Here is a 57,671-nt window from a genome sequence, read left to right on the forward strand (position 1 = left end):
TGGGCAAATGTGGCGGGTGATGTCGATGCAGTTGGGAATGCGGCCCGACAGTATCTTGCTGCAGATGTGCTCGACAAAACACCCGCCGAGCGTAAGCAGTGGTGGGATCATCTGTCCAAGGAAGAGCAACAGGAATACATTACGTCCTTCCCAGATGTGCTCGGCGGCCTCGACGGAATTCCGGCTGTAGCGCGCGATCAAGCGAACCGAGAAAACCTGCCTTTGATCATCGCCAGCCTCGAAGGAAAGACGGCGGACGGCGCACAAGAGAAACTTGCGGGTCTCCGAGGGATTCAAGACAAATTGTCGCAGAATTCGCATCCGCCGATGTATCTGCTAGGGGTCGGGCTCGAAGGGAAGGGGCGAGCGATCGTCAGTTACGGCAACCCTGACACATCCAAGAACGTCTCGTCATATGTGCCGGGCCTAGGGACGGCCCTGGATGGGGAGTTTGCTGACGACACCGTTCGCAGGGCCTACCAAACGGCAAAGGGAGCTCAGAAATATGATCCGTCCAGCGCTTCCATCGTATGGCTCGGGTACGACGCCCCAGGTTTCAAGGATGTGATGTCTACAACCAATGCGAGCAAGGGTGCTTCTGACTACAACTCGTTCATGGATGGCATTCAAGCAACCAGCGAGCACAAGAATGCGCACATCACTGCCATTGGTCACTCCTATGGCTCTCTCGCCGTAGGTACTGCCGCTCGGCAGGACGGTGGCATTCCAGGAGCCGACGACATTGTCCTGCTCGGCAGTCCGGGCACTGGGGCTGACAAGGCTTCGGAACTCAACGTCGGCAAGGGGCACGTGTTCGTGGGCTCCGCAGACAACGACCCGGTCACGAAGCTGCCGGCGAAGCAGGACCTGTTCGGAGTGGTCAGTCCTGTGGTCGCAGCGGGCAGATGGGGCAACGATGACATCTGGTTCGGGACGGACCCGGCCAGCGCAGAGTTCGGGGCGACGCGGATGGAAAGCGGCGACGGCCCGCTTCCGCTCCTGTCCGGACTTGGGGCGACTCCTGCGCATTCCGGATACTTCGACCCCGAGCGCAATCCCTCTGCCGCCGACAACATCGCTAGGATCGTCGCCGGACACTCAGACTCGATCACTACAGAGGCCCCACGGTGAAGTGCTTCCTTGTTCGCATCGTCGCTCCTGTGCTCGCTGTAGCTTTTGTTGGGGGCTGTGGAGGAAGCGGCGGCTCGGACACCCCGGAGAGGAGTTCGGACGTGAATATGAAGGAAGCTGCGGATGAAGCAGACCGCCTGATCGGCGAGACGCTTTCCTCCGTGAACCCTCCCCTGGAATGGACGCACGACGAATCCGACAGTGGTGCGTGCCCGGATGCTCAGGGGCTCGGCGACGTCACGCGCCGAGCCGTGGTCATGACGCAGGTGTCCGATGGCCGGCGCGGTGCTCTTCTCGGTGTCATCGAGCGGGCATGGAAGAAGTCCGGCTACAAGATCACCAAGGTCAACTCGGACAAGGAGTTCCCCGCCGTCTACGCGGACGCGAACGACGGCGTTCTGAAGATGAACTTGAGCGTCGGATACAAGGGGCAGTTCTTCCTGGAGGTTCAGACGGCCTGCGTGGACAAGTCCGCGGTGGCACAGCCCACCACACCCGCGAAGGGCGTCGACTACCGCGGGAAGAAGGTCCCCGCCCCCAACGTGCACTCAGACTTCTGGTCGTCACCGGAGCCGATTGCGACACATTGACACATCGGCTCGCCGTCAACTGTGTCGGTCGGCCCCATGTCGGGACCCCGGAGCCGGGCCTACCTTCGCTCCCCATGACACACACCAGTGCACGCATCAGTACACGTGCCAGAGCCGCGGCCGTCCTGCTCGCTCTTCTCGCCCTCTTCCTGCCCGCCGTTCCGCAGGCGTCCGCCGCCGCGTCCGGTGTTCAGGAAGTCACCGGGTTCGGTGCCAATCCCGGGGCCCTGAAGATGTTCCGTTACGTTCCCGACGGACTGCCCGGGGGGCGGCCCGTGGTCGTCGTCATGCACGGCTGTACGCAGAACGCCGCCGGGTACGGGACCGGCAGCGGGTGGGTCTCGCTGGCCGAGCGGTGGGGGTTCTCCGTCGTGCTGCCGCAGCAGACCTCGGGCAACAACCTCAGCTCGTGCTTCAACTGGTTCCAGGCCGGGGACACCGGGCGCGGGCAGGGCGAGGCCGCCTCCGTCGCGCAGATGGTCGACAGGCAGGTCGCCGACGCGGGCGCGGACCCGTCCCGGGTGTATGTGACCGGGCTCAGCGCCGGGGGCGCCATGACGGCCGTGATGATGGCGGCCTACCCGGAGAAGTTCGCCGCCGGGGGCGTCGTCGCCGGGCTGCCGTACGGGTGCGCGCAGGCGGCCGGATCCCCGTACGTGTGCATGTATGTCGGGGCCACGCAGACGGCGAAGCAGTGGGGTGACCGGGTGCGGGCCGCCCGGCCCGGGTACGCCGGGCCCTGGCCGCGGCTCACCGTGTTCCAGGGCAGCGCCGACTACACCGTGAAGCCCGTCAACATGACGGATCTGGCCGAGCAGTGGACCGATGTCCGTGGGGCCGACCAGGTCGCCGACGTCAGCGACACCGTCGCCGGGTTCCCGCACCAGGTCTTCCGCGATGCCTCCGGCGGCCCGGCGGTGGAGACGTACAGCGTCACCGGCATGGGGCACGGGCAGCCCGTCGACCCGGGGAGCGGGGCCGCGCAGTGCGGGACCGCGGGGGCGTACATCCTCGACGTGAACCTGTGCGCCGCCCAGGTCCTCGGGCGCTCCTGGGGACTTGGCTGATCCCTGGGTCTTGGCGGCCCGTCGGGTCTCCGGGATGCTCCTGTGGCATGAGCAGAGCTGACAGCGAACCGCGTAAGGCGTACCGGAGATGGGTCTGGCCCGTAGTCCTCGGGGTGGCCGCGGCCACGCTCTCGTGGGGCGGCGGGAGCGCCGGGGCCGACGCCGGCCCCGGCGGGCTGTCCGAGGCCATCGACACCATCCTGGGCGATCCGCGCATGGAGGGCGGCGCGGCCGGTGTCGTCGTGGCCGATGCCGCCACCGGCGAGACCCTGTACCAGCACAACCCGACCGGGCGGCTCATGCCCGCTTCCAACACCAAGCTCGCCACGTCGACCGCGGCCATGGAACTCCTCGGCCCGCAGTACAGGTTCACGACCGACGTGCTCGCCGGTGGACGCCTGCGGGGCGGGGTCCTCCACGGGGACCTCTATCTGCGCGGGACCGGCGATCCGACCGCCCTCGCCGCCGACTACGACCGGCTCGCCGCCGGTGTCGCCGCCGCCGGGGTGCGGAAGGTCGACGGGCGGCTGGTCGCCGACGACACCCGGTTCGACGACCGGCGGCAGGGCGACACCTGGGGCGCCGACGACGAGTCCTCGTACTACGCCGCCCAGATCTCGGCGCTCAGCGTCGCGCCCGACACCGACTACGACACCGGGACCGTCATCGTCGAGGTCGAGCCCGGGAAGAAGGCCGGGGACCAGCCACGCGTGCGCGTCACGCCACGGACGGACTACGTGCGCTTCGACGTGCGGGCGCGCACCGTGGCCGCCGGGGGAGCGGACCGCATCGCCGTCGAGCGGCAGCACGGCACCAACACCGTCACCGTCGGCGGGACCGTGCCGGTCGGCGGTGACACCACCAAGGAGTGGGTCACCGTGTGGGAGCCGACGGGGTACGCCGCCGCCGTCTTCCGCGACGCGCTCGCCGCGCACGGCGTGAAGGTGAGCGGCGCCACCAGGCTGGGGCGGGCCGCCCCGGCCGGTGCCAAGACGCTCGCCACGCACGACTCCATGGCGCTGAAGGACCTGCTCATCCCGTTCATGAAGCTCTCCAACAACATGCACGCCGAGTCGCTCACCAAAGCCATGGCGTACGAGGCGACGGGCCGGCCCGGCAACTGGGGCGACGGGACCGCCGCCATCGCCTCCTACCTGAAGGGCGCCGGGGTCGACGCCGGGAAGGTGCGCCAGGTCGACGGTTCGGGGCTCTCGCGCAAGAACAACTTCGCCGCCCGGCAGATCGCCGACCTGCTGCTCTCCGTACGGGACGAGCCCTGGTACGCCGACTGGTACAGGTCCCTGCCGGTGGCGTGCGACCCGGACCGGTTCGTCGGCGGGACGCTGCGGACGCGGATGTGCGACACCCCTGCCGCGCTCAACGCCCGCGGCAAGACCGGGTCGCTGACCGGGGCCAGCGCCCTGTCCGGCTATGTGAAGGATGCCGACGGGCGCGAGCTCGTCTACAGCGTCGTGCAGAACAACTACCTCGCCGACTCGGTGAAACCGCTGGAGGACGCGATCGTCGTGACCCTCGCCGAGTCGACCGCGGAGAAGGCGGCGAGGGGTGTCACGCCGAGGCCGAGCCGGTTCGTGCCGGGCGCGGACACGGGTGCGGACGGTCTCGAGTGCTCCTGGCGCAAGCCCGTCACCTGCTGACGCCCCGCACGCGCAGATACCCGTAGAGCGCGAGCAGCAGCGCCGTCACCGCCGCCACGACCGGGACGGTGTACGCCGCGGTGGGGCCCCAGTGCTCCACCGCGGCGCCGCCCGTCGCGGAGCCGCAGGCGATGCCGCCGAGCAGGCCGGTCACGGCGAGCGTCATGCCCTCGTTCAACTGGGCTGCCGGTGTGCGCTGCTGGACCAGGGTCATGCCCGTCACCATGGTCGGCGCCGTCGCCATGCCCGCGATCAGGAGCGCCCCGCCGAGCGCGAGGAGCGAACCGGTGACGGCCGCCGCGAGCAGCGGCAGCGTCATGAGGACGGCCATCGCGGCGACGCAGACCGGGTGGCGCCGGTCGGCCGGGCCCGCCGGTTTCGTCGCCCCGTAGACGAGGCCCGCCGCACATGAACCCGCCGCTTGGAGCGCCAGGATGCCGCCCGCCCACGCCTTGTGCCCCTGCGCGTCCGCGAAGGCGACCGTGACGACCTCCAGGGAGCCGAAGATCGCGCCCGTCGCGAGGAAGGAGACGAGGAGCGGCGGCATGCCACGCGCGCGTAGCGGCGTCTTCGTCGCCTCCGTACGGGCGTGCGGCGGGGGTTCCGTGGCCCGTTGCGCGGCGAAGACCAGCACGCCGGTCACCATGAGCACGACGCTGACCAGCGTGCCCGCCTCCGGGAACAAGGTTCCGCACAGGAAGGCGGCCACGACCGGGCCGAGCATGTAGCACAGTTCGTCCGCCGCCTGCTCGAAGGAGTTCGCGGTGTGCAGCGCGTCGGCGTCGCCCTTGAGGAGGTGCGCCCAGCGGGCCCGGGACATGCCGCCCGTGTTGGGCGTGGCCGCCGATGCCAGGTACGCGGCGAACAGGGTCCAGCTGGGCGCCCCGAAGTGCACGCACAGGAGCAGGGCGAGCGATCCGCACGCGGAGATCACGGTGGCGGGGACGGCGGTGCGGGCCTGCCCGTACCGGTCGACGAGCCGTGCCGTCCAGGGGCCGACGACCGCGTTGGCGACCAGGCCCGTCGCGGTGACGGCGCCGGCGAGCGCGTACGAGCCGCGCGTCCCGGAGATCATGATGACCGCGCTGATGCTGAACATGCCCTGCGGGAAGCGGGCCAGCAGGTTGCCGAGGGTGAAGGCGAGGGCGCCGGGTACGGCGAACAGCCGGGCATAGGTCATCTTCGGGGCAGCCGCGGGGACGGACGTGCTTGTCCCGGCCGGCGTGGCTGTCCCGGTCGACGTGGTTGTTTCAGGCATGCCAAGAGCGTCACCGCAGGCCGTACGCCCGGTCCAACACCTACTCCGTACCGATTCACGCGCCTGTGTTGTAAGTCGTTGTAAGTTCCCCGGATGGCAACCACCATCGAGCCGCGCCTCCTGCGCGCCTTCCTCGCCGTCGCCGACGAACTGCACTTCACGCGCGCCGCCGCCCGGCTCTACGTGGCCCAGCAGGCGCTCAGCCGGGACATCCGCCGGCTCGAACGGGAGCTGGGCGCCGAGCTGTTCGGGCGGACCACGCGGCAGGTCACGCTCACCGCCGAGGGTGCGCGGCTGCTGCCGTACGCGCGGCGCGTGATCGAGGCGCAGGACGAGCTGCTCGCCGCGTTCACCGGGACCGCGAACGAGGCCCGGCCACTGCTCGTGGACGTCAACAGCCCCGGGCTCGTGCACGAGCGGGTCCTCGCGCGGGCCCGCGAACTCATCCCGGGGCAGGAGCTGATGGCGCGCTACGAGAGCGGCCTGACGTACGCCGCCGCCGAGCTCCTCGCGGGGCGTATCGACGTCTCCTTCGGCCGGTTCGCGGGGCTCGACCCGGCCGTGCGCGAGCGCCTCGCCCAGCAGCCCCTGCGCTACGAGCCGATGGCGGTCCTGCTGCCCGAGGAGCACCCCCTCGCCGGACTAGACGCCGTACCGCTCGACCGGCTCGCGGGGGAGACGGTCTACGCGGGCGCAGGCAATCCGCGGACGCCCGAGTGGACCGACCTCGCCCGGCGGCTCTTCGACGGGCGCGGCATAAAGATCGCGCCACCCGCGCCGCTCGCCGTCGGCGAGGAGGAATTCCGCCGGATCATGGCGAAGTACGGCAATCCGGTCCTGGCCGGGATCGGCTTTCCGGCCATGCCGGGATCGGTGCTCCGGCCGCTCGTCGACCCCGTTCCGCTGTCACCTGTGTCGCTTGTATGGCGAAAAGGTCAGAAACACCCCGGGATTGACGCGCTCAGGGCCGCCGCGTCCTCGATCGCCGAGGAGGAAGGATGGCTCGACCGCCCCGCCGACGCGTGGATACCGGCCCCAGATGCACTCGTCATGATGAATCGTGTGTGACGGGCGGATACGAAAGTCACTCGTGTGCGCTACATTCTTCGTCCGGGCGCAGTGTGATAAGGGGATTGCTCGGGCCAGGGTGGGGTCCCGGTCCGACCGAGAAGTGTCCGGCCGGTCGCATGCGCACCCAAGATCAAAACCATGAACGTGGACATGCGCAGGCGTATGTCCTTGGGGGGTTGTCCGTACGGTGGAACATTGGCGAGAAGACGCCTTGCCCGGGCAGGCTCATGATCCTAACGAGGTGACGGTCCAACTCGACGTCACCGACAGCCGGTTGGGTGACCTGCTGGAGGCGCGGAAGGCAACGGCCGTCCCCGCGCGGGCCCAGGCGCAGGACGACGGCAAGGACGTACCCGTCTTCGTCGACGACTCCGGGCGGCGCGGCCGCACCTTCCGGCGGGTCGGCGTCTCCCTCGGCGCCGCCTGCGCGGTCTTCGCGGTAGTCCTCGTGGCCACGCTGCTCTCGGGCAATTCGAGCGCGCCCTGGCTGCCCATGCCCAAGGAGCCCGCGGGCCACGCCGACAGCGAGCCGCAGGCGCCCGCCGACTCCGCGTCGCCGTCCACCGGGCCCGGCGCCTCCCAGGACCCGGCCGCCGCGGGCGCCACGCCCGGCGGCGCGGCCACCTCCGGCGCGACCGGCGCGGCCCCGTCCGGCACGACCGCCGCGCAGCCCGGCGCGGGCACGGAACAGGGTGCGGGCACGGACACGGGCGCGGACCCGGCGGGCGCCTCGCCCGACCAGCCCATCGGCGCCCACACGTCCCCGGCCGCCGACCCGTCCGCGTCGGAGCAGCCCGGCACCGGCTCGACCGCGCCGGCCGAGCCGCCCGCCGGCGCCGACTCCCCGCCCGCCGCCGAGCCCTCCGGCGACCCGTCCACCGAGGCCGGGGGCGGCGACGCCGGCACCCACGCCGGCGGCCTCCTGTCCGGGCTCCTCATCGGCTCCACCACGTCGCTCGTCGCGTCCCTGGAAAGCAGCGTCCTGTAGAAATGTCCGACCGCTCACGTCCCCGGCGGCCCCGCGTCCGCAGGCGCCGCCTGCCGCTGCGCTATCTGCTGCCGTCGCTGCTCCTCGTGGCGATGCTGTGCATGCTGATGCTGCGCGGCTACGTCCACAGCGAGATACTCGCCGACCACCGCGTCCGGCCCGAGGCGGGCACCGCCCAGGTGCCGGAGAAGATCCTCGACGGCGGCCCCGTCATCGACACCCGGGGCGGGCAGGAGAGCAGCCGCTCCATCGGCCGCCACAAACTCGTCCTCACCTTCGACGACGGGCCCGACCCGGAGTGGACCCCGAAGGTCCTCGACGTCCTCAAGAAGCACGACGCCCACGCCGTCTTCTTCGTCACCGGCACCATGACCTCGCGCCACCCCGACCTCGTACGCCGGATGGTTGCCGAAGGCCACGAAGTGGGCCTGCACACCTTCAACCACCCCGACCTCTCCTACCAGTCGACCGAGCGCATCGACTGGGAGCTGTCGCAGAGCCAGCTCGCGCTCGAAGGCGCCGCGGGCGTGCGCACCTCGCTGTTCCGGCCGCCGTACTCCTCGTTCGCCGACGCCATGGACGACGCGTCGTGGCCGGTCACCCAGTACATCGGCTCGCTCGGCTACATCACCGTCGTCAACAACACCGACAGCGAGGACTGGAAGCGGCCCGGCGTCGACGAGATCATCCGCCGCGCCACCCCGCACGGCGGCAAGGGCGCCATCGTCCTCATGCACGACTCCGGCGGCAACCGCGCGCAGACCGTCGCCGCCCTCGACCGCTTCCTGCCCGAACTCCAGGACAAGGGCTACAAGTTCCAGAACCTCTCCGAGGCGCTCGGCATGCCCGGCGCGCACACGCCCGTCAGCGGCATAGAGCTGTGGAAGGGCCGCGCCTGGGTCGCCGCGGTCCAGGCCTCCGAGCACCTCACGGACGTCATGGTCGTCGGGCTCGCCGTCATCGGCGTCCTCGTCATGGGCCGCTTCGGCCTCATGCTGCTCCTGTCCGCGCTGCACGCCCGGCGCGTCCGCCGCCGCGGCTTCGCCTGGGGCCCGCCCGTCACGGAACCCGTCTCCGTCCTCGTACCGGCGTACAACGAGGCGAAGTGCATCGAGAACACCGTGCGCTCCCTGATGGCGGGCGAGCACCCCGTCGAGGTCATCGTCATCGACGACGGCTCCACCGACGGCACCGCCCGCATCGTCGAGAACCTGCGCCTGCCGAACGTCCGCGTCATACGCCAGCACAACGCGGGCAAACCGGCCGCCCTCAACCGGGGCCTCGCCAACGCCCGCCACGACCTCGTCGTGATGATGGACGGCGACACCGTCTTCGAACCCGCCACCGTCCGCGAACTGGTGCAGCCGTTCGGCGACCCGCGCGTGGGCGCCGTCGCCGGCAACGCCAAGGTCGGCAACCGGGACTCGCTCATCGGCGCCTGGCAGCACATCGAGTACGTGATGGGCTTCAACCTCGACCGCCGCATGTACGACGTCCTGCGCTGCATGCCGACGATCCCCGGCGCCGTCGGAGCCTTCCGCAAGTCCGCCCTCGCGCCCATCGGCGGCATGAGCGACGACACGCTCGCCGAGGACACCGACGTCACCATGGCGCTGCACCGCGACGGCTGGCGCGTCGTCTACGCCGAGAAGGCCCGCGCCTGGACCGAGGCGCCCGAATCCGTCCAGCAGCTGTGGTCCCAGCGCTACCGCTGGTCGTACGGGACCATGCAGGCCATCTGGAAACACCGCCGCGCCGTCGTCGAGCGCGGCCCCTCAGGACGCTTCGGCCGCGTAGGGCTGCCCCTGGTCTCCCTCTTCATGGTCGTGGCCCCGCTGCTCGCGCCCCTCATCGACATCTTCCTGCTCTACGGGGTCGTGTTCGGACCCACCGAGAAGACGGTGGTGGCCTGGCTCGGCGTGCTCGCCCTCCAGCTCGTCTGCGCGGCCTTCGCCTTCCGGCTCGACAAGGAACGCATGACGCACCTCATCTCCCTGCCGCTCCAGCAGCTCCTCTACCGGCAGCTGATGTACGTCGTGCTGCTCCAGTCCTGGATCACCGCGCTCACCGGCGGCCGTCTGCGCTGGCAGAAGCTGCGCCGCACGGGCGCGCTCGACGCGGGGCTGCCCGGCGTGCCGCAGCAGCGGTCCACGTCCGTGGCGGACCATGACCGGAGGCCCGTGGCATGACGCAGACGGCACCCATGTCCCCGTCGCAGCCTGCGGTCACACCCCCGGCGAGACCCGGCCGCGACCGCTACCTCGACCTCCTGCGCTCCATCGCGCTCGTCCGCGTCGTCGCCTACCACTTCTTCGGATGGGTGTGGCTGAGCGTCCTCTTCCCGTCCATGGGCGTGATGTTCGCGCTCGCCGGATCGCTCATGGCACGCTCCCTGAACCGGCCCGCGCCCGGCGTCGTCCGCGGCCGGATCCGCCGCCTGCTGCCCCCGCTGTGGGTGTTCGCCGCGCTCGCGGTGCCGCTGCTCTTCGCGGGCGGCTGGAACCCCGGCAAGGACCCCGACAACGGCGGCGTCTGGGGCTGGCTCGACCTCGTCGGCTACCTGATCCCGATCGACGCCCCCAACTACCCCTTCACCGTGGCGGACCCGCCCGGCTTCCTCGAGAGCACCTGGGCCGAACAGGGCATCGGCCCCCTGTGGTACCTGCGCGCCTACCTCTGGTTCGTGCTCGCCTCGCCGCTGCTCCTGTGGGCGTTCCGCAAGGTGCCGTGGGCGACGCTGCTCGCACCGCTCGCCCTGACCGCCGTCGTCGGTACGGGCCTGGTGACCATCCCGGGCCGGACCGGCGAGGCCGTCACCGACTTCGCCGTGTACGGCAGCTGCTGGGTGCTCGGCTTCGCCCACCACGACGGCGTCCTCGCGAAGGTGCCGCGCTATCTGGCGGTGTCGGGCGCGGCCCTCGTCATGGCCTTCGGCCTGTGGTGGGCCTCGGGCCACCTCTCCGACGAGGGCTGGGACCTGAACGAGATCCCGCTCGCCCAGGCCGCCTGGTCCCTCGGGTTCGTCGTCATCCTGCTCCAGTACGCGCCCTCCTGGCGGGAGCTGCCGAAGCGGCTCGCCCGCTGGGACCGGCCGATCACGCTGGCCAACAACCGGGCCGTCACGATCTACCTCTGGCACAACATCCTGATCATGGCGACGTTCCCGGTGATCGACGCCCTCTACGAGCTGCCCTTCATGGGCGACCGGCTCGACTCCGCCCTCGACTCCACGTACATGTTCTGGTCGTTCGTCCTCGTCTGGCCGCTGATCGCCCTCGCGATCATGGCCGTCGGCTGGGTCGAGGACCTGGCCGCGAAGCGCCCGCCGCGGCTGTGGCCCGACGGCCGCGGCGGACGGAAGGAGCCCGGCGCCCTCACCGCGCCCCGCGGCGGCGGGTGAGAGCAACGTTCCCCGCCGGTCATCGCACGCCACAGTCCGGAAATCCCGCCTGCCTACCGTCAGGAACGGAAGGCAGGAACCGTGACCCTGGAGGCGTGAGATGGCAGGCCGGAGCCGGACCCGTGAGTGGGTCGAGCGGTGGGACCCCGAGGACGAGACGTTCTGGGCGGAGACAGGCGCCAAGGTGGCGCGGCGCAACCTCGTCTTCTCCGTCCTCTCCGAACACATCGGGTTCTCGATCTGGTCCCTGTGGTCGGTCATGGTCCTGTTCATGGGGCCCGAGTACGGCATCGACCCCGCGGGCAAGTTCTTCCTCGTCTCCATGGCGACGCTGGTCGGCGCCTTCGCGCGCGTGCCCTACACGTTCGCCGTCGCCGTGTTCGGCGGGCGCACCTGGACGGTCATCTCGGCGACCATGCTGCTCGTGCCGACCGCCCTCGCGTTCGGCGTCATGGAGCCCGGCACCTCGTACAGCACGTTCATGCTGTGCGCGGCGCTCACCGGCGTCGGCGGCGGCAACTTCGCCTCCTCCATGACGAACATCAACTCCTTCTTCCCGCTGCGCAAGAAGGGGTGGGCCCTCGGTCTGAACGCGGGCGGCGGCAACATCGGCGTCCCCGTCATCCAGCTCGTCGCCCTCGCCGTCATCGGCGCGGGCGGTGGCCCGCGCGTCCTGCTCGGCGTCTACCTCCCGCTGATCGTCGTCTCGGCGGTCTGCGCGGCGCTGTTCATGGACGACCTGGCGTCGGTGAAGAACGACACCGGGGCCGCGCGCGACGCCGCCAAGGACCCGCACACCTGGATCATGGCGTTCCTCTACGTCGGCACGTTCGGCTCGTTCATCGGCTACTCCTTCGCCTTCGGCCTCGTCCTGCAGACCCAGTTCGGCCGTACGCCGCTCCAGGCGGCCGGGGTCACCTTCATCGGGCCGCTCCTCGGCTCGCTGATCAGGCCGGTCGGCGGGCGGCTCGCGGACCGGTTCGGCGGGGCGCGCATCACGCTGGGGAACTTCGTGGCGATGGGCGCCGCGACCGCTGTCGTCATCGTGGCGTCGATGCGGGAGTCCCTGGCCCTGTTCACCGTCGCCTTCATCGTGGTGTTCGTGCTGAGCGGGCTCGGCAACGGGTCCACGTACAAGATGATCCCCGGCATCTTCCACGCCAAGGCGCTCGGCCTCGGCCTCACCGGCGAGGACGCGGCCGCGTACGGGCGACGCCTCTCCGGCGCCTCCATGGGCCTGATCGGCGCGGTCGGGGCGCTCGGCGGACTCGGCATCAACCTCGCGTTCCGCCAGTCCTTCCAGACGGCGGGCACCGGCACCGGCGCCTTCGTGTCCTTCCTCGTCTTCTACGCCGTGTGCTTCGCGGTGACCTGGGCCGTATACCTTCGAGGGGCGGCGGCGCGTTCCGCGTCCGCGTCGAACACCGAGGCGAAGCCGCAGCTCAGTTACGCCGAGGTGTGAGCGGCGGGCACGTAACACGCACGCAATGGCGCTGATCCGGGCCTGTCACGCCGAGTTGACAGGCTCGGGCGTCGGCGCCACAGCACCGACACGACCGTCGAGCGGGACGAGAACCAGCATGGACGACGCACAGCAGGCCCCCGGGGCGGCGGAGCGGGCGCACGGACCGCTCGCCGGATTCACCGTGGGCGTGACCGCCGCACGCCGCGCCGACGAACTCGGCGCGCTCCTCAAGCGCCGCGGCGCCACCGTGCTGCACGCGCCCGCGCTGCGCATCGTGCCCCTCGCCGACGACAGCGAACTCCTCTCCGCGACCAAGGAACTCCTCGACCAGGCCCCCGACATCGTCGTCGCGACCACCGCGATCGGCTTCCGCGGCTGGGTCGAGGCCGCCGACGGCTGGGGCCTCGGGGAGGCCCTGCTCGCCCGCCTGCGCGGCGTGGAGGTCCTCGCGCGCGGCCCGAAGGTGAAGGGCGCGATCCGCGCGGCGGGCCTCACCGAGGAGTGGTCGCCGTCGTCGGAGTCGATGGCGGAGGTCCTCGAACGGCTCCTGTCCGAGGGCGTCCAGGACCGGCGGGTCGCCGTCCAGCTGCACGGCGAGCCCCTGCCCGGATTCGTGGAGGCGCTGCGCGAGGCCGGGGCCGAGGTGGTGGGGGTACCGGTGTACCGGTGGATGCCGCCGGAGGACATCGGGCCCCTCGACCGGCTCCTGGACGCGACCGTGGCCCGGGGCGTCGACGCGCTGACGTTCACCTCGGCGCCCGCCGCCGCCTCCTTCCTCAACCGGGCCGAAGAGCGCGGCCGCCTCCCCGACCTCCTCGCGGCCCTCGGGCACGACGTGGTCCCGGCCTGCGTCGGCCCGGTCACGGCGCTGCCGCTGCAGGACCGCGGGGTGCCCACGGTGCAGCCGGAACGCTTCCGGCTCGGCCCGCTGGTACAGCTGCTCTGCCGCGAACTGCCCGCCCGAGCGCGTATGTTGCCGGTCGCCGGGCACCGCCTGGAGATCCGCGGCCACGCCGTCGTGGTCGACGGCGAACTGCGCCCGGTGCCGCCCGCCGGCATGGCGCTCCTGCGCTGCCTGGCGCGGCGGCCCGGCTGGGTGGTGTCCCGAGCGGACCTGCTGCGCGCGCTGCCCGGCGCGGGCAGCGACGAGCACGCGGTGGAGACGGCGATGGCCCGCCTCAGGGCGTCGCTCGGGGCGCCGAAGCTGATCCAGACGGTGGTGAAGCGGGGGTACCGGCTCGCGCTCGACCCGGCGTCGGCGGACGCGAAGTACGCGGACGGGTGAGCCGAGCCGGGTGCGCGGAGGCGTGACCAGCCCAGCCCAGCCCAGCCCCGCGCCCGCCGCACGTACCGTACGCACATGCTGATCACCGACACCATCGCCCTGCGCCCCGCCGTCCCCGGTGACGCCCAGGCCCTCGCCGACGCGTACCTGCGCAACCGGGAGCACCTGAGCGCGACCGAGCCGCCCCGTGAACCGGGCTTCTACACGGCGGCCGCGCAGGCCGAACGGCTCGCCCAGCCGGACAGCGTGACGTGGCTGCTGTTCGACGGGGAGCGGGTCGTCGGCCGCGTCATGCTGAACAACATCGTGCTCGGCCCCCTGTGCAGCGGCGTGCTCGGCTACTGGGTCGACGGCGAGTACGCCGGGCGCGGCCTCGTCACGGCCGCCGTCGAGGAGGTCTGCCGCGCCGCCCGTGACGACCTGGGCCTGCACCGCGTCGAGGCGGGCACGCTCACCGACAACAAGGCGTCGCAGCGGGTGCTCGCCAAATGCGGCTTCGTCGAGTACGGCAGGCCCCTCGCGTACCTGTACGTCGCGGGGGAGTGGCGCGACCACATCCTCTTCCAGCGCCTGCTGCACGACGGCCCGCCCGCGCACCTCCGCAAGTAGACCGCCGTTACCGGGGGTTCCGGCGGGGCGGCGAGGCGGGCACTGTAGAGGGCATGGCAGCAGTACCCACAGGGCCCTCCTTCCCCCCTCTCCCTGAGTTGCGGTTCGACTCCGGACGCCTCTGCCTGGATCTGGTCGCCACCGCACACCCCGACGAACGCCTCACCTCCACCGACCGTCTGCGCGCCTGGCTCATCGGCGCCGGCCTCGTCCCCGATCCCGCCGCGCTCGCCGCGTGCACCCCGGCCTGGCTCGCCGCCTTCCGCGAACTGAGAAGCCACATCGGCCAGTTGGTTCGGGGCGAGCTGGCCGGGCGCCCCGCTTCCGCCGCCCTCGAACGCGTCAACCTGCTCGCCCGCGCAGCCCCGCCCGCGCCCCGCGCCGTCCGCACCGCCGACGGCTCGCTCGTCCGGGCGCTGCACGACGCGCCCGGCTGCCCGGCCCTGCTCGCGGCCGTCGCGCGCGATGTCGTCGACCTGCTCACCGACCCCGCCGTCCGCGGCTGCCTGCGCCAGTGCGAGGGCGACAGCTGCCCGATCATCTACCTCGACACCTCCCGGGGCCGCAGACGCCGCTGGTGCTCCAGCGAGGTGTGCGGCAACCGGGAGCGCGTGGCCCGGCACCGCCGCAGGGCGGCCCTCGCGCGCGCCTGACCGAGACTTCTCCAACTGACCTTGAACGCAGGCGCGTTCGTCTACGTATCCCTCCCGTGAACCCAGCCGAAAAAAGACGGCCGGATCGTCGAACCGGGGACACCGGAGGTAGGCGTGCGCAAGGATTCCGCCGTGGCCGATGAACGCCCTCCCCGGGCCCGGCATCGTGCGCCCCGGCCGCCGGAGCCGGACGAGGAGCTGATGCGCGCGCTCTACGCCGAGCACGCGCGGCCCCTCCTCGCCTATGTGCTGCGGCTGGTCGCGGGGGACCGGCAGCGCGCCGAGGATGTCGTGCAGGAGACGCTCATCCGCGCCTGGAAGAACGCCGGTCAGCTCAACCGTGCGACCGGCTCGGTACGCCCCTGGCTGGTGACGGTCGCCCGACGCATCGTCATCGACGGCCACCGCAGCCGGCAGGCCCGGCCGCAGGAGGTCGACGCGTCACCGCTGGAGGTCATCCCCGCGGAGGACGAGATCGACAAGGCGCTGTGGCTGATGACACTCTCCGACGCCCTGGAGGACCTGACCCCCGCGCACCGCGAAGTGCTCGTGGAGACGTACTTCAAGGGGCGTACGGTCAACGAGGCGGCCGAGACGCTCGGCATCCCCAGCGGTACGGTGCGCTCCCGCGTCTTCTACGCGCTGCGCTCCATGAAGCTGGCGCTTGAGGAGCGGGGGGTGACGGCATGACGTCGGCGTACGGGGCGAGCGGTCCGTTCGGGCACGGTCCGGCGGGCGACGTGCACGAGGCGGTCGGCGCCTACGTCCTGGGCGTGCTCGACGACGCCGAGGCGAGCGCCTTCGAGGCCCATCTGGCGGGGTGCGAGGTGTGCGCGGCGCGCCTGGAGGAGTTCGCGGGGATGGAGCCGATGCTCGCCGCCCTCGCCGATCTGCCGCCCCGGCGGGACGCGCCCGCGGTGCGGCACATCGGGGAGTCCCTGGCCGCCGCGCCGAGCCACCGGCTCGCGGAGTCGCTGGTCGGCGAGGTCGCGCGCAGGCGCGGGCGCAAGCGGCGCCGTTCCCTGTACCTGGTGGCGGCCGCGGCGGCGCTGATCATCGGCGGCCCGCTCACCGTCATGGCGGTCTCCGACGGCGGCGACTCCGGGGTCCTCGCGGAGCCGCATCCGACGAGCCCCGCCGAGGACGCCTTCTTCCACCACATGGACGAGAAGGTGTCGGCCACCGACGCGACGACGAAGGTCAGCGCGACCGTCGGCATGGAGGAGAAGGCGTGGGGCACCCACACGGTCCTCCGGCTGAAGAACGTGAAGGGCCCGCTGAAGTGCAGCCTTGTCGCGGTCGGCAAGAACGGGGCGCGCGAGACGGTCACCACCTGGGCGGTCCCGAAGTGGGGCTACGGCATCGCGGACAGCCCGCACGAGGACGCCACCTACCCGCTGTACGTGCACGGGGGCGCCGCCTTCGACCGGGACCAGATCGACCGCTTCGAGGTCGAGACGCTCGACGGGAAACGACTGGTGGAGGTAAACGCGTGACCCCGACGCCGGGTCGCCCCCACCGGACGTAGCCGCCCGGCCCCCCTTTCGCGTACCTTTGACGGCTGCCCAGCACGTCAGAAGGGGGCCCGGTGGCCGCTCAGGCTCAGCAGGATCCAGCGGTGGACTCGGATACGGACTCCGTTCGTGACCGCGAGATCGGCGTCGAACAGAGACATCTCGACGCCGTCTACCGCCGACTGGAAGAGAAGATCCACGAGGCGGAGTTCCTGATGGACGACGCCGCCAAGCGCGGCCAGGTCGGCACACCCGGCGCGCTCGCCGAGCGGGACGCCCAGGTCTTCCGCGCCGGCATCCACCTCAGCCGGCTCAACAACGAGTTCGAGGACTTCCTCTTCGGCCGTATCGACCTGCTCCCGGGCAAGGACGGCAAGAAGGGCCCGGACGGCGCGTACACGGCGGTCGAACCGGCCGAGGGCGCGGTCCGCCCCGACAACACGGCCGAGATCGCCGAGACGCTGCACATCGGCCGGATCGGTGTCCTGGACGCGGACTACTCGCCGCTGGTCATCGACTGGCGGGCGCCGGCCGCCGCGCCGTTCTACCGCTCCACGCCGGTCGACCCGGGCCGCGTCGTGCGCCGCCGCGTCATCCGCTCCAAGGGCCGCAGGGTGCTCGGCGTCGAGGACGACCTGATGCGCCCCGAGCTGACCGCGTACCTGGACGGCGAGCGGCTCCCCGCGATCGGCGACGGCGCGCTGATGGCCGCCCTCGGCCAGGCCCGCAGCCACTCGATGCGCGACATCGTCGCCTCCATCCAGGCCGAGCAGGACCAGGTGATCCGCGCGCCCGCCGCGTCCGTCACGTACGTCGAGGGCGGCCCGGGCACCGGCAAGACGGCGGTGGCGCTGCACCGCGCCGCCTACCTCCTCTACCAGGACCGCCGCCGGTACGCGGGCGGCATCCTGATCGTCTCGCCCACCCCGCTGCTCGTCGCCTACACCGAGGGCGTCCTGCCCTCCCTCGGCGAGGAGGGCCAGGTCGCGATCCGCGCGGTCGGCTCCCTGGTCGACGGCGCCGAGGCGGTCGAGTACGACAGCCCGGCCGTCGCCCGCGTCAAGGGCTCCTCGCGGATGCTGAAGGTGCTGCGCAAGGCGGCGCGCGGCGCCCTGGAGTCGGGCCGCCCGGCCCCGGCCCCGGCCCCCGCCTCCGCCTCCGCCGAACAGCTCGCCTTCGGCGAGGACGCCCCCGAAGAGGTCGCCACGGCCACCCCCACCCGGCTGCGCGTCGTCGCCTTCGGCCGCCGCCTGGAGCTGGAGGCCGACCAGCTGAACCGGATCCGCCAGGCCGCCCTCAGCGGCACGGCCCCGGTCAACCACCTGCGTCCGCGCGCCCGCAAGCTCCTCCTGGACGCCCTGTGGGAGCGGTCGGGCGCGGGCGGCCGGCACACGGACCCCGAACTCGCCGCCGAGCTGCGCTCCTCCTTCGACGACGACATCACCGGCGAGGACGACTTCGTACGGTTCCTGAACGCCTGGTGGCCGGAGCTGACGCCTCGCGCCGTCCTCGCGGCCATGTCCGACGAGCGGCGCCTGGGCCGCTGGGCGCGGCGCGTCCTCAACCCGGGCGAGATCCGCAAGGTCGCCCGCTCGCTGCGGCGCGACTCGCTCTCCGTGCACGACGTGGCGATCCTGGACGAGCTGAACGCCATCCTCGGCACCCCGGCCCGCCCGAGGAAGAAGCGCGAGTACGACCCGCTCGACCAGCTCACAGGGCTCGAGGAGCTGATGCCGCAGCGCGAGGAGTCCCAGCGCGAGCGCGCCGAACGCCTCGCCCAGGAACGTACCGAGTACGCGCACGTCATCGTCGACGAGGCGCAGGACCTCACGCCGATGCAGTGGCGCATGGTCGGCCGTCGCGGGCGCCACGCCACGTGGACGGTGGTCGGCGACCCGGCGCAGTCGTCCTGGTCGGACCCGGAGGAGGCGGCAGCCGCCCGCGACGAGGCGCTCGGCACGCGCCCGCGCCGCCGCTTCACCCTGACCGTGAACTACCGCAACCCCTCCGAGATCGCGGAGCTGGCCGCGAAGGTCCTGGCGCTCGCGATGCCGGGCTCGGACTCCCCGTCCGCGGTCCGCTCCACCGGCGTCCAGCCGCGGTTCGCCGTCGTACGGGACCGGCTCGGCGCCACCGTCCGGGAGGAGGCCGCACGGCTGCTCGACCGGGTCGACGGCACGGTCGGCGTCGTCGTCGCGATGAACCGCCGCGCCGAGGCGGCCCGCTGGCTGGACGGGCTGGGCGAGCGGGTGGTCGCGCTCGGCTCCCTGGAGGCCAAGGGGCTGGAGTACGACGCCACGGTCGTGGTCTCCCCGGCGGAGATCGCCGACGAGTCCCCGGCGGGCCTGCGCGTCCTGTACGTGGCGCTGACCCGCGCCACCCAGCAGCTCACCGTGGTCTCGGGGGAGCGGGACGAACCCGACGCGGACGGGGTGCCGGATCTGCTGCGCGACTGACCCTTGGGACGGCCTTGCGACGGGCTCTTGTGTCGGGAGCAGCCGGTGTTACCGTTGAAGTGGCACCGGCCCGATCCAAGCCCCCGGGCCCAACCATCGTCCCTTTGAGGGACCACTTGCCGCGAGGCGAGCATGGCGGGTCGGTGTCATGAACGGAGAGCGAGAGGCCCACGTCACTCAGTGACGTGGGCCTCTCGTCGTTTCCGGCGCCCCTTCCCCACGGGCGGCACTTCTCGTATGGTGGAAACTCATTTCCGAAAAGACGGTGAACGTAAGGTTCACAATCCGATGCGGCTACCACGTACTCGGCGGTAGGTGCGACCATCGGACGGCAACAGCTACACGGTGAAAGCAGAGGAAGTCGGCCATGGCAACGGCGCCCAGCGTCTCCTACTCGATGACGGTCCGGTTGGAGGTGCCCGCGAGCGGTACGGCTGTCTCGCAGCTCACCACCGCCGTGGAGTCCTCCGGCGGCTCGGTGACCGGCCTCGACGTCACCGCCTCCGGCCACGAGAAGCTCCGGATCGACGTCACGATCGCGGCCAGCTCCACGTCCCACGCGGACGAGATCGTCACGGAGCTGCGCGGGATCGAGGGCGTGACGCTCGGAAAGGTCTCCGACCGTACGTTCCTGATGCACCTCGGCGGCAAGATCGAGATGCAGTCCAAGCACCCCATCCGCAACCGTGACGACCTCTCCATGGTCTACACGCCGGGTGTGGCCCGCGTCTGCATGGCGATCGCGGAGAACCCCGAGGACGCCCGGCGCCTGACCATCAAGCGCAACACCGTTGCGGTGGTGACGGACGGCTCCGCCGTCCTCGGCCTCGGCAACATCGGCCCGATGGCCGCCATGCCCGTCATGGAGGGCAAGGCCGCCCTCTTCAAGCGGTTCGCCGACATCGACGCCTGGCCGATCTGCCTGGACACCCAGGACACCGACGCCATCGTCGAGATCGTCAAGGCGATCGCCCCCGGCTTCGCGGGCATCAACCTGGAGGACATCTCCGCGCCCCGCTGCTTCGAGATCGAGGCCCGCCTGCGAGAGGCCCTCGACATCCCCGTCTTCCACGACGACCAGCACGGCACCGCGATCGTCGTCCTCGCCGCCCTGACCAACGCGCTGCGCGTGGCGAACAAGGGCATGGGCGACATCCGCGTCGTCATGTCGGGCGCGGGCGCGGCCGGCACCGCCATCCTCAAGCTGCTGCTCGCGGCGGGTGTGAAGAACGCGGTCGTCGCCGACATCCACGGCGTCGTGCACGCCGACCGCGAGGACCTCAAGGACGCCGACAAGGACTCGCCGCTGCGCTGGATCGCGGACAACACCAACCCCGAGGCCCTCACGGGCACCCTCAAGGAAGCCGTCGTCGACGCCGACGTCTTCATCGGGGTCTCCGCGCCCAACGTCCTGAACGGCGACGATGTCGCCGCCATGGCCGAGGGTGCCATCGTGTTCGCGCTCGCGAACCCGGACCCCGAGGTCGACCCGGCGGTCGCCCGCCAGACGGCCGCCGTGGTGGCCACGGGCCGCTCCGACTTCCCCAACCAGATCAACAACGTCCTGGTCTTCCCCGGCGTCTTCCGCGGCCTGCTCGACGCCCAGTCGCGCACGGTCAACACGGGGATGATGCTGGCGGCCGCGACGGCCCTGGCCGACGTGGTGAGCGAGGACGAGCTCAACCCGAACTACATCATCCCCAGCGTCTTCAACGACAAGGTCGCGGGCGCCGTCGCCGGTGCCGTGCGCGACGCCGCGAAGGCCGCCGGGACGGTTGTGACGGGCACCACGACCGTCTGAGGCCCGGCGCGTCGCGGATCACGGGCTCGGCCGGGCCCTTTAGGGTGGCCGGGAAGCAGGCCCTGACCCCGCCCCCGCCCCCGGGTGGTCAAGAGCCTGTCAAAGGCAGGCTCCAAGGCTTTCCGGGTGACCCCCAGGGCGCCGGATTGGCTTTACCGCCGCTGGTGGGGGCAGGATGCTTTCCCAAGGACGTGGTCCAGGGGGCGCCCCCAGCGGGCGCGAGGGTCCTGCGATACGGACCCCGGGTCCCGGGCCTGACCGAGACCCTGGCAACATCGGCTTCGCTGTTGCCCCACATACGGCTCCGGCCGTATGGCACGCCTCAACGGCAAGAAGAACACGGGAGTACAAACATGAACCGCAGTGAGCTGGTGGCCGCGCTGGCCGACCGCGCCGAGGTGACCCGCAAGGACGCCGACGCCGTGCTGGCCGCGTTCGCCGAGACCGTCGGCGAGATCGTTGCCAAGGGCGACGAGAAGGTCACCATCCCCGGCTTCCTGACCTTCGAGCGCACCCACCGTGCCGCTCGCACCGCTCGTAACCCGCAGACCGGCGACCCGATCGACATCCCGGCCGGTTACAGCGTGAAGGTCTCCGCGGGCTCGAAGCTCAAGGAAGCCGCCAAGGGTAAGTAGCCTTCGGCGATTTTGCGGCGGGCGGTCATCCGGGGATCCGGGTGACCGCCCGCCGGCTTTTCCGGGGCCGCGTCTGCGGGGCGTGACGTCTCGTCGCCGGGTGCGGCCCGGTGGGGCTTCTCGCGCAGTTCCCCGCGCCCCTGAGGCATGCGGCTTCGCCGCGGCCCCCATGAGCGCTCCCACGCGCCGTCCGAGATGGCGCACGGAGTGCGCATCTCAGGGGCGCGGGGAACTGCGCGACCAGCCACGACGTGCCCGTGGACGGCCGTGAGAGCCCCAGGGGCAGCCTGTGAGCCGCCCGTACGGCGATGGGGCCCACCCGGAAGATCCGGGTGGGCCCCATCGCCGTAGAGCCGGGAAACGCGGCGGCTAGCCGAGCGCCTTGCCCGGCAGTTCGACCTTCGCGCCGAGCTCGATGAGCTTGTCCATGAAGTTCTCGTAGCCGCGGTTGATCAGGTCGATGCCGTGCACCCGGGACGTGCCCTGCGCGGCGAGCGCCGCGATCAGGTACGAGAAGCCACCGCGCAGGTCGGGGATGACCAGGTCGGCGCCCTCCAGCTTGGTGGGGCCCGAGACGACCGCCGAGTGCAGGAAGTTGCGCTGGCCGAAGCGGCAGTCGGAGCCGCCCAGGCACTCGCGGTAGAGCTGGATGTGCGCGCCCATCTGGTTCAGCGCCGAGGTGAAGCCGAGCCGGGACTCGTACACCGTCTCGTGGACGATGGACAGGCCCGTGGCCTGCGTGAGCGCCACGACGAGCGGCTGCTGCCAGTCGGTCTGGAAGCCCGGGTGGACGTCCGTCTCCAGCGCGATCGACTTGAGCTGGCCGCCCGGGTGCCAGAAGCGGATGCCCTCGTCGTCGATCTCGAAGGCGCCGCCGACCTTGCGGTAGGTGTTGAGGAAGGTCATCATCGAGCGCTGCTGGGCGCCGCGCACGTAGATGTTGCCCTCGGTGGCGAGCGCGGCCGACGCCCAGGACGCCGCCTCCAGGCGGTCGGAGAGCGCGCGGTGGGTGTACCCGCCGAGCTTGTCCACACCGGTGACGCGGATGGTGCGGTCGGTGTCCATCGCGATGATCGCGCCCATTTTCTGCAGGACGCAGATCAGGTCCTCGATCTCCGGCTCCACGGCCGCGTTCGAGAGCTCCGTCACGCCCTCGGCGAGGACGGCCGTGAGCAGGACCTGCTCGGTGGCGCCCACGGAGGGGTAGGGGAGGCGGATCTTGGTGCCGCGCAGCCGCTGCGGGGCCTCCAGGTACTGGCCGTCGGCGCGCTTCTCGATCGTCGCGCCGAACTGGCGGAGGACCTCGAAGTGGAAGTCGATCGGCCGGCCGCCGATGTCACAGCCGCCGAGGCCCGGGATGAAGGCGTGGCCGAGGCGGTGCAGGAGCGGGCCGCAGAGCAGGATCGGGATACGGGACGAGCCCGCGTGGGCGTCGATGTCCGCGACGTTCGCCGACTCCACGTGCGAGGGGTCCATCACCAGCTCGCCCGGCTCCTCACCGGGGCGGACCGTCACACCGTGCAGCTGCAGCAGACCGCGTACGACCCGGACGTCACGGATGTCGGGGACATTGCGCAGCCGGCTCGGAGCGCTGCCGAGCAGCGCGGCCACCATGGCCTTGGGCACCAGGTTCTTGGCGCCGCGGACCCGGATCTCGCCCTCCAGCGGGGTTCCGCCGTGGACAGTCAGTACGTCGTCAATGCCGGTGACGGTCATGTATCTCGCGTTCCGAAGAGGGTGGGCAGGGGGCCAAGGGACAAGGGTAAGGGCCGCTCACCCCTGTTCCGTATGCGCGGAGAGGCCCCGGACCGTCATGACTTCGCTACAACACGAACCGTTACGAATAGGGCGCAAGGGGTGACCGGCCGGTCCGCTCGCGCCCCGCGCGTCCGCGTCGGCGCTGAGCTGCCGTGTTGCCGTTCTCGCGCTTGTCTCCCCCCGCGCGGGGAAAGTGCGGGATCATGTCTGCCATGACCGAGGTGTCCTCGCTCACAGGGCGGTTGCTCGTGGCGACTCCCGCTCTCGCGGACCCGAATTTCGACCGTGCGGTGGTGCTGCTCCTCGACCACGACAAGGAGGGCTCGGTCGGCGTCGTCCTCAACCGGCCCACCCCCGTGGACGTCGGCGACATCCTGGACGGCTGGGGCGACCTGGCCGGCGAGCCCGGCGTCGTCTTCCAGGGCGGCCCCGTCTCCCTCGACTCGGCGCTCGGCGTCGCCGTCATCCCCGGCGAGGACGGCCCGCTCGGCTGGCGCCGGGTGCACGGCGCGATCGGCGTCGTCGACCTGGAGGCGCCGCCCGAACTGCTCGCGGCGGCGCTCGGCTCGCTGCGTATCTTCGCCGGTTACGCGGGCTGGGGCCCGGGCCAGCTGCAGAACGAGCTGTCCGGCGGGGCCTGGTACGTCGTCGAGTCGGAGCCCGGGGACGTGTCGGCGACACGGCCCGAGGGGCTGTGGCGCGCGGTCCTGCGCCGCCAGCGCAGCGAGCTGGCGATGGTCGCGACATATCCGGACGACCCCTCGCTCAACTGACGCCGCCCCGGCCCTGCCCCGGCCCTGCCCCGGACCTCGCTCCGAACGCCGGTCCGGACGTCGCCGCGGTCGTCACCGGCGGGCTTCGTCCTGCGCGCGGCCTTCAGTACCCTTGGCTCCTATGAGCACTCTTGAGCCCGAGCGCGGGACAGGTACGGGGACCCTCGTAGAGCCGACGCCGCAGACGTCGCACGGCGACGGCGATCACGAGCGCTTCGCCCACTATGTCCAGAAGGACAAGATCATGGCGAGCGCCCTCGACGGCACTCCTGTCGTCGCGCTCTGCGGCAAGGTGTGGGTACCGGGCCGCGACCCGAAGAAGTACCCCGTGTGTCCCATGTGCAAGGAGATCTACGAGTCCATGGGCGCGGGCGGCGACAAGGACGGCGGCAAGGACGGCGGTAAGTAGCCGGCCCCCCTCGATCCCCTCGAAGGCCCCTGGTGTGCGGTGACGCACGCCAGGGGCCTTCGCGCGTTCTCACGCGCACCCGCTGTGCGTTGCCTCACGTAAACCATTGCGCTCACTGGTCCAGTCCTTCTAGCCTCCTCCCTGTTGTGCACAGCGAAACAACCATTGCGTATGTTGCAACGACAGCTCGGAGGCGTTCCGTTGAAGCTCCCCGTGAAGTTCCCCCGTCGAAGTGGCGCGCCGCTCGCGGCACTTGGCGCGCTCGTCCTGGCCGCCACCGCCGCCTGCGCGCCCGGCACCTCGGACAACAGCGGCTCCGCCAAGGACGACAAGAGCGGCACGCTGCGCGTCTGGCTCTTCCAGGAGGTCAACAACGGGCCCAAGGAGAAGTCCGTCGACGCCGCCGTCGACGCCTTCCAGAAGGCCCATGACGGGGCGAAGGTCAAGGTCGAGTACATCCCCGTCGACACCCGCGCCGAGAAGATCAAGGCCGCCTTCAACGACCCGAAGAGCGCGCCCGACGTCATCGAGTACGGCAACACCGACACCGCCGGTTACGTCAAGGACGGCGGACTCGCCGACGTGAGCGCCGAGTTCGGCCGGTGGTCCGAGGCCAAGGACACCGACCCGACCGCCAAGGAGTCCGTGACGGTCGACGGGAAGGTCTACGGCGCCCCGTACTTCGTCGGCGTCCGCGCCCTGTACTACAGGACCGACGTCTTCAAGGACCTCGGCATAGCCGTCCCCAGGACCCAGGACGAACTCGCCGCCACCGCGAAGAAGATCCACAAGGAGCGTCCCGAGCTGTACGGGCTCGCCGTCGGCGGCGCCTACACGTACGGCGCGATGCCCTTCATCTGGGCCAACGGCGGTGACCTCGCCGAGAAGAAGGGCGACACCTACGCCAGCACCCTGGACTCGCCCGCCGCCCAGAAGGGCATCAAGGCCTACACCTCGCTCTTCGGCTCGGCCAACTGTCCCGCCGCCAAGTGCGCGGGGATGGGCGGAAACGACACCGTCACCGCCTTCGCGAGCGGCAAGGCCGCCATGGCGATCGGCGGCGACTTCAGCCACCAGGCCATGGAGGACGGCAAGGTCAGGGGAAAGTACGCCGTCGTGCCGCTGCCCGGCGTCGAGGCGGGGGAGATCGCGCCCGCGTTCGCCGGCGGCAACAACATCGGCGTCCTGAAGAGCACCTCGCACCGCACGCTCGCCGTCGACCTCATGAAGCGCCTCGCCGGGAAGAACGCCCAGCGCGCCCTCTTCGAGGGCATGGGTTTCCTGCCGACCTTCACCGACGTCCGCGACGAGGTCGCCAAGAGCGAGCCGTTCGTCGCGCCCTTCGTCGAGACGCTCGGCGCGGGCACCAAGTTCGTGCCCGCCTCGCCCGCGTGGGCGAAGATCGACGCCTCGCTCGTCCTGCCGACCATGTTCCAGGAGGTCGTCAGCGGCCGTAAGGACGTGAAGGCCGCCTCCGGCGACGCCGCGAAGAAGATGGACGAGGCGTTCGGGGCCGCCGGGTGAGCTCCGCTCGAATCCGCGGCGGGATCAGCGGGACCAAGGCCGGGCACCCGGGCGGCATCCGGGGCGGGATCCGGGGCGGCGGCTGGACCCCCTGGCTCTACCTCGCCCCCGCCCTCGTCCTCCTGGGCGGCCTCCTCGTCTACCCGATCTACCAGCTCGGCCTGATCTCCTTCCTGGAGTACACCCAGGCCCAGGTCAGCGGCGGCGAACCGGCCACCTTCCAGGGCCTCGGCAACTACCGGCACCTGTTCTCCGACAGCCAGTTCTGGCAGGTCCTGCTCGCCACCGTGCTCTTCGCGGCGGCCTGCGTCGTGTCCACCCTGCTCGTCGGCTGCGCGCTCGCCGTCCTGCTGACCCGGGTACGGGCCGTGCCCCGCCTCGCCCTGATGCTGGCCGCGCTCGGCGCCTGGGCCACCCCGGCGATCACCGGCTCCACCGTCTGGGTCTTCCTCTTCGACCCGGACTTCGGCCCGGTCAACAAGGTCCTCGGACTCGGCGACCACTCATGGACGTACGGCAGGTACAGCGCCTTCGCGCTCGTCCTGCTCGAAGTGGTGTGGTGCTCGTTCCCGTTCGTCATGGTCACCGTGTACGCGGGCATCCGCGCGATCCCGGGCGAGGTGCTCGAGGCGGCCTCGCTCGACGGCGCCTCGCAGTGGCGGACCTGGCGCTCGGTCATGGCGCCGATGCTCCGCCCGATCCTCGTCGTCGTCACCATCCAGTCGATCATCTGGGACTTCAAGGTCTTCACACAGATCTACGTCATGACGAACGGCGGCGGCATCGCGGGGCAGAACCTCGTCCTGAACGTGTACGCCTACCAGAAAGCCTTCGCGGGCAGCGAGTACAGCCTGGGCTCGGCGATCGGCGTCGTGATGCTCGTCATCCTGCTCGCCGTCACGCTCGTCTACCTCCGGCTCATGCGCAGAGAGGGGCGGGAACTGTGAGCCTTTCCGGTGTCGGTTCAGGTGTCGGTTCAGGTGTCAGAGCGCTACGCGCCTTGCGGATACGCAGGCCCTGGCGGCTCGCCGCGGAAGCGTCCGCCCTGCTTATCGCGGTCGTCGTCGCCTTTCCCCTCTATTGGATGGTGCTCAGCGCCTTCAAACCGGCGGGCGAGGTCGAATCGACGGAGCCGCGGCCCTGGACGCTTTCCCCGTCGCTCGACTCCTTCCGTCGCGTCTTCCAACAGGAGGAATTCGGGCGGTATTTCGTCAACAGCCTCATCGTGGCGGGCACGGTCGTCATCGTCTCCGCACTCGTCGCATTCCTCGCAGCGACGGCGGTGACCCGCTTCCGTTTCAAGTTCCGTACGACGCTGCTCATCATGTTCCTCGTCGCGCAGATGGTGCCGGTCGAGGCCCTGACCATCCCGTTGTTCTTCCTCATGCGGGACTTCGGGCAGCTCAACACGCTCGGCTCGCTGATCCTGCCGCACCTCGCCTTCTCCCTGCCGTTCGCCATCTGGATGCTGCGCGGCTTCGTGAAAGCGGTTCCGGAAGCGCTGGAGGAAGCCGCTTATCTCGACGGTGCGAGCCGCGCCCGCTTCCTGTGGCAGATCCTCTTCCCGCTCGTCCTCCCCGGCCTCGTGGCGACGAGCGTCTTCTCCTTCATCTCCACCTGGAACGACTTCCTCTTCGCGAAGTCCTTCATCATCAGCGACACGTCCCAGTCGACGCTGCCGATGGCCCTGCTCGTCTTCTTCAAACCCGACGAGAACGACTGGGGCGGAATCATGGCAGCCTCGACCGTGATGACCATTCCGGTACTGGTTTTCTTCGTACTCGTACAGCGGCGCCTGGTGTCCGGGCTCGGCGGCGCGGTCAAGGACTGAGAGGTCTGCACTCCATGGATCTGATGGATCTGATTCCGGCACCCCGTCACGTCTCACCGGACGGCGACGGCTCCTACGTCCTCGACAGCTCTACGGGCATCAGCGCGGGGGAGGGCACCGAGCCCACCGCGCGCTGGCTGCGGAGCACGCTCGGTGCCGTCACCGAACTCGCGCTGCCCCCGCAGGCCGAGGGCGCCGCCATACGCCTGTCCATCGACCCGGCCCTGGACGCGGAGAGCTACCGGCTGCGCGTCACGGAGACCGGCGTCGACCTCACGGGCGGCGCCGCCGACGGCGTCTTCTGGGGCGCCCAGACGCTGCGTCAACTCCTCGGCCCGGACGCCTTCCGGCGCGCACCGCTGCCCGGCCGCGCGTGGGAACTGCCGCTGGTGACAGTCGAGGACAGCCCGCGCTTCGGCTGGCGCGGCGCCATGCTCGACGTCGCCCGGCACTTCATGCCCAAGGACGGCGTCCTGCGCTTCATCGACCTGCTCGCCGCCCACAAGCTCAACGTCTTCCACTTCCACCTCAGCGACGACCAGGGCTGGCGCGTCGAGATCAAGCGGTATCCGAAGCTGACGCAGGACGCCTCCTGGCGCACGCGCACCAAGTGGGGCCACCGCGCCTCGGAACTGTGGGACGACAAGCCCCACGGCGGCTTCTACACCCAGGACGACATCCGCGAGATCGTCGCCTACGCGCACGCCCGCCATATCGCGGTCGTCCCCGAGATCGACCTGCCGGGCCACTCGCAGGCCGCCATCCACGCGTATCCGGAACTCGGCAACACCGACGTCATCGACACGTCCTCCCTCCCCGTCTGGGACACCTGGGGCATCAACCCGAACGTACTCGCCCCCACTGACACCACCCTCCGCTTCTACGAGGGCGTCTTCGAGGAGCTGCTCGACCTCTTCCCGTCGACCTTCATCCATGTGGGCGGAGACGAGTGCCCCAAGGACCAGTGGAAGAAGTCCCCGACGGCCCAGACCCGCATCCAGGAGCTGGGCCTCAAGGACGAGGACGAGCTGCAGTCCTGGTTCATCCGCCACTTCGACACCTGGCTGAGCGCGCGCGGGCGCCGCCTCATCGGCTGGGACGAGATCCTCGAAGGCGGCCTCGCGCCCGGCGCCGCCGTCTCCTCCTGGCGCGGCTACCGCGGCGGCATCACCGCCGCCAAGGCGGGCCACGACGTCGTCATGTGCCCCGAGCAGCAGGTCTACCTCGACCACCGGCAGGCACCCGGTGAGGACGAGCCGGTCCCCATCGGCTTCGTCCGCACCCTGGAGGACGTCTACCGCTTCGAACCGGTTCCGCCGCAGCTCACCGAGGACGAGGCGCGCCACGTCCTCGGCACCCAGGCCAACCTGTGGACCGAGGTGATGGAGAACCAGCAGCGCGTCGACTACCAGGCGTTCCCGCGCCTGTCCGCGTTCTGCGAGGTGGCGTGGAGCGAGCTGCCCGCGCCCGCCGAACGCGACTACGCCGACTTCGAACGCCGGATGACCGCACACTTCCGGCGACTTGACGCGCTCGGCGTCGACTACCGCCCGCCGGGCGGTCCGTTGCCGTGGCAGCGTCGCCCCGGTGTGCTCGGACGCCCGATCGAGGGGGCGCCGCCGAACGTGTGAGGCCCTTGCCCGGCGGTGGACCCGGAGGCGGACCCGGAGGCGGACCCGGCGGCGGCGGGGTCCGCCGCGGGTTCGGCGCCGGGCGTGCTGTCCCAAAGGTCACCGAAGAGTGTCAATCCGTGCGCACCGGCGATCACCCCGCATACCGGTCATCTCCCAGGTGGAAGGGGCGAATGCCTCCTACCGGACCCCAACTCCGGGCGTCCGGGAAGATGTGCCAGAGTTGCCACGTCCGGCCTGTCAGCACGTACCGTACGGCGGAACAGGCGTAACGGCGGGAACGGCGGTCACGCGAGCGGCGTCAGCCCACGTGAGCACCACCGTGGCCGCCGGGCGCACGGCCGGGCATCGGGAAGGGGCAGCCGGTTTTGACCACGCACGCACCGCAGGCGACACGGGCCGCGGTACTTCCGACCTCGCTCGACGAGGCGGTCGCCGCGCTCGCGGCCATGCCCGCCGCCGTGCCCGTCGCCGGCGGCACCGACCTCATGGCCCAGGTCAACGCGGGTCAACTCCGTCCCGCCGCCCTCGTCGGACTGAACCGGATCAGCGAGATCCGCGGCTGGCAGTACCAGGACGGCCACGCCCTCCTCGGCGCGGGCCTCACCCACGCCCGTATCGGCCGCCCCGACTTCGCCGCCCTCATCCCCGCCCTCGCCGCCTCCGCGCGCGCGGCGGGCCCGCCGCAGATCCGCAACGCGGGCACCCTCGGCGGCAACATCGCCTCCGCCGCCCCGACCAACGACTCGCTGCCCGTACTGGCCGCCCTCGAAGCCACGTTGATCATCGCCGGGCCGCAGGGCGCCCGCCGCGAGGTGCCCGTCTCGCACCTGCTCGCCGGGATGGAGATGCTGCGCCCCGGCGAGCTCATCGGCTTCGTCCGCGTGCCGCTGCTGCACGCCCCGCAGGTCTTCCTCAAGGCGACCGGACGCACCGGTCCCGGGCGCGCCACCGCCTCCGTCGCCCTCGTCCTCGACCCCGCCCGGCGCGGGGTGCGCTGCGCCGTCGGAGCCATCGCGCCGATGCCGCTGCGCCCCCTGGAGGCCGAGCAGTGGGTGGCCTCGCTCATCGACTGGGACGGCGACCGCGGGGCGCTCGTGCCCGAGGCCGTGCAGGCGTTCGGCGAGTACGTCGCCGCGGCCTGCATCCCGGACCAGCCACCGGCCCCGGACGGCAGCCAGGAGGCGCTGCCGCCCGCCGTACTGCATCTGCGGCGCACCGTCGCCGCGCTGGCCCGACGTGCACTTGGGAGGGCGCTGTCGTGACGAACGAGTACCACGGACCCGATCCGGACACCGCACCGGACGCGGACGGCTGGCAGCCGCTGCCCCAGGGCGACTACGACTCCGACGCCACGGCCTTCGTCCAACTGCCCCCCGAAGGGTTCCCGGACGCGCCGCTCGCCGCGCCGGGCCATGGTTACGTGCCTCCGCAGATAACGGTGAGCCCGGCCTCGGGCGCGGCGGCGACCGACCCGGCGGCCACCGGGGTGTGGGTGCTGCCGCCGGAGCTGACGGGGGTGGTGGCGGCGCCGTACGGGGCCGAACCCGAGCCCGGTCCCGGCCCCGGTCCCGAGTCGTACGGTTTTCCGCAGGGCGGTGATACGGGGCAGTGGTCGATCCCCGTCGCCGACGGTGAACTGCCGGACGAATCGGGCGAGTACACCACCTCCGCGCTGGCGTCCCACTGGGGCGACCGCACGCCTCCCGCGACGCTGCCGGGCGGCGCGCCGGCGCCGTGGGCCTCGGAGCCGTGGGCACAACCGGCCGCGCCGGTCGCCGAGCCGGAGACAGGGCCTGAGGCGGGTCCGGAAGCTGGGCCTTTCGGTGCGCCGGAAGCCGAGCCTGAGGTGCGGCCGGGAGCCGAGCCTGAGGCGCGGCCGGAACCGGAACAGGAGCCGGAGCCCCAGGGCGAGCCGGAGCCCCAGGTCGCGGCGGCGTCCGAAGAGGCGGCGTCCGAAGAGGCGGCGTCCGAAGAGGCGGCGTCCGAAGAGGCCGCTCAGCACGCGCCCGAGCCGGGGCACGAGGCGCCCCGGACGGAGACCGCGGCCGAGACCGAGACCGCCGAGACCGAGAGCGCGGCCGTGACCGAGGTCGCCGGGGAGAACGAGGTCGTGGGGGAGGAGGCCGCCGCCGAGCCCGGCCCGGCCCCGGACCCGGACCCGGATTCCGAACCGGCTTCCGCCCCCGTCCCGCTCCACGACGACCACCCCATGACCAGCTACGTCCTCCGGGTCAACGGCACCGACCGCCCCGTCACGGACGCCTGGATCGGCGAATCGCTGCTCTACGTGCTGCGCGAACGCCTCGGCCTGGCCGGCGCCAAGGACGGCTGCTCGCAGGGCGAGTGCGGTGCGTGCAACGTGCAGGTGGACGGCCGCCTCGTAGCCTCCTGCCTGGTGCCCGCCGCGACGACCGCCGGCAGCGAGGTCCGTACGGTCGAGGGCCTCGCCGAGGACGGCCGGGGCTCGGACGTGCAGCGCGCGCTCGCCGCCTGCGGCGCCGTCCAGTGCGGCTTCTGTGTGCCCGGCATGGCGATGACGGTCCACGACCTGCTCGAGGGCAACCCGAACCCCACCGACCTGGAAGCCCGCCAGGCGCTCTGCGGAAACCTGTGCCGCTGCTCGGGCTACCGCGGCGTGCTCGACGCGGTGCGCCAGGTCGCCGACGCCCGGCAGGCGTCACAGCACGCGGCGGCGGAACCGGCGGAGGCGGAGCAGGTGGCGGAGGACGGGCCCCCGCTCATCCCGCACCAGGGCGGCCCCGCATCGAGTGAGGACATCCAAGACAGCCGGGACGGAGGCCGAGCGTGATCAGCGAGACGACGGAGACCCCCGCGGCCCCCGGGGCGGAAGGGATCCCGCACGGCCTCGGCACGAACCTGCCCTCGACGGAGGCCGACGCCAAGGCGGCCGGCACCTTCCCCTACGCCGCCGACCTGTGGGCCGAAGGGCTCCTGTGGGCGTCGGTCCTGCGCTCCCCGCACGCGCACGCGCGCGTGGTCTCCATCGACACCACCCACGCGCGCGAGATGCCCGGCGTCCGGGCGGTCGTCACCCACGAGGACGTCCCCGGCGGCCCGCCCGCGGGGCACCGCACGGCGGACCGCCCGGTCTTCGCCTCCGACGTCGTACGCCACCACGGCGAGGCCCTCGCCGCCGTCGCCGCCGACCACCCGGACACGGCCCGGATGGCGGCCGCCGCGATCATCGTCGAGTACGAGGTCCTCGAACCGGTCACCGATCCGGAGAAGGCGTTCGCCGCCGAGCCCCTGCACCCCGACGGCAACCTCGTCCGCCACATCCCGCTGCGCCACGGCGACCTCGACGCGACCGGTGAAGTGATCGTCGAGGGCCTCTACCGCATCGGCCGCCAGGACCCGGCCCCCATCGGCGCGGAGGCGGGCCTCGCCGTGCCCCGCCCCGACGGCGGCGTCGAGCTGTACATCGCCTCGACCGACCCGCACGGCGACCGCGACGCGGCGGCGGCCCGTTACGGCCTGTCGCCGGATCAGGTGAAGGTCGTCGTCACGGGCGTCCCGGGGGCGACCGCGGACCGCGAGGACCAGAGCTTCCACCTCCCGCTCGGCCTGCTCGCCCTGCACACCGGCTGCCCGGTGAAGCTGACGGCGAGCCGCGAGGAGTCCTTCCTCGGCCACCCGCACCGCCACCCGACCCTCCTCCGGTACCGGCACCACGCGGACACGGACGGCAGGCTCGTCAAGGTCGAGGCCCAGATCCTCCTCGACGCGGGCGCCTACGCGGACACCTCCTCGGACGCGCTCGCGGCGGCCGTCGCCTTCGCCTGCGGCCCCTACGTCATCCCGAACGCCTTCATCGAAGGCTGGGCGGTCCGCACCAACAACCCGCCCTCCGGCCACGTACGCGGTGAAGGCGCACTCCAGGTCTGCGCCGCCTACGAGGCCCAGATGGACAAGCTCGCCAAGAAGCTCGGCGTTGACCCGGCCGAGCTGCGCATGCGCAACGTCCTCGCGACCGGCGACGTACTCCCCACGGGCCAGACGGTGACGTGCCCGGCCCCGGTGGCCGAACTCCTCGCCGCCGTACGGGACTTCCCGCTCCCCGCGCTGCCCAAGGACACCCCGGAGGAGGGCTGGCTGCTGCCCGGCGGCCCCGAGGGCGCGGGCGAGCCCGACGCGGTCCGGCGCGGCGTCGGCTACGGCATCGGCATGGTGCACGTCCTCGGCGCGGAGGGCGCGGACGAGGTCTCCACCGCCACCGTCAAGGTCCAGAACGGCGTCGCCACGGTCATCTGCGCGGCCGTCGAGACCGGCCAGGGCTTCACCACCCTGGCCCGCCAGATCGTCCAGGAGACCCTGGGCATCGACGAGGTCCACGTGGCCCCGGTCGACACGGACCAGCCACCGGCGGGCCCCGGCTGCCGAGGCCGCCACACCTGGGTCTCCGGCGGAGCGGTCGAACGCGCCGCGAAGATGGTCCGTACCCAGCTCCTCCAGCCCCTGGCGCACAAGTTCGGTATGTCCACGGAGCTGCTCCAGATCGCCGACGGCAAGATCACGTCGTACGACGGCGTCCTGTCGACGACGGTCGAGGAAGCCATGGACGGCAAGGAACTCTGGGCCACCGCCCAGTGCCGCCCGCACCCCACGGAGCCCCTCGACGCGGCGGGCCAGGGCGACGCGTTCGTGGGCATGGCCTTCTGCGCGATCCGCGCGGTCGTCGACGTGGACATCGAGATCGGCTCCGTACGGGTCGTGGAGCTGGCGGTGGCGCAGGACGTCGGCCGCGTCCTCAACCCCCGCCAGCTCGCCGCCCGCATCGAGGCCGGTGTCACGCAGGGCGTCGGCGCGGCCCTCACGGAGAACCTCCGCACCCCGAAGGGCGTGATCCGCCGCCCCGACCTCACCGGCTACGCCCTGCCCACCGCCCTCGACGCCCCCGACATCCGCATCGTCAGCCTGGTCGAGGAGCGCGACGTGGTGGCCCCCTTCGGCGCCAAGGCGGCCGGCACCGTCCCGGTCGTCACCTCCCCGGCCGCGATCGCCTCGGCGGTCCGCGCGGCAACGGGCCGCCCGGTCAACCGCCTCCCGATCCGCCCACAGGCGGCGGTGGCCAACGCGACCGAGCCGTCCTGACCGCAGGCTGACCCCAGGCCCGCGGTCAACTTGCGTCCGCCGAACCGCCGTTGTGCTGTGACTCCTGTGAACTGTCGGTGGGGCCGTCTAAAGTCGGTACTCGACCGATTTGTTGTACAGGCGTGCTCAGTGTGCTCACGGGGGAACGGGGAGGGGCGGACGCGATGGCGGACGACAAGGGCGGGGGCTCGACCGGACTGGGCGGCTGGCCGTTCAGCGTGGTCGAGGCGGCGAAGGACGCGGTCGGGGACATCGTCACGGAGCTGGAGTCCTTCACGAAGTTCCAGCAGCGGGTGGACCAGCTGATCAGGGACCTGAGCGAATCCCAGGCAGGCCCGAAGAAGGTCGGCCAGGAGGCCGTGGAACGCACGAAGTTCGGCGGCGGCCACCGGGGCTGGTACGAGGCGCACGAGGTCTTCACCCAGTACGACACCGTCATCGCCGACCTGGAGAACCTCTCCAAGCTCCTCTCGGACTCGATAGAGGCCATGGGGATCGCCGTCATGGCCTCCCACAAGGGTTACGAGAACGTGGACATGGACGTGCGGCGGCGGATGGCGGCGATCAGCGCGGAGACGACTCATCACTATGGCGGGGAGTACCGCCCGGAACAGGAGCACCGGGCACCGGGCGCGGATGGTCCGGGCACGCCTGCGAAGAACTCCGGCAAGGGCTACTCGGGGGGTAACGCCTGATGGCTGGGCATGGCAAGAAGACGTCGTTCGACGGTATGACGCACGAACAGATGCTCGCGTGGCTCGACGCCGCGGACGCGGGCACGGTGCAGGCGGCAGCGGACAAACTCGCCGCCGCGGCCAAGGAGATCCACAGCATCGCGGACGAACTCAAGGTCCGTCCGCAGTGGGTGAAGTGGAAGGGCGAGGGCGCCGACTCCTTCCGTCAGTGGGCAGGCAAGCTGGCCAACGCGACCGTGGCGCTGGGTGACTACAGCCAGGAGTCGTCGAAGTGGCTCGGCCACGCGGCACAGGCGATCAGCAAGGCGAAGACCTCGGTCCCGCGCGACAAGGGAGTCGACGCCAACATCGACGCGGCGCGTTCCGCGCACAACGACCCGGACTCGCAGTCGATCCTGTCCAAGAACATGGCGGTCCGGCAGCAGACCGCCGATGAGTTGGACAAGCTGGGGCAGGCTTACTCGCTCACCACCTCACAGATGGCCGCGGCCCGTAAGACGGAGGCACTGAAGTTCCCGCCTCCGCCCGCCGACATCCAGGATCCGGACCGGGCGAAGCTCGACAGCGGTGGGTATCGCCGGCGTCCGGAGGACGGTACTTCGTCCAGCGCCGCTCTGCAGCGTGCGTCCATGTCGGACCATTCCAGCTTCTCCAGGTCCTCGAACGGCTCGACGGATGCTGGTGCGGGCACGAGTGCCACCGCCGCTGGTGCTGAGCCCGGCCATGCCGCGACCGGGTCGGCGTCGGTCGTCGAGCCCGCGCACGCGAGAGTGACGCCGCCCACCGCCGGGCAGGTGAGCGTGGACCCGGACGCGAGCATGGACATCGACTCCACGGCCGTTCTCCCGGACCGGACGCCGCAGGCGCCCTCGCCGACCTCGACCGGTCCGGCCCCCGGAACCAGCGGTCAGGGGCCGACATATTCCACGGTCCCGGGTTCGGTTCCGCCCGTCGTTCCAGGCAACGGCAACGTGCGGCAGACGAACCCCGTCACCGGTACCGCACGGGGTATCCCGTCCACGGGCGGGGGCGGTCCGGCCACACGGACACCCGGACCGATGGCACAGGGTGTCACAGGCAGACCTGCCAATCCTGGCCCCCGCGGACCGATGACGCCCGGCCAGAACGCGGTTGCCGGAGGCCGTACCGGCGGCCCGGGGACGTCCGGGAGCCCGCCTGCCACCAACGGTGTGGCGGGAGGCCGACCGCAACCGAGCCCAGGACGGTCCACGACGGGCATTCCGCGTGGCACCGTCATGGGCGGTGAGAACGGGACCGGCGGGAGGGGGACGACCCCAGGACAGGGCGCCGTGACGGGCAGGCCGAGCGCCCCGGCCGGACGCACGGGTGGCGGAGCCGCCGGACGCCGGGTGACCGGTTCGACCGCGGGCGACAGCGGGATCGTCGGCGGTCGTGCGCAACAGGGCCGCCCGAACGCCCGTTCCTTCAGCGTCGGCGGTTCGGGTCTGGTACGAGGCCAGGGCAGTGCGGCCGGACCGCAGGGCGCCCGTCCCCGTACACGTCGCGAGGAAGGCGACCGGAGTGAGCGCCCTGACTACGTCACCGAGGACGAGCGAACCTGGCAGGCGGACGAGCGGCGTAACGTGCCCCCGGTCGTCGATGCCGAACGGAACGACGCCGAGAAGAACGACGCCCAGCCGAACAGCGAGAGGTAGCGCATGACCGCCACCAGTCCCCGTCGTGCGCGCCGCGGCGCAGTCGTCTCGGCCTTTCTCGGCTTGTTGGTGGCGGGCACTGCCGCGGCACCGGCACTGGCCGCGTCGACGCGCTCCGAGCAGTGGTTCCTCGACGTCATGCGTGCCGAGAGCATGTGGAGGACGAGCAGGGGCGAGGGGGTCACCGTAGCCGTCATCGACACAGGCGTGGATGCGCAGAATCCGGATCTCAAGGGCCGCGTCCTGCCGGGGAAGGACCTCGCCGAAGGGGTGTCGGGTGACGCGCACACCGACTACGACAGCCATGGAACAGGCATGGCGGGCCTGATCGCCGGAACCGGCGCCTACGGAGGCGGAAAGGGGGCCTACGGGCTCGCCCCCGGAGCCAGGATCCTGCCGATCCGCCTCCCAGACGGGGCAAAGGCGAACAACGGCGCGGCTGCGGACGCCGAATTCATCAAAGCCACGTCGACCGGCATCCGGTACGCGGCGGACCACGGTGCCAAGGTCATCAACGTCTCCCAGGGCGTCGAGGACGCGTCACCGCTGTTGGCGGATGCGGTCGAGTACGCCCTCGGCAAGGGCTCTCTCGTCTTCGCCGCTGTCGGCAACACCGGTGACAAGGACAACGCGGTGCAGTACCCCGCCGGGACTCCGGGCGCGGTGGGGGTGGGCGCGGTGGGCAAGGACCTGCGCAAGACCCCGGAATCGCAGCACGGCCCGCAGGTGGACCTGGCGGCGCCGGGCGACAAGATGGTGCACGCTTGCGGTGGCGGGACCGGACTCTGCGAGACGCACGGCAGCAGTGACGCCACCGCCCTGGCCTCGGCGAGCGCGGCCCTGATCTGGTCCAAACATCCGAACTGGACGAACAACCAGGTCCTGCGAGTCATGCTCAACACGATCGGCGGCCCCACGGACGGTGCCGAGCGCAACGACGGCATCGGCTACGGAATTGTCCGCCCCCGCATCGCCCTGACCACCCCGGGCAACCCCGGCCCGGCGGGCAAGTTCCCGATGTCGGACTATCCGGTGGCGGCCAAGACACCGTCCGTCGAAGCCTCGAAGGGCGCCGGCGCCCAGGCCTCGGACAATGACCAGGGCGCTAGGAGCGCCGCGAAGCCGGACAACAGCAACACCGGGCTGTGGATCGGCGTGGGTGCCGCCATCGCCGTGGTGATCGGCGCCGCAGTCGCCTTCGGTGTGGCCCGGCGACGCCACCGCGACGACCAGAAGCTTCCGTCGCCAGGCGCTCCGCTGCAGCAGCCTTACCCCGGAGCAAGCCAGCCCAGCACCCCGTACGGTGCACAACAGCCGTACAGCAACCAGCACTACATTGGTCAGCAGCCCTATGGCTCGGCGACGCCGAACAATAACCCTGACAACCCCTACCGCGGTTCCTGACCTGGACCGCAGAACGAAAGGCGCCTGTGCCCGTCGGCACCGCCGACTTCGGCCGACGCCGAGCGAGACTGGTCGGCTCGCAGAGTCCCCGATGTCATTGTCGTCTGCCTGCTGACCCCGCTATATCCCCGGAGAGGTGCAACGGGCCTTGTGGTGGGCAAACTTGGCGACGTTCTTCGCGAGAACGATCAGGTCGGTGCGTGACTTGGCGGGGCTGGCGCTGCCTTTCACCTTGAGGTCGACGGCCACGCTGATATTGGTGACTGGCTTCGTAGTGCACGGCATGTAAATCGCTGCAAGTCTGCCAGACGCGAATGCCTTCGTACCTGCTTCGAAGGGGGTTGTGCCTTGAGCGTGGGTAACGGTTCCTTTCACCCACGTCGCCCAGCTCGTTCCAGAGTCGTCTTCGAGCATCTCTGTCTTCGCTACCAGCAACTGATCGCTGTCTCCATCGACGAAACACCTTGATGTGAAGTCGGCGGCGCGGCTCTCGGTCAGCGGACTGACGTTGTCCTCGAACGAGTACGAGTCCCTGTCGGGCAGGACCTCCTTGAGAGCAGTAAGGCTTTGTGAAGAATTACCGAGAGACGGACAAAGATCTGCGGCGTCGATTTCACCCTTTTCTTTGAAGGGTGGAAGGCCTGCGGCATAGGCGGCCCCCACTAGTAGGGCCACCACCACAACGGCTCCGCACATAAGAAGTGTTTTGCGGCGCATTTTCCCCGACCCTCAGCCTTCCGAGTCCAGTTGGCGTGGGATGCCCTCGCCGTCCATATAGTCGTGAACCTTCTTTCCGGAGCTGCTTCGTGACCTGCATGTGGTTCGAGATGTGGGCGCAGGCATCCAGGAGGGACTTCAGCTGCGCTCCCCATCGGTCCGCCACGTGCTGCAGGCCGGACCCCAGTGAGAAGCCCTGGCCCAAGAGGTCGCCAGCGGCTTTGCTACTGCTGGAGTCGGCGACTCGGGCCTTGTTCCACAAGTCGTCGTAGAGGGTCTTCGCGTGACTGCCGATCTTGGTCAGGTCGGCGTCCTCGACCTTGAGGTCACCCGTCTTGCCGGGGAGCGGCGGGGCGGCGCTCCCTCCGCCGTCAACCTGGTTCAGTCTCATCTGGGTTGACTGCCGCTCCGCGGCGTCCGTCTTGAGCTGCTCCCATTCGTCCCATGCCATGGGTGAGTTCCTTCCCCCGTGTGTCCCCGTGCGTCCGGTTGCTTTCGCGACTTCCCAATGCGGTAGCTCCGGTCAAGTTAGCAATCCGACTGTCAAGATCACCGGCTGAGGTGGCGGCCTCACAGGTATGAGCTGCGTCAGATTCCGGACGGAAGCGCGGGTTTCATGGTGAGTGGAATGTGGGTGCGTGGGGTTGGCGCAGCCGGAGGTGGGTTGACGGTGTCCGGGTAGGTCGAGTGGTTCGGGTGGGTCAGCGTGGGGCCAGGCCAGTGCTGCCGTCCAGGAGTTCTCGGGCTGTGTCCAGGTGGCCGAGGTGACGGGCTGTTTCTTCGATCATGTGCAGGACGATCCAGCGCAGATCCGTGACGTCGTCATCGACGTCCTCACCGTGGTGGCCCAAGGGGCGTGCGTCCAGCGGAGTTGCGGCGAGGACGGCGTCGGACAATTCGCACTGCGAGCGGTAGAAGGCCATCACCTCCGCGGGGGCCGCGGTGGCGAGATCGTAGGGGCGGGGCCGGGGCGACGCCTTGCCCAGGGCCACTTCCTGGAACCAGTGGTGTTCGGCGTCGCCGATGTGTTGCACGAGGCCCAGCGGTGTCCAGCCCGACGGTAGGACCGGTGTGCGCAGTTGTAGTTCCGTGAGGCCGTTGAGGATCGCTGGTACGCCGGCTCGTTGAGCGTTGAGGAAGTGGCGTAGGGCATCTGTTTCGCGAGACATGTAGAAGGGACTTCTGGTGTGGCCCGAAGTCATCGGCTGTGGGGCGGCCTAGGTGCCCGATGGTGCGAGACGTACGGTGATGTCGAGTTTGCCGTTGTGAGGAAGGACATCAGGGTGGTGTCCTTCGTTGTCGGCGGGGGCGTCGTTCTGGTCGGCGGTGGGAGACGACGCCGAAGGGGTGTTCCGCCAGTGCGGAACACCCCTTTGTAAACGTGCAGCCCAGCGCCGTTGGGCTGCCGAGGCCGTGACCGGAATCGAACCGGTGTGCTTCGCTTTGCAGGCGAATCCCTAAACCACTCGGGCACACGGCCAGGTTGAGTCGGTGTTGCTGTTCGACTGGTACGACCGTAGGGGTGCCGGGGAGGGCGTTCAAGGCTTCGCCGCGGGCTGCAACGGGACTGCCATGTGGCGTTCATGATTCGGGTGGCGGGGCGAGGATCCGTGGTCGTACGACCAAGGGACCAAAGGATGCCCGTCCCTGGACAGGGGTCAGGGTGAGGGACGGAACTTACTCTGAGGCGTATGGCCGCTCTTGAGGACGACGTCGCCGTCGTTGCACCGGATCTTGCCGATCTCGCCCAGGTCGAAGGCGTGCTCGGGCGTACTTATCGCGCCTTGAGCGTCGGGATCGTCACCGTGGTGCTGCTCATCGCCTTTGAGGCGACGGCGGTGGGGACCGCCATGCCCGTCGCCGCGCGGGAGTTGGACGGGGTGGCGTTGTACGCCTTCGCGTTCTCCGGGTACTTCACCACCAGCCTCTTCGGGATGGTGCTCGCCGGGCAGTGGGCCGATCGGCGCGGGCCGCTCGGGCCGTTGGCGGTGGGGATCGGGGCGTTCGCGGTGGGGCTCGTGATCGCCGGGGCCGCCGGGAGCATGTGGTTGTTCGTCGGCGGGCGGGCCGTGCAGGGGCTCGGCGGCGGGCTGGTCATCGTCGCGCTGTACGTCGTTGTCAGCCGGGCCTATCCGGAGCGGTTGCGGCCCGCGATCATGGCCGCGTTCGCCGCCGGGTGGATCGTGCCGTCGATCGTCGGGCCGCTGGCAGCCGGGGCCGTCACCGAGCATCTCGGGTGGCGGTGGGTGTTCCTGGGGATTCCGGTGCTTGTGGTGCTGCCGCTCGGGCTTGCGCTGCCGCAGATACGGCGGCGGGCCGGCGGGGCGGCCCCCGGTGCCGGGGGCGGGGCCTTCGACCGGCGGCGGATCCGGCTCGCGTTCGGGATCTCGGTCGGGGCCGGGTTGTTGCAGTACGCCGCCCAGGACCTGCGGCCGCTTGCGCTGGTGCCCGGCGCCGTCGGGGCCGCGCTCCTCGTACCGTCCGTGCTCGGGCTGCTGCCGCGCGGTACGTATCGGGCCGTGCGCGGGTTGCCGTCGGTGGTGCTGTTGCGCGGGGTCGCGGCCGGGGCGTTCATCGCGGCGGAGTCGTTCGTGCCGCTGATGCTCGTGACCCAGCGGGGGCTGTCGCCGACCCTCGCCGGGTTCTCGCTCGCGGCCGGCGGGGCGACGTGGGCGCTGGGGTCGTGGGTCCAGGCACGTTCCCGGTTCGAGCCGTACCGGGAGCAGCTCGTCGCCGGGGGCATGGTGCTCGTCGCCGCGGCGATCGCTGCCGCGCCGAGCGTGCTGATCGCGGCCGTGCCGGTGTGGGTCGTCGCCGTCGCGTGGGGGTTCGGGTGCCTCGGAATGGGGCTCGTCATCTCCTCGACGAGTGTGCTGCTGCTCCAGCTTTCCGCGCCCGAGGAGGCCGGATCGAACTCCGCGGCGCTGCAGATCTCGGACGGTCTGGCCAATGTGGTGCTGCTGGCGGCGGGCGGCGCCGCGTTCGCCGCGCTGGGCGGGGGAGCGGTGGGGCAGGGGCACGAGGTGGCGGAGGGCGCCGGCGGCTCGCATCCGGCGGCCTTCGTCGCCGTCTTTCTGCCGATGGCGGGGGTCGCGCTGGTGGGGGCCTGGGTGGGTACGCGGCTGCGCGAGCGCCCGGCGGGGGCGGGGGGCTCGTAGCTCGGGGTGGTGCGCCCGCTGCGGTCCGTACGCGCCGCTCGCCCGGCCCACTGTGACCCGTGTCCCACCCGGACCCCGCCCGGCCTCGTCCGTCGGTCGAGGTGACTTGCGCCCCGGTAGGGTGGCCCGGTTGTCATACGTAGCCGCCGTGTACGCACGCCAGCCGTGCCGTCGAATCTCGAGTAATTCGGAGACCGTGACTACCACCGCCGCCACCAACTCCGCGTCCCACCACCTGTCGCCCGCCTTCCCCGGCCGCGCCCCCTGGGGCACCGCCAACAAGCTGCGCGCGTGGCAGCAGGGGGCGATGGACAGGTACATCCAGGAGCAGCCGCGCGACTTCCTCGCCGTCGCCACCCCGGGGGCCGGCAAGACGACCTTCGCGCTGACGCTCGCGTCGTGGCTGCTGCACCACCACGTCGTGCAGCAGGTGACCGTCGTCGCGCCGACCGAGCACCTGAAGAAGCAGTGGGCGGAGGCGGCGGCGCGCATAGGGATCAAGCTGGATCCGGAGTACAGCGCGGGGCCGCTCAGCAAGGAGTACCAGGGCGTCGCCGTGACGTACGCGGGTGTCGGCGTGCGGCCCATGCTGCACCGCAATCGCAGCGAACAGCGCAAGACGCTCGTCATTCTCGACGAGATTCACCACGCCGGTGACAGCAAATCGTGGGGCGAGGCGTGCCTGGAGGCGTTCGAGCCGGCCACGCGGCGGCTCGCGCTCACCGGTACGCCGTTCCGGTCCGACACCAACCCCATTCCCTTCGTGCAGTACGAGGAAGGGAACGACGGTATTCGGCGGTCCTCCGCCGATTACACGTACGGGTATGGGAGTGCGCTCGGAGACGGTGTCGTCAGGCCCGTTATCTTTCTTTCCTACAGCGGCAATATGCGGTGGCGCACCAAAGCCGGGGACGAGATCGCCGCCCGGCTCGGTGAGCCCATGACCAAGGATGCCGTCAGCCAGGCGTGGCGCACCGCCCTCGATCCGCGCGGTGAGTGGATGCCGAGTGTGCTGCGCGCCGCCGACGCCCGGCTCACCGAGGTCAGGAAGGGTATTCCGGACGCCGGTGCCCTCGTCATCGCCTCCGATCAGGAGTCGGCGCGGGCGTACGCGAAACTCATCCGGGATATCACCGGCAGCAAAGCGACCCTGGTGCTTTCCGATGACACCGGGGCCTCGAAGCGCATTGACGACTTCGCCGCCAGTGATGACCGGTGGATGGTCGCCGTGCGCATGGTGTCCGAAGGTGTCGACGTGCCTCGGCTCGCCGTCGGGGTGTATGCCACGACTATTTCCACCCCTTTGTTCTTCGCGCAGGCCGTCGGGCGTTTCGTGCGGTCCCGGCGGCGCGGTGAGACCGCTTCTGTCTTTCTTCCCACCGTTCCCGACCTGCTCGGCTTCGCCAACGAGATGGAGGTCGAGCGCGACCACGTACTCGACAAGCCGAAGAAGGACGGGGAGGAGGACCCCTACGCCGAATCCGAGAAGGAGATGGAGGAGGCGAACAAGGAGCAGGACGAGGACACCGGGGAGCAGGAGCAGTTCTCTTTCGAGGCCTTGGAGTCCGAGGCCGTGTTCGACCGGGTTCTTTATGACGGGGCCGAGTTCGGTATGCAGGCCCATCCCGGGAGTGAGGAGGAGCAGGACTACCTCGGGATTCCCGGGCTGCTCGAACCCGATCAGGTGCAGTTGCTGTTGCAGAAGCGGCAGGCCCGGCAGATCGCGCACAGCCGGAAGAAGCCCGACACCGAGGCCGATCTGCTCGAACTGCCCGCCGAGCGGCGGCCCGTCGTCTCCCACAAGGAAATGATGGAGTTGCGCAAGCAGCTCAATACGCTTGTCGGTGCTTACGTTCACCAAAGCGGCAAACCGCACGGTGTCCTCCACACCGAACTGCGGCGCGTCTGCGGCGGGCCGCCGAGCGCCGAGGCCACCGCGGGACAGCTGCGGCAGCGCATCGCCAAGGTGCAGGAGTGGGCCACCCGCATGAAGTGACACGGGGACCAAGTGCGGGCAATCACCAATAACTCAGGCCCCGGACTGACCGGATTCTGGACGGAGTCTTCCGCTCAGCGGGACGACCTCGCTACATTCCCGGCAACGCACACGCCCCGTGGCAGCGCCGCCGCGGAGCGCAGCCGGTACGAACGAAGACAGTCGTCTGCAGCCGTAGAGCCGTATGCAGCATGCAGCCCAGCGCCTGATCACCGACCGGCGGCTCTCACGCGCGTCGCCCAAGGGACAGGTGGCGCAACCGCCGCGTAGGAGACCGCCGGCCCTCACCTAAGGAGTGGGCGTCGTGACCGCGGAGACCTCCCAGACGCTCGACAGAGGACTGCGCGTCCTCAAACTGCTCGCCGACACCGACCACGGGCTGACCGTGACCGAGCTTTCCAACAAGCTCGGCGTCAACCGCACCGTCGTCTACCGTCTGCTCGCCACGCTCGAGCAGCACGCCCTGGTCCGCCGCGACCTCGGCGGCCGCGCCCGGGTCGGGCTCGGGGTGCTGCGGCTCGGGCGGCAGGTCCATCCGCTGGTACGGGAAGCGGCGCTGCCCGCGCTCCGGTCGCTGGCCGAGGACATCGGGGCGACGGCGCATCTGACGCTGGTCGACGGGTCGGAGGCGCTCGCCGTCGCCGTCGTCGAGCCGACCTGGACGGACTATCACGTCGCGTACCGGACCGGGTTCCGGCATCCGCTGGACCGGGGCGCCGCGGGCCGCGCGATTCTCGCTTCGCGGCGGGGGGTGCTGCCTGAGCCCGGGTACACGCTCACGCACGGCGAGCTCGAGGCCGGGGCCAGCGGGGCGGCTGCGCCCTTGTTGGGCGTCACCGGGCTCGAGGGGTCCGTCGGGGTGGTCATGCTTGCGGATGCGGTGCCTGAGCGGGTGGGGCCTCGGGTGATGGATGCGGCTCGGGAGGTTGCGGACGCGCTCCGCTGAGGGCCGGGTCTGATCGTGCCCGGGGCTGATCGTGCCCGGGGGCTGATCGTGCCCGCGGCTGCACGGGCCCGGGGTTTGATCGTGCCCGCGGGTGAACGGGCCTGTGTCTGATCGTGCCCGGGGCTGATCGTGCCCGGGCGCCCGGGCGCCGTCCGGGTCGAGGTGGCGTGCGAGTGCCGGTGTGTCGTGGTTGCTCGCGCAGTTCCCCGCGCCCCTGGAGCATGCGGCTCCGCCGCGGCTCCATATCGGCGCACGCGGTGCGTACGGCCGGCCGCACGCGTCCCGCGCCGGGCGCACCAGCCGAACCGGGCCCGCGCAATGGACCCCGGCCGCGTTAGATTGGCCCCGTGTTCAACCGCCTCAGCCGACCCGCTGCCCTCATCCTCTGCGCGCTCCCCGTGATCGCGCTGCTCGCGGTGGCGGTGTTCGCGCCGTTGCCTTTCTCGGTGGCGCAGCCGGGGCCGACGACGAACGTGCTCGGTGACGACGACGGCAAGCCCGTCATCAAGATCACCGGCGCTCCGACCAGGAAGACCAGCGGAGCGCTCCGCGCGGTGACCATCGTGGCGACCGGGCCGGAGGCCACCGTCCACCTCGGCGACGTGCTCGACGGCTGGTTCGCCGAGAACCGGGCGATCATGCCGCGGGACTCCGTCTACCCGGAGGGCGACTCCACCAAGGAGATCGAGCAGCACAACAAGAAGGAGATGAAGGGCTCCCAGGACGCCGCCACCGAGGCCGCCTTCAACTACCTGGAGGCCGAGGGCGCGACCACGTCGGGGATCGACGTCAGCCTGCAGCTCGGGGACGTCGGCGGCCCCAGCGCCGGTCTGCTCTTCTCGCTCGGCATCATCGACCTGCTCGACGGCGACGGCAGCGGCGCCGATCTGACCGGCGGCAAGTCGATCGCGGGCACCGGCACCATCGACGACGACGGCAAGGTCGGCGCGGTCGGCGGGGTCTCGCTCAAGGTGCAGGCCGCCGACCGGGACGGCGCCACCGTCTTCCTCGTACCGAAGGCGGAGTGCGGGGACGCCAAGGCGTCGGCGCCCGACTCGATGCGGCTGATCCCGGTGTCCACCCTCAAGGGCGCGGTCGCCGCGCTGACGGACCTGCGGAAGGGCTCCGGGTCCGTCCCCGAGTGCTGAGATCCCCGGGACACCGATCGGTGGCGTCAGGGAACATCCGCCGACGCCTGTTCCACCAGCGGAATGACCCGCAGCGGTACCGGGTTCTCCATCACGATCGCCGTGGACGCCCGCACGATGCCGTCGAAGCCGACGACCAGGTCGATCACCCGTTGCAGATCGGCGTTCGAACGGGCCACGAGCCGGCACAGCATGTCCCCGCTGCCGGTCGTCGTGAGCAGCTCCAGGACCTCGGGGACGTTCGCCAGATGGGCCCTGACGTCGGCTCCCTTGCCCTGCCGGATCTGCAGCGTGGCGAACGCGGTGACCGGGTAGCCGAGCGCCGCCGGGTCCACCTGGGGGCCGAACCCGCGGATGACCCCGTTCGAGGTGAGGCGGTCGAGACGGGCCTGCACGGTGCCGCGCGCCACCCCGAGCCGGCGGGACATCTCCAGGACCCCGATCCGCGGTTCCCGCGCGAGCAGCACGATCAGCCGCCCGTCCAACTGGTCGATCGCCATGCGTGCCTCCAGCAATGAGCCGCGGATGGTCATCCTGTACAGAATCGCCCTGGAACCCGGCCTTCCACCGGGCAGATTGTGCAGCGGATACGTGAACTGTTGCGCACTCTGCGGAACAGCGGGAGCCTCCCACATATGACGCAGACCACACACTCGTCCTCCGCAGACGCTCCCGACACCGCCCGGAAGGCCGACCCCTTCCCGGTGAAGGGCATGGACGCGGTCGTCTTCGCCGTGGGCAACGCCAAGCAGGCCGCGCACTTCTACTCCACCGCCTTCGGCATGCGGCTCGTCGCCTACTCCGGACCGGAGAACGGCAGCCGCGAGACCGCCTCGTACGTCCTGAAGAACGGCTCCGCCCGTTTCGTGTTCACCTCCGTCGTCAAGGCTTCCACCGAGCGGGGCCACTTCCTGGAGGAGCACGTCGCCGCCCACGGTGACGGCGTCGTCGACCTCGCCATCGAGGTGCCGGACGCGCGCGCCGCGTACGCCTACGCGGTCGAGCACGGCGCCCGCGGGATCGAGGAGCCGTACGAGCTGAAGGACGAGCACGGCACCGTGGTGCTCGCCGCCATCGCCACGTACGGCAAGACCCGCCACACGCTCGTCGAGCGGTCCGGGTACAGCGGCCCCTACCTGCCGGGGTTCGTGTCCGCCGAGCCGATCGTCGAGCCGCCCGCCCACCGCTTCTTCCAGGCCATCGACCACTGCGTGGGCAACGTCGAGCTCGGCCGGATGAACGAGTGGGTGCAGTTCTACAACAAGGTCATGGGCTTCACGAACATGAAGGAGTTCGTGGGCGACGACATCGCGACCGAGTACAGCGCGCTGATGTCGAAGGTCGTCGCGGACGGCACGCTCAAGGTCAAGTTCCCGATCAACGAGCCCGCCGTCGCCAAGAAGAAGTCCCAGATCGACGAGTACCTGGAGTTCTACGGCGAGGCCGGCGTCCAGCACATCGCGCTCGCCACGAACGACATCGTCGCCTCCGTACGGGCCATGCGCGCGGCCGGCGTCCAGTTCCTCGACACCCCGGACTCCTACTACGACACGCTCGGCGAATGGGCGGGCGAGACGCGCGTCCCCGTCGAGACCCTGCGCGAGCTGAAGATCCTCGTCGACCGCGACGAGGACGGCTACCTCCTGCAGATCTTCACCAAGCCGGTCCAGGACAAGCCGACCGTCTTCTTCGAGATGATCGAGCGCCATGGCTCCATGGGCTTCGGCAAGGGCAACTTCAAGGCCCTCTTCGAGGCGATCGAGCGCGAGCAGGAGAAGCGCGGAAACCTGTAGGCGAACGGCCGTCCGTTGCCCGCTGTGACCCCATGGCCGGGGTGCGATCGCCGGTGCTCCGCCGTCGTGGTCGCTCGCGCAGTTCCCCGCGCCCCTGAAGCATGCGGGCGTGCGTCATGCGCGGCCCTCTGGAACGGCGCACGAAGTGCGCGTTCCAGGGGCGCGGGGAACTGCGCGACCAGCCACGACGCGACCAGCCACGACGCGCCCCGCACCCGCACCCGCACCCGCGATCGAACCCCCAAGCCTCAGCGGAGCGAAAGCGCAGCCAGGTCCACCCGAGCCCGCGGAGCATGCAGTGGCGAGAACCCGGGATTGATCCGTAGCGCCTCGTCGATGTGGCGGCGGGCCGGGGCGGTCAGGCCCAGGGCCCGCTCCACGGCGCCCCGGTGATACGAGAACAGGGCGTCACGCACCGCCCCGTCCTTCTGCCGGTCCGTGGCCCGCCGGAGCAACCCGATCGCCTCGGCGTCCCGCCCACCCCGGTGCAGCGCCCAGCCGAGCGCGTCGGCCGTACGGATCCCCGGCGCCCGGCGCCACTCCTCCCGCAACCGCTCGATCGCGGCCCGCGCATCACCGTGGTCCGCCTCGAAGCGGCCGAGGACGAGCGCGTCGTCCACCCCGTTCGCACCCCGCGCCGCCGCCCAGATCCGCAGCGTGTCGTACTGGGCGCGGGCCGGACCGGCCAGGTGCAGGGACTCGTACAACTCGCCGAGTTCGAGGGCGTACTCGGGCGAGGGCCGCTGCGCCAGCGCCTGCCGGTACACCCGCGCCGCCTCGACCGTACGACCGAGGGACGCCAGCGCGCGGGCCTGACCGGCGAGCGCGGCGGGGCAGCGGGGGTCCGCCGCGACGGCCGCGCGGAAGCGGCGCAGGGCGTCCTGCGGTTCGCCGCGTTCCCAGGCGAGTTCGCCGCCGCGGCTGAGGAGTGCGGCCCGTTCGGTGGGGGTCGCGGCGCGGGCCGCCGCGTCGCTGAGGACGGCGGCGGCGTCCTCGCGCCAGCCGCGGTCGCGATAGACGGCGGCGGTGCGCAGGGCCACGGCCGTGCCCTTGGCGAGCCTGGACAGTTCGTCGAGGCTCTTACCGGCGGCCTTGTGGTCGCCGAGGCCCTGATAGGCGTCGACCAGGACGGCACGCGCGGGCCAGCGGTCGGGCGCCAGTTCCACCGAGGCCGCGCCCCACTTACGGGCGTCGCGCCAGTCGCCCCGCGCGGCGGCGAGGGCGGCGAGGCCGTCGAGGGCGTTCACGTTCCCGCGCGGCCGGACGGAGAGCGAACTGCGCAGCGCCCGTTCGGCCTTGGGGTAGAACGCCGAGTCGGCCGTGCGCGTGCCGCGCTCGACGTAGGCGGCCCCGAGCGCCGCCCACGTCCGGTCGTTCCGCGGGTTCCCGCGGACCTGCGCCTCGCGCTCGCGGATCAGCGCGGCGAGGTCGGGCAGGGACGCGGGCGCCCCCACCGAGGCGGCGATCACCGCCCGCCCGGCCGGCCCCGGCGAGGCGGACGGGCGCGACGCGTCCTCGTGGTGCTGAGTCACCAGGAGGATCCCGCCGACGACCACGCACCCGGCGACGCCGCACGCGCGGAGCGTGCGCCGCCGGTCGGGCCGCGGGCGGCCCCTGGCCCGCGCATCCACGGAAGCCGCGTCCGCGGCGGCCGCGTCCACCACAGCCATGGAGTTCTCCATGACGCACACTGTGCGTCAATACGACGAGCACACCCGGCCGCCATCCCGGCACACGACGCACCCCGCAGACGGGTTCACACCGATGGCCCCGAGTGCCAGGCTGTGATCATGAGCCGCACCCTCATCGAACTGCTCGGCGACGGGCTGCCCGCCGAAGCGCTCGTCACCGACCCCGACATCACCGCCACGTACGCCCATGACATGGCGAGCTTCTGCGCCGCGGGCACCCCGGCCGTCGTCGTCCTGCCACGCACGGTCGAACAGGTCCAGCACGTCATGCGCACCGCCACCGAGCTACGCGTCCCCGTCGTCCCGCAGGGCGCCCGCACCGGTCTGTCGGGCGCGGCCAACGCCTCCGACGGCTGCATCGTCCTCTCGCTCGTCAAGATGGACCGCATCCTGGAGATCAACGCGGTCGACCGGATCGCCGTCGTCGAGCCGGGCGTCATCAACGCCGCCCTCTCCCGGGAGGTGGCCGCGAAGGGCCTCTGCTACCCGCCGGACCCCTCCAGCTGGGAGATGTGCACCATCGGCGGCAACATCGGCACGGCCTCCGGCGGCCTGTGCTGCGTGAAGTACGGGGTCACCGCGGAGTACGTGCTCGGGCTCGACGTCGTCCTCGCCGACGGCCGCCTCCTCTCCACCGGGCGGCGCACCGCGAAGGGCGTCGCGGGCTACGACCTCACCCGCCTCTTCGTCGGCTCCGAGGGCAGCCTCGGCATCGTCGTCCGGGCGACCCTCGCACTGAAGCCGCAGCCGCCCCGGCAGCTGGTCCTCGCGGCCGAGTTCTCCTCCGCCACCGCCGCCTGCGACGCCGTGTGCCGGATCATGGAGGGCGGCCACGTCCCGTCACTCCTCGAACTCATGGACCGTACGACCGTCAAGGCCGTCAACGCCATGGCGCACATGGGCCTGCCCGAGACCACCGAGGCGCTCCTCCTCGCCGCCTTCGACACCCTGGACCCGGCCCAGGACCTCGCCGCGGTCGGCGCGCTGTGCGAAGCCGCGGGCGCCACCCAGGTCGTGCCCGCCGAGGACGCCGCCGAGTCCGAACTGCTGCTCCAGGCCCGGCGGTTGTCGCTCACCGCCCTCGAAGCGGTCAAGGGCACGACGATGATCGACGACGTGTGTGTACCGCGCTCCAAGCTCGGCGAACTCCTCGAAGGCGTCGAGCGGATCGCCGAGAAGTACGCCCTGACCATAGGAGTCTGCGCCCACGCCGGGGACGGCAACACCCACCCCACCGTCTGCTTCGACGCGCAGGACGCCGACGAGGGGCGCCGCGCCCGCGAGTCCTTCGACGAGATCATGGCGCTCGGCCTCGACCTCGGCGGCACCATCACCGGCGAGCACGGCGTCGGCGTCCTCAAGAAGGAGTGGCTGGCGCGCGAACTCGGCCCCGTCGGCGTCGACGTACAGCGGGCCGTCAAGGCGACCTTCGACCCGCTCGGCCTCCTCAACCCCGGCAAGCTGTTCTAGAAGCCTGCCTTCGTGGCTCACCGCTCGTCGGACGGGGACGACTCGTCCGACGGCCACGGGTCGCGCAGATACAAATCGTCGGCCAAGGTCGTGGCCAGCAGCTCGGCGAGGCCGTCGTCGATCCCGAGCTGCCCCGCCTCAGAGCCCGGAGGGACCACCCGCAGCGTCCGCTCCAGCCACGCCGACACCGGCACGGTCGGCGCCTCGAGCAGCGCGTCTCCCTCCGGGGAGCTCAGCGCCATCAGGACGACGCTGCGCCCGTCCACCTTCGTCGGCCAGATCCGCACGTCCCCGTGGCCGCACGGCCGGAACACCCCCTCCACCAGCAGCTCACGGGCGAACGTCCAGTTCACGGGGTGTTCCGAACCGAGATGGAACGTGACGTGGACGGCGTACGGATCGTCTGTGCGGTAGGTGAGGCGAGCCGGTACGGAGATGCTCCGCTCGGGCGACAACACCAGTTTCAGCTCTAGTTCGCGTTCCACCACGGTGTGCATGCGCTTCCCTCCTCCTGTACGAGGCCCAGGGCGGACCCGTGCAAGGAGAGAGCGCGATGTGGCCCTGCCATTACGCGAGTTCGGCGAAGTTTTTTCGCCGTACCTTCCTTACCGCTTGTTGCCCGGAAAGTGGGGCGTACCGGCGGACCGGCGCGGGCGGGGGCGGCCGTCTGATAGATGTGGAGGCCACAACAAAACCCCCGAGCAGATACGGGACGACGGACATGAGCGCCCCAACCCCGGCCCCCGGCGACGACAGGCCCCGCGAAGGCTACTACCCCGACCCGTCCATTCCCGGATATGTCCGGTACTGGAACGGAGCCGCCTGGGTCCCCGGCACCAGCCGCCCCGCCCCGTCCGAAGGGGAGACCCTGCCGACCCCGGCGGGCGCCGCGCCCCCGCCCGCCTCCGTGGAGGAGACCGGCCCCGTCTTCCTCGACGAGGAGCCCTCGATCCGCACGGAGACGGGCCCCGAGGACGGTTCGGCCCCCGAACCCGCGTCCGCGTGGGCCGCCGACACGACCCACCAGTCGGGCTTCGGCGGCGACCAGGACCGCCGGGTCTCGTGGGGGTCCGAGCCCAGCCCCTTGCCGGGCAGTGGTACGCCGGGCGCGGAAAGCGCCCCGTCAGGGCGGGGCGACGCCGGCTCCGCCGCCCCGGCGGGTTTCGGCGCCGCGCCTGGTCCGTTCGAGGCGGGCGCCCAGCAGGTCGCCGGTGGTTCTGGTGCCCCGGGTGGCTCGGCCGGACACAGCGGTTCGGGTGTCCCCGTGGGTTCGGGAGTGCTCGGCGGTTCGGGTGTCCCCGTGGGTTCGGGAGGGCTCGGCGGTTCGGGTGTCCCGGCCGGTTCGGGAGGGCCCGGTGGTTCGGGTGTCCCCGTGGGTTCGGGAGGGCTCGGCGGTTCGGGTGCCCCCGTGGGTTCGGGAGGGCCCGGCGGTTCGGGAAGTCCCGGTGCCTCGGCGGGACCCGGTGGTTCTGGTGCGCCTGGCGGCTCGCCCGGCCCGAGCGCTTCTCCCGACTCGGGCGCCTCGGCCGATTCGGCCGCTTCCGGTACTCCGGCCGGTCCGGGCGCTCCCGGCGGCCCCGACACCCCGGCCGCCCCGAACAGCAGCCCCGCCGACCGAGCCGCCGCGTCCAACGCGCCCGCCCGCTCCGAGGGCACCGTCACCATCCGCGCCGTGCGCCCCGGCGCCGCGTCCGCGTCGGCCCCGCGCACCGACGGCACCATGACGATCCGCCCGGTACCGCAGCAGAGCTCGCCGCAGCAGCAGAGCTCGCCGCCGCCCCAGCAGGGCCCAGTACAGGCACCGGCCGCGAAGAACCGGACCGCCCGGCCCGCCGGCACCACCCCCGCCGACCCCCGCGCCGCCACACCGGGACAGGCACAGGCACCGGCGGCCACCCCGAACAACCCGGGCTACGGCTACCCGCGGCAAGCCCAGTCGGCGCCCGCCCCGAACCCTCCCGGCTACGGATACCCGCAGCAAGCCCAGCCCGCCCCCGCGCAGGCCCGCCCCGGCTACGGCTACCCCCAGCCGGATTCCCCCGTCACCCAGGGCCCCGGCGGCGGCTCCGCGTCGTGGGCGCAGCAGGTGCATCAGCTGGCGGAGCCGGACGGTCCTGTGACCCCGTTCAAGCCGGTCGCCAGCGACCCCTTCCTCGCCGCCGCGCAGGCACAGGCGTCGGCGCGCCCGGCGGGCCTGGGCAAGCGGTTCGTGGCGCGGCTGATCGACACGCTCGTCCTGTGCGCGATCACCGCGGCCGCCGCCGTGCCGCTCGGCATCCGCGCCGCGGACCACATCAACGGCAAGATCGACGCGGCGAAGGCCTCGGGCCGCCAGGTCACGGTCTGGCTGCTCGACGGGACGACCGCGACCTACCTGGGCATCGTCCTCGCCGTACTGCTCGTCGTCGGCGTCCTCTATGAGGCGCTGCCGACCGCCAAGTGGGGCCGCACGCTCGGCAAGAAGCTCATGGGGCTGAACGTGCGGGAGATCGAGGGCGCCGACTCCCCACCGTTCGGCAGGGCTCTGCTGCGCTGGTTCGTGTACGTCGTGCCGTGCCTCCTCGGCATCGGGCTCCTCGGCGTTCTGTGGGGCCTGATCGACCGTCCGTGGCGCCAGTGCCTGCACGACAAGGCGGCCCGTACGTTCGTCGCGCGCTAGCGGCCCGACCGGACCACCGGCCCACCGGCCCGACCGGCCCACCGGCCCGACCGGCCCACCGGCCCGACCGGACCACCGGCCCGACCGGCCCGACCGGACCACCGGCCCGAACCGGTCTCACCGGTCTCACCGGTCTCACCGGTCTCACCGGTCTCACCGGTCTCACCGGATCGACCATGGCCGAATAGCGCCGTCCGGGTCATCCGGACGGCGGCCCGCCGGGTGCGTGCACCCGGCGTTCGCGGTCCACTCGGGCCATGAGTAGTGAACCGCCGCCCAACGGATCCGGCCAGCCGCCGGACGACGACCCGTTCCGCAAGCCGCCCCCGGCCTCCCCGGGCGGCGGCTCCCCGTACGACTCTCCGCAGAACCCCTACGGTTCCGCGCCCCCGCCGGGCGGTGGCACCCCGCCCCCGTACGGCGGCGGCACACCCCCTCCGTACGGGGGCGATCCGTACGGCTCAGGGGGTGGTTACGGCGGCGCACAGGACCCGCTCGCCGGAATGCCGCCGCTCGCCGACAGCGGCAAACGCGTCCTGGCGCGCATCATCGACCTGATCCTCGTCGGGATCGTCGTGGGCCTGCTGTCGTGGGCGTTCGGCACGTCCGAGTACGAGACCGACCCGGACAAGATCCAGTACGGCAGGCAGTTCGGGCAGTCGCTGCTCGCGGCCGTCCTGTACATCGGCTACGACACGTTCATGATGGCGCGGACCGGTCAGACCCTGGGCAAGAAGCTGATGAAGCTGCGCGTGGCCAACCTCGACAACGGGGCGACGCCCAGCGCGCAGACGCACCTGATCCGCGCCGTCGTGCTCTGGATTCCGGCCGTCTTCTGCTGCGCCTGCATCTGGACCGCGATCTGCGGCGGCTGGAGCTTCTTCGACAAGCCCTACAAGCAGGGCCTGCACGACAAGGCCGCGAAGACGGTGGTGGTCAGCACCGCCTGACACTCAAGGCGCCAAAGGCGCCAAAGGCGTCAGAGGCGTCAAAGGCGTCAAAGGCGTCGTCCAGCGTTCTCGGCGGGCTCGTGGTTCACGGGCCCGCCGGTTCGCGTTCCCGTACGGACCGGGACGAGGTGTGCGCGCGGACCGGCTGGGCGATGCGCTGCGCGGGAACCCGCTCGGCCGACCCGGCCGACCCGGCCTGCCCGGCCTGCGCGGCAGCGGCGGCCGACGGCCTGCGTGACGGCACGGAGAGCGCGACCAGCAGACCCAGAGCGAGCGCCGACACGGCGATGACCGCGACGCCGGGGCCCGAACTCGTCCGGGACAGCAGCAGCATGGCGAGGGTGGAACAGATGACGGTGGCCGAACCATAGAGGAGCTGTGGGACAGTCGGGCGAGGCATGGCGGTATCCGTCCTCGTGACATCGGGGGAGCGCGAGCAAGACCGTCCGGTGGGTCTCACCGTCGGGCCCGACTCTAATCCGACGTGTGCCCGAGCGGAACCGCCAGTAAGCATGACCTAACCCACAGTATGGATGCATGGGGGGCGCACGGAATCATCCAGTCCGCCACGGCGGTTGTCCGGCGCATCGAGAGTATCTACGGGCTTGTCCGGATAACGGATCTGCCCCCCTGCATAGTGCAACGCAAACGTCATCGTCAAGGTCTGTTATTTCTCCTCTACCTCCGGTCAAATGGCGTCACTTGTGACACGTGGCCAGGGCGCCACGGAGGAGGAGATCACTCAAGTGACCACCAAGAGACGGGCTTTGAGAGCCGCCGCGGTGCTCGTCACCCTGGCCGCCACCGCGGCCACGGGTGCGGTCGCGGCGACGACGGCCCAGGCCGACACACCGGCCGCGACGAGCACCACCTCCGGCAAGACGTACGGGGGCAAGGGCCATGTCATGGACGGCCCGTTCACCAAGCAGCAGGAGCAGCAGCGCCAGACCGCGCTGCAGAACGTGCTGCAGGGCAGGTCGAAGGTCCAGGAGCGGTACGGCTCCAAGGTCGTCGACCTCGGCAAGGGCAAGTACGTCGAGCTGGGCCGCGAGCGCACGGACAAGATCTTCACGATCCTGACCGAGTTCGGCGACAAGGTCGACGACACCACTCTGGTGGACCGCGCGGACGACGACACCACGGATCTGAAGCCGAAGTACGGCGGCACGCCAGGACCGCTGCACAACCAGATAGCCGAGCCGGACCGTTCCGCGGACAACAGCACGGCCTGGCAGAAGGACTACAACTCGAAGCACTACCAGGACCTGTACTTCGGTTCCGGCAAGGGCGTCGACTCCCTCAAGACCTACTACGAGAAGACGTCGTCGGGCCGTTACTCGGTCGACGGCGAGGTCTCGGACTGGGTCAAGGTCCCGTGGAACGAGGCCCGTTACGGGTCCAACTACTGCGGCGCCGACAACTGCCCGAACGTCGAGGACCTGGTCCGTGACGGCATCACCGCGTGGGTCGAGCAGCAGAAGGCGGCCGGCAAGTCCGACGCCGACATCAAGACCGACCTCGCCCAGTACGACCAGTGGGACCGCACGGACCACGACAACGACGGCAACTTCAACGAGCCCGACGGCTACATCGACCACTTCCAGATCGTCCACGCGGGCGAGGACGGGTCGGCCGGCGGCGGCGCCCAGGGCGGCGACTCCCTGTGGGCGCACCGCGGTTACGCGTACAGCCGCGACGACGGCGACACCGGCCCCGAGGGCTTCAAGGCGGGCGGCACTCCGGTCGGTGACACCGGCATCTGGGTCGGCGACTACACGATGCAGCCGGAGAACGGCGGCCTCGGCGTCTTCGCCCACGAGTACGCCCACGACCTGGGCCTGCCCGACCTGTACGACACCTCGTACGCGGGTGAGAACTCGGTCGGTTTCTGGTCGCTGATGTCGGCCGGCTCCTGGCTCGGCACCGGCAAGGAGTCGATCGGTGACATGCCGGGCGACATGACCGCCTGGGACAAGCTCCAGCTCGGCTGGCTCAACTACGACACGGCGAAGGCGGCGACCAAGTCGACGCACAAGCTGGGCGTGGCGGAGTACAACACCAAGCTGAAGCAGGCGCTCGTCGTCGAGCTGCCGAAGAAGAACGTCACGACCGACATCGTGAAGCCCGCCGAGGGCTCCAAGCAGTGGTGGTCGGACTACGGCGACGACCTCGACAACACCCTGTCGCGCACGGTCGATCTGAGCGGCAGGTCGAAGGCGTCGCTCGAGCTCGACGGCTGGTGGAACATCGAGAAGGACTACGACTACCTGTACACGCAGGTCTCCACCGACGGCGGCGCGAGCTGGAAGTCGATCGACGGCACCGCCGACGGCGTCACGATCCCGCGCGACGGCGGCGACAAGCCGGCCCTCACCGGTGACTCGGCCAAGTTCCAGCACCTGGTCTTCCCGCTCGACGAGTTCGCGGGCACGAAGATCGACATCCGGTTCCGCTACAAGACCGACGGCGGCGCGGGCGGCATGGGCTTCACCGCCGACAACCTCGAGGTCGTGGCGGACGGTTCGGCCGTCTTCACCGACAACGCCGAGGGCGACGACAACGGCTGGACCGCGCGCGGCTTCTCCCGCGTCGGCGCCTCCATCAGCGGCGACTTCCCGCAGTTCTACATCGCCGAGAACCGCCAGTACGTGAGTTACGACAAGACCCTCAAGGTCGGCCCGTACAACTTCGGCTGGCGCGACGGCGGCGCGAAGAACGACTGGGTCGAGCACTACTCCTACCGGCC

Annotated in this window: 47 protein-coding genes and 1 tRNA gene (2 of these 48 running past the window's edge); 38 read left to right on the plus strand and 10 right to left on the minus strand. The window is 71.0% G+C overall.

Annotated elements, in window-relative coordinates:
- From ACH4RC_RS20025 to dacB, 4 genes are all read left to right on the plus strand, one after another.
- Positions 1 to 1,131, plus strand: the 3' portion of a protein-coding gene (locus ACH4RC_RS20025) for an alpha/beta hydrolase (RefSeq protein WP_398202516.1). The gene continues 1,113 nt to the left of window position 1, outside the view; 1,131 of the gene's 2,244 nt are visible here — the last part of the coding sequence; the start codon falls outside the window, past its left edge; its stop codon occupies positions 1,129 to 1,131.
- A 29-nt stretch (positions 1,132 to 1,160) separates the two neighbouring features.
- Entirely contained in the window at positions 1,161 to 1,721 is a 561-nt protein-coding gene (locus tag ACH4RC_RS20030) for a hypothetical protein (protein ID WP_398202519.1), read from the plus strand.
- 74 nt (positions 1,722 to 1,795) lie between these two features.
- Positions 1,796 to 2,788 (plus strand): alpha/beta hydrolase family esterase, encoded by a 993-nt coding sequence (locus tag ACH4RC_RS20035; RefSeq protein ID WP_398202521.1) that lies wholly within the window; start codon positions 1,796 to 1,798, stop codon positions 2,786 to 2,788.
- A gap of 47 nt (positions 2,789 to 2,835) precedes the next feature.
- Positions 2,836 to 4,446 carry a D-alanyl-D-alanine carboxypeptidase/D-alanyl-D-alanine-endopeptidase gene (gene dacB, locus ACH4RC_RS20040; protein WP_398202523.1) on the plus strand — a complete coding sequence of 537 codons (1,611 nt, stop codon included), beginning with the start codon at positions 2,836 to 2,838 and terminating at the stop codon, positions 4,444 to 4,446.
- Here the strand turns inward: dacB and ACH4RC_RS20045 are convergent.
- Complete coding sequence (locus tag ACH4RC_RS20045) at positions 4,436 to 5,704, minus strand: MFS transporter (RefSeq protein ID WP_398202526.1); 1,269 nt, start codon at positions 5,702 to 5,704, stop codon at positions 4,436 to 4,438. The two genes, dacB and ACH4RC_RS20045, sit on opposite strands and share 11 nt — an antisense overlap.
- Before the next feature lie 93 nt (positions 5,705 to 5,797).
- On the opposite strand from ACH4RC_RS20045, the gene ACH4RC_RS20050 reads away from it, so the two are divergent.
- The 13 genes from ACH4RC_RS20050 to ACH4RC_RS20110 all read left to right on the plus strand — a co-directional run bounded on the left by ACH4RC_RS20050 (position 5,798) and on the right by ACH4RC_RS20110 (position 21,581).
- A complete protein-coding gene (locus tag ACH4RC_RS20050) occupies positions 5,798 to 6,772 on the plus strand; it encodes a LysR family transcriptional regulator (RefSeq protein ID WP_398202528.1) in 975 nt (324 codons plus the stop codon).
- A gap of 244 nt (positions 6,773 to 7,016) precedes the next feature.
- Positions 7,017 to 7,763 (plus strand): hypothetical protein, encoded by a 747-nt coding sequence (locus tag ACH4RC_RS20055; protein WP_398202530.1) that lies wholly within the window; start codon positions 7,017 to 7,019, stop codon positions 7,761 to 7,763.
- Between the two features lie 2 nt (positions 7,764 to 7,765).
- Positions 7,766 to 9,952, plus strand: a complete 2,187-nt coding sequence (locus ACH4RC_RS20060) for a glycosyltransferase (protein WP_398202532.1) — start codon at positions 7,766 to 7,768, stop codon at positions 9,950 to 9,952.
- Complete coding sequence (locus tag ACH4RC_RS20065) at positions 9,949 to 11,163, plus strand: acyltransferase (protein WP_398202534.1); 1,215 nt, start codon at positions 9,949 to 9,951, stop codon at positions 11,161 to 11,163. Before ACH4RC_RS20060 ends, ACH4RC_RS20065 begins: the two co-directional genes overlap by 4 nt.
- A gap of 100 nt (positions 11,164 to 11,263) precedes the next feature.
- A complete protein-coding gene (locus ACH4RC_RS20070; RefSeq protein WP_398202537.1) occupies positions 11,264 to 12,625 on the plus strand; it encodes a nitrate/nitrite transporter in 1,362 nt (453 codons plus the stop codon).
- A gap of 118 nt (positions 12,626 to 12,743) precedes the next feature.
- The gene (locus ACH4RC_RS20075; RefSeq protein WP_398202540.1) at positions 12,744 to 13,913 is read left to right on the plus strand and encodes a uroporphyrinogen-III synthase; all 1,170 of its coding nucleotides are present in this window, start codon (positions 12,744 to 12,746) and stop codon (positions 13,911 to 13,913) included.
- 75 nt (positions 13,914 to 13,988) lie between these two features.
- On the plus strand, positions 13,989 to 14,522 hold the full coding sequence (locus ACH4RC_RS20080) for a GNAT family N-acetyltransferase (RefSeq protein ID WP_398202542.1): 534 nt from the start codon (positions 13,989 to 13,991) through the stop codon (positions 14,520 to 14,522).
- A gap of 53 nt (positions 14,523 to 14,575) precedes the next feature.
- Positions 14,576 to 15,175, plus strand: coding sequence for a CGNR zinc finger domain-containing protein (locus ACH4RC_RS20085; RefSeq protein ID WP_398202544.1), 600 nt, complete (start codon positions 14,576 to 14,578; stop codon positions 15,173 to 15,175).
- Between the two features lie 114 nt (positions 15,176 to 15,289).
- Positions 15,290 to 15,865, plus strand: a complete 576-nt coding sequence (locus ACH4RC_RS20090; protein WP_324774160.1) for a sigma-70 family RNA polymerase sigma factor — start codon at positions 15,290 to 15,292, stop codon at positions 15,863 to 15,865.
- Positions 15,862 to 16,671 carry an anti-sigma factor family protein gene (locus ACH4RC_RS20095; protein WP_398202548.1) on the plus strand — a complete coding sequence of 270 codons (810 nt, stop codon included), beginning with the start codon at positions 15,862 to 15,864 and terminating at the stop codon, positions 16,669 to 16,671. The genes ACH4RC_RS20090 and ACH4RC_RS20095 overlap by 4 nt, the downstream gene beginning before the upstream one ends.
- Before the next feature lie 92 nt (positions 16,672 to 16,763).
- Complete coding sequence (locus tag ACH4RC_RS20100) at positions 16,764 to 19,145, plus strand: HelD family protein (protein ID WP_398202551.1); 2,382 nt, start codon at positions 16,764 to 16,766, stop codon at positions 19,143 to 19,145.
- Positions 19,146 to 19,512: 367 nt separating this feature from the next.
- Positions 19,513 to 20,946: an NAD-dependent malic enzyme gene (locus tag ACH4RC_RS20105; protein ID WP_398202553.1), complete on the plus strand. Its 1,434-nt coding sequence runs from the start codon at positions 19,513 to 19,515 to the stop codon at positions 20,944 to 20,946.
- A 353-nt stretch (positions 20,947 to 21,299) separates the two neighbouring features.
- A complete protein-coding gene (locus ACH4RC_RS20110; RefSeq protein WP_006374476.1) occupies positions 21,300 to 21,581 on the plus strand; it encodes an HU family DNA-binding protein in 282 nt (93 codons plus the stop codon).
- A gap of 369 nt (positions 21,582 to 21,950) precedes the next feature.
- Here ACH4RC_RS20110 and murA read toward each other — a convergent pair whose 3' ends face one another.
- Positions 21,951 to 23,297: a UDP-N-acetylglucosamine 1-carboxyvinyltransferase gene (gene murA, locus ACH4RC_RS20115; protein ID WP_394433591.1), complete on the minus strand. Its 1,347-nt coding sequence runs from the start codon at positions 23,295 to 23,297 to the stop codon at positions 21,951 to 21,953.
- Positions 23,298 to 23,551: 254 nt separating this feature from the next.
- On the opposite strand from murA, the gene ACH4RC_RS20120 reads away from it, so the two are divergent.
- The 12 genes from ACH4RC_RS20120 to mycP all read left to right on the plus strand — a co-directional run bounded on the left by ACH4RC_RS20120 (position 23,552) and on the right by mycP (position 38,397).
- Positions 23,552 to 24,112, plus strand: coding sequence for a YqgE/AlgH family protein (locus tag ACH4RC_RS20120; RefSeq protein ID WP_398202556.1), 561 nt, complete (start codon positions 23,552 to 23,554; stop codon positions 24,110 to 24,112).
- A 121-nt stretch (positions 24,113 to 24,233) separates the two neighbouring features.
- Positions 24,234 to 24,521: a DUF3039 domain-containing protein gene (locus ACH4RC_RS20125; protein WP_361070292.1), complete on the plus strand. Its 288-nt coding sequence runs from the start codon at positions 24,234 to 24,236 to the stop codon at positions 24,519 to 24,521.
- 213 nt (positions 24,522 to 24,734) lie between these two features.
- The gene (locus ACH4RC_RS20130; RefSeq protein WP_398202559.1) at positions 24,735 to 26,045 is read left to right on the plus strand and encodes an extracellular solute-binding protein; all 1,311 of its coding nucleotides are present in this window, start codon (positions 24,735 to 24,737) and stop codon (positions 26,043 to 26,045) included.
- A gap of 23 nt (positions 26,046 to 26,068) precedes the next feature.
- Positions 26,069 to 26,992, plus strand: coding sequence for a carbohydrate ABC transporter permease (locus ACH4RC_RS20135; protein ID WP_398202933.1), 924 nt, complete (start codon positions 26,069 to 26,071; stop codon positions 26,990 to 26,992).
- Positions 26,989 to 27,876 carry a carbohydrate ABC transporter permease gene (locus ACH4RC_RS20140; protein ID WP_398202561.1) on the plus strand — a complete coding sequence of 296 codons (888 nt, stop codon included), beginning with the start codon at positions 26,989 to 26,991 and terminating at the stop codon, positions 27,874 to 27,876. The genes ACH4RC_RS20135 and ACH4RC_RS20140 overlap by 4 nt, the downstream gene beginning before the upstream one ends.
- Before the next feature lie 14 nt (positions 27,877 to 27,890).
- Positions 27,891 to 29,507, plus strand: coding sequence for a beta-N-acetylhexosaminidase (locus tag ACH4RC_RS20145; RefSeq protein ID WP_398202563.1), 1,617 nt, complete (start codon positions 27,891 to 27,893; stop codon positions 29,505 to 29,507).
- 368 nt (positions 29,508 to 29,875) lie between these two features.
- Positions 29,876 to 30,772: an FAD binding domain-containing protein gene (locus ACH4RC_RS20150; protein WP_398202565.1), complete on the plus strand. Its 897-nt coding sequence runs from the start codon at positions 29,876 to 29,878 to the stop codon at positions 30,770 to 30,772.
- Positions 30,769 to 32,319 carry a (2Fe-2S)-binding protein gene (locus ACH4RC_RS20155; RefSeq protein ID WP_398202568.1) on the plus strand — a complete coding sequence of 517 codons (1,551 nt, stop codon included), beginning with the start codon at positions 30,769 to 30,771 and terminating at the stop codon, positions 32,317 to 32,319. Before ACH4RC_RS20150 ends, ACH4RC_RS20155 begins: the two co-directional genes overlap by 4 nt.
- On the plus strand, positions 32,316 to 34,622 hold the full coding sequence (locus ACH4RC_RS20160) for a xanthine dehydrogenase family protein molybdopterin-binding subunit (RefSeq protein ID WP_398202570.1): 2,307 nt from the start codon (positions 32,316 to 32,318) through the stop codon (positions 34,620 to 34,622). Before ACH4RC_RS20155 ends, ACH4RC_RS20160 begins: the two co-directional genes overlap by 4 nt.
- Positions 34,623 to 34,786: 164 nt before the next feature.
- The gene (locus tag ACH4RC_RS20165; RefSeq protein ID WP_398202572.1) at positions 34,787 to 35,317 is read left to right on the plus strand and encodes a hypothetical protein; all 531 of its coding nucleotides are present in this window, start codon (positions 34,787 to 34,789) and stop codon (positions 35,315 to 35,317) included.
- The gene (locus tag ACH4RC_RS20170) at positions 35,317 to 36,993 is read left to right on the plus strand and encodes a hypothetical protein (protein WP_398202574.1); all 1,677 of its coding nucleotides are present in this window, start codon (positions 35,317 to 35,319) and stop codon (positions 36,991 to 36,993) included. Before ACH4RC_RS20165 ends, ACH4RC_RS20170 begins: the two co-directional genes overlap by 1 nt.
- Positions 36,994 to 36,996: 3 nt before the next feature.
- Positions 36,997 to 38,397 (plus strand): type VII secretion-associated serine protease mycosin, encoded by a 1,401-nt coding sequence (mycP, locus tag ACH4RC_RS20175; RefSeq protein WP_398202575.1) that lies wholly within the window; start codon positions 36,997 to 36,999, stop codon positions 38,395 to 38,397.
- Positions 38,398 to 38,517: 120 nt separating this feature from the next.
- Here mycP and ACH4RC_RS20180 read toward each other — a convergent pair whose 3' ends face one another.
- The 4 genes from ACH4RC_RS20180 to ACH4RC_RS20195 form a co-directional block, all read right to left on the minus strand.
- Positions 38,518 to 39,114 carry a hypothetical protein gene (locus ACH4RC_RS20180; RefSeq protein ID WP_398202966.1) on the minus strand — a complete coding sequence of 199 codons (597 nt, stop codon included), beginning with the start codon at positions 39,112 to 39,114 and terminating at the stop codon, positions 38,518 to 38,520.
- Entirely contained in the window at positions 39,011 to 39,565 is a 555-nt protein-coding gene (locus ACH4RC_RS20185; protein WP_398202578.1) for a hypothetical protein, read from the minus strand. Before ACH4RC_RS20185 ends, ACH4RC_RS20180 begins: the two co-directional genes overlap by 104 nt.
- A 250-nt stretch (positions 39,566 to 39,815) precedes the next feature.
- On the minus strand, positions 39,816 to 40,316 hold the full coding sequence (locus ACH4RC_RS20190) for a DinB family protein (protein WP_398202581.1): 501 nt from the start codon (positions 40,314 to 40,316) through the stop codon (positions 39,816 to 39,818).
- A gap of 206 nt (positions 40,317 to 40,522) precedes the next feature.
- A tRNA-Cys gene (locus tag ACH4RC_RS20195) sits at positions 40,523 to 40,594 on the minus strand.
- 211 nt (positions 40,595 to 40,805) lie between these two features.
- On the opposite strand from ACH4RC_RS20195, the gene ACH4RC_RS20200 reads away from it, so the two are divergent.
- From ACH4RC_RS20200 to ACH4RC_RS20215, 4 genes are all read left to right on the plus strand, one after another.
- Positions 40,806 to 42,272: an MFS transporter gene (locus tag ACH4RC_RS20200; RefSeq protein ID WP_398202583.1), complete on the plus strand. Its 1,467-nt coding sequence runs from the start codon at positions 40,806 to 40,808 to the stop codon at positions 42,270 to 42,272.
- A 196-nt stretch (positions 42,273 to 42,468) separates the two neighbouring features.
- Positions 42,469 to 44,268 carry a DEAD/DEAH box helicase gene (locus tag ACH4RC_RS20205; RefSeq protein ID WP_398202935.1) on the plus strand — a complete coding sequence of 600 codons (1,800 nt, stop codon included), beginning with the start codon at positions 42,469 to 42,471 and terminating at the stop codon, positions 44,266 to 44,268.
- A gap of 304 nt (positions 44,269 to 44,572) precedes the next feature.
- Positions 44,573 to 45,214 (plus strand): IclR family transcriptional regulator, encoded by a 642-nt coding sequence (locus tag ACH4RC_RS20210; protein ID WP_398202586.1) that lies wholly within the window; start codon positions 44,573 to 44,575, stop codon positions 45,212 to 45,214.
- Positions 45,215 to 45,561: 347 nt separating this feature from the next.
- On the plus strand, positions 45,562 to 46,362 hold the full coding sequence (locus ACH4RC_RS20215) for a S16 family serine protease (RefSeq protein WP_398202589.1): 801 nt from the start codon (positions 45,562 to 45,564) through the stop codon (positions 46,360 to 46,362).
- A gap of 26 nt (positions 46,363 to 46,388) precedes the next feature.
- On the opposite strand, the gene ACH4RC_RS20220 is transcribed toward ACH4RC_RS20215, so the two are convergent.
- The gene (locus tag ACH4RC_RS20220) at positions 46,389 to 46,862 is read right to left on the minus strand and encodes an Lrp/AsnC family transcriptional regulator (RefSeq protein ID WP_398202938.1); all 474 of its coding nucleotides are present in this window, start codon (positions 46,860 to 46,862) and stop codon (positions 46,389 to 46,391) included.
- A gap of 135 nt (positions 46,863 to 46,997) precedes the next feature.
- Here ACH4RC_RS20220 and hppD point away from each other — a divergent pair, with 135 nt between their 5' ends.
- A complete protein-coding gene (gene hppD, locus ACH4RC_RS20225) occupies positions 46,998 to 48,155 on the plus strand; it encodes a 4-hydroxyphenylpyruvate dioxygenase (protein WP_398202590.1) in 1,158 nt (385 codons plus the stop codon).
- 248 nt (positions 48,156 to 48,403) lie between these two features.
- Here the strand turns inward: hppD and ACH4RC_RS20230 are convergent, their stop codons facing one another.
- The gene (locus ACH4RC_RS20230; protein WP_398202592.1) at positions 48,404 to 49,837 is read right to left on the minus strand and encodes a tetratricopeptide repeat protein; all 1,434 of its coding nucleotides are present in this window, start codon (positions 49,835 to 49,837) and stop codon (positions 48,404 to 48,406) included.
- 108 nt (positions 49,838 to 49,945) lie between these two features.
- Between ACH4RC_RS20230 and ACH4RC_RS20235 the strand changes: the two genes are divergently transcribed.
- Positions 49,946 to 51,316 carry an FAD-binding oxidoreductase gene (locus tag ACH4RC_RS20235; protein ID WP_398202594.1) on the plus strand — a complete coding sequence of 457 codons (1,371 nt, stop codon included), beginning with the start codon at positions 49,946 to 49,948 and terminating at the stop codon, positions 51,314 to 51,316.
- Positions 51,317 to 51,333: 17 nt separating this feature from the next.
- Here the strand turns inward: ACH4RC_RS20235 and ACH4RC_RS20240 are convergent, their stop codons facing one another.
- Positions 51,334 to 51,813 (minus strand): SsgA family sporulation/cell division regulator, encoded by a 480-nt coding sequence (locus tag ACH4RC_RS20240; RefSeq protein WP_398202596.1) that lies wholly within the window; start codon positions 51,811 to 51,813, stop codon positions 51,334 to 51,336.
- A 224-nt stretch (positions 51,814 to 52,037) separates the two neighbouring features.
- On the opposite strand from ACH4RC_RS20240, the gene ACH4RC_RS20245 reads away from it, so the two are divergent.
- Both ACH4RC_RS20245 and ACH4RC_RS20250 read left to right on the plus strand, forming a co-directional pair.
- Positions 52,038 to 53,975: an RDD family protein gene (locus ACH4RC_RS20245; protein ID WP_398202598.1), complete on the plus strand. Its 1,938-nt coding sequence runs from the start codon at positions 52,038 to 52,040 to the stop codon at positions 53,973 to 53,975.
- A gap of 257 nt (positions 53,976 to 54,232) precedes the next feature.
- Entirely contained in the window at positions 54,233 to 54,925 is a 693-nt protein-coding gene (locus ACH4RC_RS20250; protein ID WP_398202601.1) for an RDD family protein, read from the plus strand.
- An 85-nt stretch (positions 54,926 to 55,010) separates the two neighbouring features.
- Here the strand turns inward: ACH4RC_RS20250 and ACH4RC_RS20255 are convergent, their stop codons facing one another.
- Entirely contained in the window at positions 55,011 to 55,325 is a 315-nt protein-coding gene (locus tag ACH4RC_RS20255) for a hypothetical protein (protein ID WP_398202603.1), read from the minus strand.
- A gap of 346 nt (positions 55,326 to 55,671) precedes the next feature.
- Between ACH4RC_RS20255 and ACH4RC_RS20260 the strand changes: the two genes are divergently transcribed.
- A protein-coding gene (locus tag ACH4RC_RS20260; protein ID WP_398202606.1) for an immune inhibitor A domain-containing protein crosses the window boundary here: on the plus strand, positions 55,672 to 57,671 show its 5' portion. The gene runs 391 nt beyond the window's last position; only the first 2,000 of its 2,391 coding nucleotides appear in the window; it begins with the start codon at positions 55,672 to 55,674; the stop codon falls past the right edge of the window.

It is taken from the genome of Streptomyces sp. NPDC016845 (assembly GCF_044332585.1).
Taxonomy (GTDB): Bacteria; Actinomycetota; Actinomycetes; order Streptomycetales; family Streptomycetaceae; genus Streptomyces.

Bases quoted from the DNA above. Each gene is read 5' to 3' on its own strand.
- ACH4RC_RS20035 (WP_398202521.1), top strand. From the start codon at position 1,796: ATGACACACACCAGTGCACGCATCAGTACACGTGCCAGAGCCGCGGCC.
- dacB (WP_398202523.1), top strand. From the start codon at position 2,836: ATGAGCAGAGCTGACAGCGAACCGCGTAAGGCGTACCGGAGATGGGTC.
- ACH4RC_RS20045 (WP_398202526.1), bottom strand. From the start codon at position 5,704: ATGCCTGAAACAACCACGTCGACCGGGACAGCCACGCCGGCCGGGACA.
- ACH4RC_RS20050 (WP_398202528.1), top strand. From the start codon at position 5,798: ATGGCAACCACCATCGAGCCGCGCCTCCTGCGCGCCTTCCTCGCCGTC.
- ACH4RC_RS20060 (WP_398202532.1), top strand. From the start codon at position 7,766: ATGTCCGACCGCTCACGTCCCCGGCGGCCCCGCGTCCGCAGGCGCCGC.
- ACH4RC_RS20065 (WP_398202534.1), top strand. From the start codon at position 9,949: ATGACGCAGACGGCACCCATGTCCCCGTCGCAGCCTGCGGTCACACCC.
- ACH4RC_RS20070 (WP_398202537.1), top strand. From the start codon at position 11,264: ATGGCAGGCCGGAGCCGGACCCGTGAGTGGGTCGAGCGGTGGGACCCC.
- ACH4RC_RS20075 (WP_398202540.1), top strand. From the start codon at position 12,744: ATGGACGACGCACAGCAGGCCCCCGGGGCGGCGGAGCGGGCGCACGGA.
- ACH4RC_RS20080 (WP_398202542.1), top strand. From the start codon at position 13,989: ATGCTGATCACCGACACCATCGCCCTGCGCCCCGCCGTCCCCGGTGAC.
- ACH4RC_RS20085 (WP_398202544.1), top strand. From the start codon at position 14,576: ATGGCAGCAGTACCCACAGGGCCCTCCTTCCCCCCTCTCCCTGAGTTG.
- ACH4RC_RS20095 (WP_398202548.1), top strand. From the start codon at position 15,862: ATGACGTCGGCGTACGGGGCGAGCGGTCCGTTCGGGCACGGTCCGGCG.
- ACH4RC_RS20105 (WP_398202553.1), top strand. From the start codon at position 19,513: ATGGCAACGGCGCCCAGCGTCTCCTACTCGATGACGGTCCGGTTGGAG.
- ACH4RC_RS20110 (WP_006374476.1), top strand. From the start codon at position 21,300: ATGAACCGCAGTGAGCTGGTGGCCGCGCTGGCCGACCGCGCCGAGGTG.
- murA (WP_394433591.1), bottom strand. From the start codon at position 23,297: ATGACCGTCACCGGCATTGACGACGTACTGACTGTCCACGGCGGAACC.
- ACH4RC_RS20120 (WP_398202556.1), top strand. From the start codon at position 23,552: ATGACCGAGGTGTCCTCGCTCACAGGGCGGTTGCTCGTGGCGACTCCC.
- ACH4RC_RS20125 (WP_361070292.1), top strand. From the start codon at position 24,234: ATGAGCACTCTTGAGCCCGAGCGCGGGACAGGTACGGGGACCCTCGTA.
- ACH4RC_RS20145 (WP_398202563.1), top strand. From the start codon at position 27,891: ATGGATCTGATGGATCTGATTCCGGCACCCCGTCACGTCTCACCGGAC.
- ACH4RC_RS20165 (WP_398202572.1), top strand. From the start codon at position 34,787: ATGGCGGACGACAAGGGCGGGGGCTCGACCGGACTGGGCGGCTGGCCG.
- ACH4RC_RS20170 (WP_398202574.1), top strand. From the start codon at position 35,317: ATGGCTGGGCATGGCAAGAAGACGTCGTTCGACGGTATGACGCACGAA.
- mycP (WP_398202575.1), top strand. From the start codon at position 36,997: ATGACCGCCACCAGTCCCCGTCGTGCGCGCCGCGGCGCAGTCGTCTCG.
- ACH4RC_RS20180 (WP_398202966.1), bottom strand. From the start codon at position 39,114: ATGCGCCGCAAAACACTTCTTATGTGCGGAGCCGTTGTGGTGGTGGCC.
- ACH4RC_RS20185 (WP_398202578.1), bottom strand. From the start codon at position 39,565: ATGGCATGGGACGAATGGGAGCAGCTCAAGACGGACGCCGCGGAGCGG.
- ACH4RC_RS20190 (WP_398202581.1), bottom strand. From the start codon at position 40,316: ATGACTTCGGGCCACACCAGAAGTCCCTTCTACATGTCTCGCGAAACA.
- ACH4RC_RS20200 (WP_398202583.1), top strand. From the start codon at position 40,806: ATGGCCGCTCTTGAGGACGACGTCGCCGTCGTTGCACCGGATCTTGCC.
- ACH4RC_RS20220 (WP_398202938.1), bottom strand. From the start codon at position 46,862: ATGGCGATCGACCAGTTGGACGGGCGGCTGATCGTGCTGCTCGCGCGG.
- hppD (WP_398202590.1), top strand. From the start codon at position 46,998: ATGACGCAGACCACACACTCGTCCTCCGCAGACGCTCCCGACACCGCC.
- ACH4RC_RS20230 (WP_398202592.1), bottom strand. From the start codon at position 49,837: ATGGAGAACTCCATGGCTGTGGTGGACGCGGCCGCCGCGGACGCGGCT.
- ACH4RC_RS20235 (WP_398202594.1), top strand. From the start codon at position 49,946: ATGAGCCGCACCCTCATCGAACTGCTCGGCGACGGGCTGCCCGCCGAA.
- ACH4RC_RS20240 (WP_398202596.1), bottom strand. From the start codon at position 51,813: ATGCACACCGTGGTGGAACGCGAACTAGAGCTGAAACTGGTGTTGTCG.
- ACH4RC_RS20245 (WP_398202598.1), top strand. From the start codon at position 52,038: ATGAGCGCCCCAACCCCGGCCCCCGGCGACGACAGGCCCCGCGAAGGC.
- ACH4RC_RS20250 (WP_398202601.1), top strand. From the start codon at position 54,233: ATGAGTAGTGAACCGCCGCCCAACGGATCCGGCCAGCCGCCGGACGAC.
- ACH4RC_RS20255 (WP_398202603.1), bottom strand. From the start codon at position 55,325: ATGCCTCGCCCGACTGTCCCACAGCTCCTCTATGGTTCGGCCACCGTC.